Raw genomic sequence first — 56219 nt, 5'->3', positions numbered from 1 at the left:
CGAGGATGGAGATGCTCCCCACTCGGCCGCTCACGACGATGCACGACGACTCCGCGCCGGCCGGCTCCTCCGACGCCGGCCGAATGACGATCGCCTCCGGCCGGACCGCGAACAACTCGCCCGGCGGCCAGCCGGCAAGGCCCGCGTCCGACAGCCGCGTCCGCTCCCAGACGTTGTAGCTGCCGATGAACCGGCTGACGAACTCCGTCGCGGGCGCCGCGTAGATGTCCTCCGGCGCGCCTTCCTGCTCGATGCCTCCCCGGTTCATGACGATGATGCGATCCGAGATCGTCAGCGCTTCCTCCTGATCGTGCGTCACGAATACGGTCGTCATGCGAAGCTTGCGCTGGATAGCGCGAATTTCCCCGCGCAGACTGCGCCGGATTTGCGCGTCCAAGGCGCTGAGCGGCTCGTCGAGCAGCAGCACCTTCGGGCGCTTCACGAGCGCCCGGCCGAGCGCGACGCGCTGCTGTTGACCGCCCGAGAGCTGAGCCGGGTACCGGTCCTCCATCCCCTCGAGCGCGATAATGCCGATCATCTCCTCCACGAGCGGCGTATAGTCGGCGCGCTTCATGCCGTCCATTTTCAGCCCGAAGGCGATGTTCTCGAACACGGTCATATTAGGGAAGAGCGCGTAGGATTGGAACACCATGCCCACCTGACGCGCCTTCGGCGGCAGCGCCGTTACGTCGCGTCCCCCGATCTCGATCGATCCCTCGTCGATGGAGGTTAACCCCGCGATCGCCCGCAGCAGCGTGCTTTTGCCGCAGCCGGACGGTCCGAGCAGCGTCACCAGCTCGCCCTCCCCGATCTCAATATGGACCCGGTTCAGCACCGGCTGCTGCTGATAAGCCTTCCGCACGTTCCCGATCCGAACGAAGCTCATGACGATTCCTCCTTTGCGTCTGACGGCGTCCTCTGCCCGGCTTCCAGCGCCCGAGCTTCAGCGTAAGGCCGGATAGGACCAGAATAAGCGCGAAATACGCGATGACGACCGCGCTCGCCGTCTGGCCGGTCGATTTCATCTCGTTATACAAATACATCTGCACCGTCTCGTACTCGCCGCCAACGAGCATCTTGGCCATGACGAACTCGCCGAAAATAATCGAGAACGACAGCAGCGCGGCCACCATCGTGCCCGGCAAAATATTCGGCAGGATGACCCGGCGAAACGCGGTCCACCTTCCGGCCCCGAGCATCTCCGCCGCTTCCACCAGCTCGCCCGCCCGGATCGTGCGCAGACTGCCCCTCACGCTTTGATAAATGTACGGCTGCACGATCGTGAGATAGACCCCGATCAAGATCCACGGCGTGCCGGTAATCGGCAGCGGACCGCTGGAATACAGCTTCATCAGGCCGATGGCCGAGACGACCGGCGGGAAGGCGAACGGCAGCAGCGCGGCCGCTTGCATCGCCCGCTCCCACTTCGGAAAGTAGACGGCGAGCACGAAAATCGCGGGCACGAGCACAAGCAGCGACAGCGCCACGCTGACGACGCCGATGAAGACGCTTCGCCCGATGGCCTCCAGAAACCGGACGTCGGTGAAAATCTGCTTGTACCACGCCAGCGTGTACGCGTCCGGTAGCAGCTCGGACTGCCACTGTTTGGCGAACGAGAACAGCAGCGTCGCGGCGATCGGCAGGAACAGATAGACGAGCAGCAGCGCGACGACGGAACCAGGCCACAGCTTGCCGCGCTCCATCACAACCCCCTCCTTCTCGACAGCCGGCTCATCCATTCGTTCAGCAGAATCGCCGACAGCATGATCGCCGCAAGGATTACGGCCAAGGCGCTGCCTAGTTCGAAGTTCGGAAAGATGTCGCCGGAGACGAGCGCCGAGATGCGGACCGAGAGCAAATTGTAAATCGAGCCCGTAAGCGCGTACGCCGTCGCGTAGGCCCCGAGCGCGTTGGCGAACAGCATGCCGAAGGTGCCGACGATCGAAGGGAGCAGCATCGGGATGCCGATGTGCCGCCAGAACCGGTACGCCGAGGCGCCCAGCACCGCGGCCGCTTCCCGCCACTCCTCCCGAATGCCGTAATAAGCCGGATAGAGCAGCATAACCGCCAGCGGCACTTGAAAATAAACGTAGATGAGCGTCAAGCCCAGCTCCGAATACAGATCGAAGGCGCCGAACGAGTCGAAGCCGAATTCCCGCGCGATGATCGTGAAGACGCCGTTGTTGCCCATTAGAATCATGAACGCGAACGCAAGCGGCACCCCGGCGAAGTTGCCGATCATGTTCGTGAGCATGAGCAGCGTATCCCGCATGCGCGTCGTATACCGGGTGATGGCGTACGCGCAAAACAACGCGACGAATATCGCGATAACGCTCGAGAGAAGCGCAATGCGCAGGCTGTTGGTCAACGCCTGCACATAGATCGGGCCGCTCAGCCCTTTGACGTAATGGCCAAGGGTAAACCCTTGGCCGTCGCTATCCTGGAAGCTCATCATCAGCATGCGGCCGATGGGAACCAGTTCGAAGGCGCTGACCCATATCACGAACGGCAGCAGCGCCAGCAGCATTATTTTACGTTGGCTTGCACCTGCTCTAACCATGCGTTCGGCAGCTCCTTAAGGGCGTTCTCCCACGCCTTGAAGTCCTGGATCGGCTTCGCGTTCGCATATTCCTCGCCGCCGATCAGCTTGCTGCTCACGTCGTCCGGCAGCTTCACGCTATCGCGGATCGGTCTCGCGTATCCTTTGGCCAGGTTGATCTGACCTTCGTCGCTCAGAATATAAGCGCGCGCCAGCTTCGCCGCATTCGGATTTTTGGAATTTGCGTTAATGACCGTCGCGTAGCCGCTGATCACGCTGCCTTCCGATGGGATATGCACGTCGAACTTGGCCGCATCGATCTGGTCGCGGTAACCGAGCGCGTTGAAGTCCCACAGCAGCGCGACTTCCACTTCGCCCTTCTGAATGTTCGGCACGCTCGGCTCCACCTTGGAGATGCGCTCCCGCTTGGCCAGCTCCGCGAAGAAATCCAGCCCCGGCTGCAGGTTCTTCTCGTCCCCGCCGAACGCGAGCGCGGCCGCGAGCACCGCGTGCTGCGCCTGCGCCGCCTTCGTCACGTCGCCTACCGCGACCTTGTACGCGCCGGCCTTCACGTCCGCCCAGCTCGTCGGGCATTGGTCCACGAGCGTGTTGTTGCATAGGAAGGAGATCGAACCGGTATAACCGACGATCCAATCGCCATCGTCGTCCTTCGCCCAATCCGGAATCTCGTCCCAGAACGGCGTCTTATATTTCATCGTCAAGCCCTTCTCCTCGGCCAGCGGGCCGAACGCGATGCCGACATCGCCGATATCCGGCGGGCTATTCTTCTCCGCCTCGAATTTGGCCAACTCTTCCGCGCTCGACATGTCCGTATCGGTATGCTCGATCTTATATTTGCTCTTCAAATCCGCCCACGTATCTTTCCAGTTCGCCCAGGAATCCGGCATGCCGACGCTGCTCAGCTTGCCTTCTTGCTCCGCCAGCGGCGCCAATTGTTCGATCGACGGATTATCCTCGTTCGCCGCCTCGTTGCCGGACGCGGCTTGATTGCCGGACGCCTCGGAACCGGCATTCGCATTCGCATTCGCATTCGCATTCGCCGCTTCATCCCCGCTCGACGAACACCCCGCTAGCAGTAGTCCGCCCGCCAATACAATCGCGGACAGCTTGACCGCCTTCATATGATTCCCCTTCATTCCCCTCATCCTCCCCAAATATGGCTCTGTATCTGCGCGCTACCGTGAACGCCGGCTTTGCAATGACCGATGTCTCTCAATCCGATCATTCCAGTTGACTACTTATTTAAGTTTAATGACCGTTTGTGTGGTTGCGAGAAAAATATAACGCACAAGACCAACATGGGCAACGAAAGTTATTGTAAAAACTTGTCTGGTTTTTACGGAACATTTACATCCCGACGACGGGCGGCGCAAAGTGTCGAATACCGTCGTGCCGCGCCCTCTTCGCATCATGCCGCGCGAAGCGCAAAAAAGCGACCGCGCGATTTCATTCGCGCAGCCGCTTCGTGAGCGGTTCGTATCCTTGCTTTTACTGAAGCACGACCTTGTCGCCCGGCTCCAAGCCCTTCAGCACTTCGGTCTTCTCCGGCGTTTCCATGCCGACCTCGATGTCGCGACGCTCTGCCGCGCCAACGCCTTGGTCCAGCATGACGTAAGACTTGTCGTTCTCGCGCATGACCGCGATCGTCGGCACGACGGTGACGTTCTCCTTGCGCTCGGTCTCGATCTGGCCGTTCAAGCTGAGACCGGCGATCAAATATTCGTTCGGAGCCAAGCTGATGACGACTTCGAACTGGGCGGCCTGGTCGATGTTGTTCTGATCCGTGCCCGTCTTGGCGAACTTCGAGACGCGCAGCACCTTGCCTTCGAGCTTCAGCTCCTTCTTCGCGTTCATCTTCACGGCTACCGCCATGCCGGGCTTGATCCGGAAGACGTCCTGTTCGCCGACGAGCGCGATGAACTGCAGCTTGTCCAGGTCGACGATTTTGCCGATGTACTGGTTATCCGTCACCGCCTGCGGCCGCTTGCCCGCCGATTCGTACAGGAAAATTCCGCCGGCCGGGGACCGGTAATCGGCCTTCCTCACCAGCTCCTTCTTCTCCGCCAAGGTGCCCCGCTGGATGGACGCGGTCACGTCGTTCAGCTCGCGCGTCAGCCGGGCCATCTCTTCGTTCGCATGGGCGCGCTTGCGCTGCGTCTCGGTAATGCCGACCCCCGTCTCCTCCTCGTCCAGCTGCGCGACATACGCCTGCAGCTCGGATTCCAGGCTAGCCTTGCGCAGACTGGCTTCCTCCTGGGTGATCTCGTTCTGCAGCGCGCTCCGGTCCAGCCGGAACAACACGTCGCCCTGCTTCACCTGCTGACCGTCGGCCACGTTCCAGCTCGTCACTTCGGAGCCGAACGGCGCATACACCGACGTCTCCTGCTCATAGAGCGACTTGCCCTTCACTTCGACGGTGTTCGATATCGTCTCTCGCGTCACCTCGAAGGTAATCGCCTGCGAATCCGCCATGCCGTCCATCGGCTGCGCGGGCGGCCGCGAGACCATGTAGAGTCCGCCGCTGATGCCGACCAGCACGATGCCGATGATCAGCCATTTTATCGTCCGTTTCATTGCCCTTGCTCCCCTCTAAAGCGTCTATGCGCCGTCTACTCTCGCCGAATGGCCGTCAGCGCGTCCGTGCGCGAAGCGCTAATGGCCGGATAAATGCCGGATATGATGCCTGTCACGATCGCGAACGCCATGCCGACCGGGATCGCCGCCAGCGGGATGAAGATGACGACCGCGTCTTGGGCATCCGCCAGCTTATTAATGAGTGCGTTGATCCCCCATACGATCCAGTACGAGAACAGCACGCCGAGCAAGCCGCCCAGGAACCCGAGCAAGCCGGCTTCGACGATGAACATATTGCGAATTTGCGCCAGGTTGGCTCCAAGCACCTTCATGATCCCGATTTGTCGCCGCCGCTGGTAGGTCGACATCGTCATGGCGACGACGATCGAGATCGAGGCGATGATCAGGATGAAGACGCCGCCGCCGAGCGCGACCGCCTTCAATATTTTGAACTGGTCGGCCAGCCGTTCCTTCTGATGCAAATTGGTCATGGTCGCAAGCGTCAGCTTCTGAATCTGCTGCTCGACGGCCTTGATGTTATCCTGGCTGTCGACCTTCACCAGCACGGAATTGTACGATTGGCCGGCGCTCGTCCCCGTCTGCATGCCGAACTCGCGCCTGAGCTGCTCGGCCGTCTCCAGCGACACGTACGCCTTCTTGTCGTTCACCAGCATGTTCTCGCTTACGCCCGCGGGCTTCTTCAGCACGCCGGCCACCTGCAGCGGCGAGCTCGGCTTCGCTTGCCCGCCTTGCGGATTGTAGCTCTTCAGCTGAATCTGCCGCTGATACAGCGCGGCCGGCACCCGCTCGAGCTTCTCGAACTGCTCCTGCAAGTTCTCGTCGTACGGATTTTGCGACAGCTGGTCGAGCAGCTTCTGCCGCGTCTCCTCGTCCGCCAGGCCCAGCGTGCCGCCGTAGCTGAGCACGACCGCGCCGGGCAGATCGCTCGGCCCGCCCTGCATGAACGTCTTGTCGAACGGTTCCAGCGTGGCCAAATCCGTACCGATGACCTCCACGTACGACTTGCGTCCGTCGGTCGTCTGCATATCCATGTACCCCAGCTGCTCGAAGGGGGCGACGGCCACCACATGCGGCAGGCTGCGGATGACCTCGACCTTCTGGCTGGTCAGCTTGCCGCGGTCCAGCTCGTCGCTGTCCGCCTGCGCGCCTCCGCCGCCGGCCGGGTTGCCGCTCCGAACGCCCTCGTTGGCAGAGACGGTAATCTCGTCCATTTTGAAGAAACTGTTCATCTCGTTCTCGATATACTGCTGCGCCGACTCCCCGATGCTCATGGCGAGGATGATCGCGGCGCAGCCGATCGAAAGCCCCGCCGCGCATAGGCCGGTGACGACCTTCCGCCGCCGGACCTGATCCCAGGACAGCCGGGTCAAATCGCGGACTCTCATCGCCCCTCACCTCCGGCCGCGGCAGCCGCTTCCGTCTCCGCCAGCTGTTCCGTGATAAGCCTACCGTCCCGCAGCGTAATGATGTGCTGGGTCTGCTGGGCAACCTCCCGCTCGTGCGTCACGATGACGAACGTCGTGCGGAGCGTCTCGTTCAGCTGCTTGAGAATGGCGAGAATTTCTTCTTCGGTCCGCGTGTCCAAATTACCCGTCGGCTCGTCCGCGAAGATGACCGACGGCTCGGTAATGAGCGAGCGCGCGATACTGACCCGCTGCTGCTGGCCGCCGGAGAGCTGCGAGGGGAACAGCTCCGCTTTGTCCGGAATGCCGACCTGTTCCAACAGTTTCATCGCCTTCTGCTTGCGAATGCCGGGCGCCACCGACTGGAAGACGAGCGGCAGCTCGACGTTCTCGCGCACCGTCAAATTATCGATCAGCTCGTACGCCTGAAAAATAAAGCCGATATGACGCCGTCTAAACTCGGCCAGCTTATTCTCGCTCATCTGCACGATGTTATGATCGGCGATATAAATCGCGCCTTCGGTCGGCTTCATGAGCCCGGCCATCAAGTTGAGCAGCGTCGATTTGCCCGAGCCCGAGCTGCCGAGCAGCGCGACGATCTCGCCCTGATTTACCGTGAACTGCACCGACCGGAGCACGGGCGTAATCTCCGTCCCGTTCTTGAACGAATGGGACACGTTCTCTACACGCAGCAACCGCGCTTCCCCCTTTTTGCTAACGTTGATCGTCAACCAATCCATTAATAAGAAGAACTACCGCCATGCATAGTTTTAGTTCGGCTTGAATGGCCGCTTGGATCGGCCCTTCCATCGAAAGCCTTTTCGGTAGAGTCCCATCCAGTCTACTGCATGGTTATGGTATCGTTTCATAGTTTTAGTGTAAATCGGTCTGCAGAATGACTTACCCCCCGCTTTCCGCCGGGCTTTCCGCCGCCAACGTTCCCGATTTGTTCGCATCTCCTTCTTTTTCCCGAAGCCGGGAGGAAGAAACCTATGCTACACTACCAATAGTATTTTCATAGAAAACCGGCAAGGAGTGGTTGCGAGCATGAAATTGGTATCTTGGAACGTCAACGGGCTGCGCGCCTGCGTCAATAAAGGGTTCAACGATTATTTTAACGAGATGGACGCGGATATCTTCTGCGTGCAAGAGACGAAGCTGCAGGAGGGGCAAATTTGCCTCGATCACGGGGACGCCTACGGGCAGTATTGGAATTACGCGGTGAAGAAGGGCTATTCGGGCACCGCCGTGTTCACCAAACGCAAGCCGCTGTCCGTCTACTACGGGCTGGAGGAAAACGAGGAGCCGGAGGGTCGCACGATTACGATGGAATTCGAGGATTTCTATCTGGTCAACGTCTATACGCCGAACGCCAAGCGCGATTTGTCCCGCCTGCCGTACCGGCTGGAGTGGGAGGATCGGTTCCGCGCCTACCTGCTTGCGCTCGACAGCCGCAAGCCGGTCATCGTCTGCGGGGATTTGAACGTGGCCCATGCCGAGATCGACCTGAAGAACGCGAAGTCCAACTACGGCAACTCCGGCTTCACGGACGAGGAGCGCGGCAAAATGACCGAGCTGCTCGCGGCCGGCTTCACCGACTCGTTCCGCCATTTCTACCCGGACCGGGAAGGAGCGTACACGTGGTGGTCGTACATGGCCAAAGTGCGCGAGCGGAATATCGGCTGGCGGATCGACTACTTCCTCGTCTCGAACCGGCTCGTGCCGCAATTGACGGACGCTCGCATCGACGCGGACATTATGGGCAGCGACCATTGTCCGGTCGTGCTTGAGCTGGCGGACATATAAGCAGGCGCAATGCGGTAGCGATGCGGCAGGCGATGCAAGCGCAAAAAAGAAGCATTCCTCTTGAAGACGGAATGCTTCTTTGCGCTGTCCGCGAACGCGTCAACGCGATTCGCCGCCGGCCTTGGCGAGCTCCTCCAGCATCCGCTGGCTGCTCTTCTCCAGCTGCATCGGATAGAGCCGCACCTTCTCCGGGATCGCCTTGAGCAGCTGCTCGTAGACGGCGGCGGAGGCATAGACGAGGTCGGCGTCCGCGATCAAGTCGGCGGACATGGCCTTCTCCCGATTCTCCAGGACGCTTGGCACGATCTGCGTGATGCCCGCTTCCTCCACGCGCGTCGCCATCCACTGCCCGCCGGATCGGCCGAGGCACACGAAGCCGACGCGCGTGCCGGCCTCCAGCCGGGCAAGCTGCAGCAGTCCCGCCGGATCGAGCGTCGCGCCGATCACTTCGACCGGGATATCGAACGGCGCGAGCAGCGACTTCACCTCATCGGCGTGATTGAGCGTCGCGATGACGAGATTGGCGCGTCCGATGGACTCGGCCACCGCTTCGCGTCCCGAGCGCAGATCCTCCACGAAGACCGTGTGGACCGCTTCGCCCGTAATGCGCACGATCTCGTCTCTATAGAACAGATGATCATGCTCCCGGCACTCGACGAGCGCGATATGGCGCCTTTCCTGCGGTTTGTCCGTGCTTAGCAGCGTGTAGGCGAGCGACGCCAAGAAGAACTCCTCCAACGCGATGCCCTGCGAGCGGGCCTCCTCGATCGTGCGCGCGAGCAGCTCGTGCATCGGCTGGCGTTTCTCCCTAAGCTTGGCGACGACCGGTCCGCTCACGACCTGGGTGCCGCGCCCCTTTTGGATGCTAAGCACGCCTTCGTCGCGGAGCTGCGTGTAGACGAGATTGACGGTATTGCGGTTAATGCCGAGCGCATCCGCCAGCTGATTGGCCGCGGGGAGCATGTCGCCCGGCTGAATGAGACCGATGCCGATGAGCCATTTGAGCTGTTCTTTGACTTGGACGTTTACGGAAAAGGATAGCTGGGAATCCACTTTTAACGACAACTCGCGGTTCACGGTTTTCCCTCTTTTCATAGTCGACTAGCTGTATGTTCATTTTACCACGCAGATAGGCCGGCAAGCATGTGAGAATAACAACCAATTTACTGGTATTCCCTTGCAAACCGCCTGATTACATATTAATATATACCTAGTTAACTATGTATTAAAAGGAGCGTGCTTGGCTATGTCCCGCGTTATCGCCATGCTTGGCAAAATGAAAGGCGGCGCGCCGAACCCGTCCGTCGTCCGCCCGCGCGCGGCGCTGGCCGGCGCCATCGGCGGGTTCGCCGCCATCGGCCTGCTGGCCCTGCTGACCGAATGGTCGGCCGCCTCCTGGATCATGGCTCCGTTCGGGGCCAGCTGCGTCCTCGCTTTCGGCTTATGGGAATCGCCGCTCGCCCAGCCGCGCAATATTATCGGCGGCCATCTCCTCTCCACCTTCGTCGGGCTGCTCGTCTATCATCTCATCGGCGGCGGCGCGCTTAGTCTCGCCATTGGCGTCGGCCTCGCGATCGGTCTCATGATGGTCACGCGCACGACCCATCCGCCCGCCGGCGCCGACCCGATCGTCGTCATTCTGGCCGGGAGCGGCTGGAGCTTCCTGCTCACCCCCGTTCTGGCCGGCTCGGTCGTCATCGTCGCCGCCGCATTGCTGCTCAACAATTTGGATCCGAATCGCCGTTACCCCGTCTTTTGGAAATAAGGCGAAACGGCTAACGCCGTCTATGCGGCGCGGCGCGTTTCGAAACAAAGGGACATTCGTTTGCATGTCGCAGACGAATGTCCCTTTTTCTTCCTGACGTTACGCGGTTCCTTTCGCGCGTTTGGGCCACAGGGTAAAGCTGAAGCTGTACGCAAAATCGATGGCCAGCACGATCGACCAGAACCGAAGAATGCCCATAAGCGCCGACGTGCGCTCTTCGTTGCCAACCAACAGCACCATCGCATACAGCACCGCGCAGCCGATCGCCCATGCGACGCAATGCTTCGCCCAGCCGATCCTTTCGCGTCTCGCGTGCGCCTGGCCGTGGGCCGGCGGACGCTCCGGAGCCGGGCCTCCGGCGAACCGGTGCGCGAACCGGACATCCGCCCACCGGATCATACTGTGCCCGTAGACAAGCGACACGCCGATATAGATCGCGGCGATGCCGTGGACGGTGCTCGCGACCGCGCCGTCTCTCAAATCCAGCACGGTGACCATAAGCAGCGCGACGTCGATCAGCGGCGTCGCGAGCAGCAGCGCGGCGCCAAGCTTCTTCGCTTTTAAGACGTAGCGACAGAGCAGACCGGCCAACACGAACACCCAGAACGCGATTTCGCAGCCGATAATAATGGCGGCCATGGGATCACCCCTCCTATTTTTTAGCACATGTGTATCATTTAAATTCATTATAGCGCATTTGTATTAAAATACAACTGTGTTATAATAATCGCATGCCTAAAATCGTCGATCACCAACAACGAAAAGAAGAACTGGCCGAGGCGGCCTGGCGCGTCATTCGCAAGGATGGGCTGGACGGTCTCTCGGTACGCCGCGTGGCCGAAGAAGCCGGGATGTCGCTCGGTTCGCTGCGGCACTATTTCCCTACGCAGGACGAGCTGATCGCCTTCTCCATGCGGCTGATCTCGGAACGCGCCAACGCCCGCATCGACCGCCTCCCGTTCAACGGACAGCCTTACCACGACATGATGCTCGTGCTGGCGGAGCTGGTGCCGCTCGACGAGGAGCGGCTGTCGGAGGCGGAAGTATGGCTCGCCTTCTCCGGCAAAGCGGTATCCGACCCCGTCATTCGCGAACTGAGCCGAGAAGTCTTCGACAGCTTATATAGCGGATTCCGGCGTTCGCTGGAACGGTTAATCGCCCATAAGCTCACGCGGGAGGGGGTCGACGCCGGTTTGGAAACGCGCCGATTGCACGCGCTTGTCGATGGGCTCGTGGTACACCTGGCGACGTTCCCCGAGCATCTCGGGCGGGAAGATGTCATGCAAGTGATTTCCTATCACTTGCAGAGCATTCTGAAAGATGCCGCCGCGGGGGCGCCGCAGCCCTCCGCGACTAATTAGCTCGACCGTCCACGCGGGCGGTCTTTTTTGTTGGCAGTGGCAGGCTCGAACCTATACGATGGCAATAGGAAACTTGCGGCATGCTGACCGAAATATATGAAATGCTGTAATTGAAAGAAGGATTGTCGGCACGATATGAATAGCGAGGGAGCGATACGGATGGAGACAAGGCTGGGCCGAAAAATCGGGGAAGGCGCCTGCGCCGACGTGCACGAGTGGGAAGGCGCGGAGAAGATCATCAAGCTCGCCAAGCCCAACACCAATTTGCATGCGCTGAACAGGGAGCTTCGAAACTGTAGGCTTGCATGGGAAGCCGGCTTGCCGGTTCCGCGCCCGTACGGGCTGGCGGAGGCGGACGGGAGGAGCGGAATCGTCTTCGAGCGGATCGACGGAGAATCGTTCATGACGCGAATACTCGACCGAATCACCGGACCGGGGCCGCCGTCGCCGCGAAGGCCGACGCGAGATTCGATTCCCTTGCGACCGATACCGTCCTGACGGCAAAGCTTCTGCATCTCGTGCACAACAGTCCGGTTCCGGAGATGCCCGCCCAACTGGAGTCGCTGGCGTGGGCCATTCGCAGAGCGGAAGGTCTCCGTCCCGACGAAGCGGAACGCATCATCGCTTACATGGAGCAGCTGCCGCGGAAGCGGCAGCTGCTCCATGGGGATCCAAACCCAGGCAATATTATGCTGCGCGGCGACGCTCCGGTCCTCCTCGATTGGAATGACGCCGCGTTCGGCAACCCGGAAGCCGATCTGGCAGCGTATATCGTCATGTTCCGATTCGCAGACCTGCCGGATCATCTGCCGCAAGAAGCGGCCGAGGGGTTGGAGGCGCTGCGGCGAGCCGATTATCCGCACGTTCGTTCAGGCTTACGAGCAGCTATCCGGTATCGCTTATTCGGATATCGACCCTTGGATGCTCCCCGTCGCGGCGCGCCGGCTTTCCATTAGCGCACTTGGCGACCGGGAGAAAGCGCGGGTTCTGCAAGAAGTGCGCGACCGGCTGCAACGGATTGCCCCGGCCTCTTCCTAGCCCTCGGAGCGCGCGCATCTCCCCCTGCTATTGCGCCGTCCAGCCGCCGTCTACCAGCAGCAGCGTGCCCGTCACGAGGTCCGATGCCGGCGAAGCGAGATAGATAACCGCCCCGGCGACGTCGTCGATCGTGCCGATGCGGCCGGCCGGTATGCGGGCGAGCACGTCCCTCCGGAATTCCGGCGTGTCCAGCCGTTCGGCCGTGCCCGGCGTGTAGATGAAAGTCGGGCCGACCGCGTTGATGCAGACGCCCCGGCTCGACCATTCCAGCGCCAGCACTTTCGTCAGCTGGTTCACGCCGCCCTTGGACGCGCAATAAGCCACCCCTTCCGGTATGCCGACAATGCTCACTTGGGAGCTGACGTTGACGATCTTGCCGTATCCTTGGGCAAGCATGAGGCGACCGGCCGCTTGGCAGCAGAAGAAGACGCCTTTCAAATTGACGTCGATCATCTCGTCCCAGTATTCCTCCGTGACCTCCTCCGCCGGCATGCCATCGCCTACCCCGGCGTTGTTGACGACGATATCCAGCCGGCCGAAGTCGGCCGCGACCTGCTCGAACACCGTCCGTATTTGGACCACGCTGCGTACATCCAGCTCGTACGCCGCCGCTTGTCCGCCCGCCTGCGCGATCTCCTCCAGCAATGGCGCGAGCGAAGCTTTGTCGCGCGCGGTCACCGCGACGATAGCCCCCGCCGCCGCAATTGATTTCGCCAGCCCGTAGCCAATGCCCTTGCTCGCGCCCGTCACGATGGCGATTTTGCCGCGAATGCTAAAATCCGGCTGCATGATGCAAACTCCTCCGTTCTGTTAATGGTAGCTGCGCAAGTAGATGGCGCGGTTTAAACGTTCGCCTCCGCCGCGTTATCGCCAAGTTGCTTGCGAATCCACTCCCGGGCGCCGTATGCGATCACGTGCTTCTTGAGCTTCGGCTGCTCGATCGCGCAGCAGGCGAGCAGTTCCGGCAGGGCATGCTCCTTGAGCGCGGTCCCGGCGGCCTCCATGTAGCCGGGATAGGTCGTCGTGGCGCCGCCGACGACCATCACGTCGGGATTGTAGAGATGAATCACGTTCGCGAGCGCATAGCCCAAATAAGCGCCGGCCTGCCGGACGATCGCAAGCGCTCCCTCGTCGCCCGCTCCAAGCCGCTCCCGAAGCTCGTCGTCCGCGATCGCCGCTTCCTTCAGGATCGCGTACCCGCTGGCGACCGTATCGAGCAGCACGGGCTTGCCGTCCAGCGTCATGATCATATAGCCGAGCTCCCCGCTCCAGCCCTTGGCGCCCGTCAGCAATTCCCCTTTCACGACGACGCCCGACGCGATGAACGCATCCAGCTGCACGACCGCCACCGTATCCCGGTCCGCGTAGTACGAGGCTTCCGCCATCGTCGCCGCCTTCACGTCGTTAATGAACGCCACCGGCGCCTGCGCTTCGGCCGCGAACGCCTCGGCGGTCGCGCCGTTCAATGCGGGCAGCACATGGCTCAGCTCCACTTTCCCGGTTCCCGCCACCAAGCCTGGCATGCCGATGCCGATGCCGCTCGGCCGGTACGGCAGCTTCGCCGCGAAATCCGCCACCTCCCGGATCAGCTGATCCAACGCGCATTCTCTGCCGGTCGCAGCGGCGTGCTCGACGAGACCGGACGGCGTGTCCGCCATCAGATACATATGATCCCCGTCGATTTCCACGCCCATATAACGGTTCATCATTCCCCACCTCCCATAGTCTCTCAGCTGACTGACAGGCTAGTCTTATTCATGCTAGCACACGAGTGTCGATAATGGAATTTAAACCTTTTTATGTCTATTCTGACAATGAGAGTAGCGATAACGTCTGCCTCAACTGCCATTTCTCTCTATTTTCCAAAAAAGAAATTGACATGACATGTTGTTTATTTGTACAGTAAAACACATAATTCCGATTAAGTAGATAAATATAGGAGGGTATACTAAATGGACGATGTTCAGAACAATCTGCTCTCGGCGGTCCAGACCAACTGGTACGGCTTCGTCACCTCGATCTTCGTCTTTTTCATTCTGTTCGCGCTCGCGAAGAAGCGCGTCGGCTTCGGCACCCGGGTCATCATCGGCCTCGGACTGGGGCTGCTGGCGGGCATTCTGTTCCAGAACCTGGACTATGACACGAAAGGCATTACGACCTTCGGCAGCATCTACGTCAGCTTGATCAAAATGCTCGTCATTCCGCTCGTGTTCGTCCTGGTGCTCAACAGTATCTCCTCTCTCACGAGCCTGGAATATTTGCGCAAAATCGGGTTCAAGACGTTCGCCTGGTTCCTCGGCACGACGGGGATCGCCTCGATCATCGGCTTGCTGGTCGCCTTGGCGTTCAACCCCGGAAGCGGCATTCAGCAGGCCGTGCCGGAGGGCTTCGAAGCGCGCGAAATTCCGACGTTCTCGCAGGTCATTCTCGACCTCGTGCCGGCAAACCCGATTAACGAAGCGGCCAACGGCAAAGTCGTGCCCGTGCTCATCTTCGCGATTTTCCTGGCGGTGGCCATTATCAAGATCGGCTCGAAGAACGCGGAGGCCGTCAAGCCGGTCCGCGATCTGATCCAGTCGCTGACGCAGGTGCTGCACCAAGTCGTCAAATTCGTTATCCGCTTGACGCCGTACGGCGTGTTCGCGCTCATCGCGGGCATCACCGCCCGCTACGGCTGGGAGACGCTGCAGGAGCTGGGAAGCGTCATTCTGGCGTCGTATACCGCCCTTATTATTCATTTCGTGCTCGTCTTCGGCGGTCTCGTGCTGCTCGTGGCGAAGGTGAATCCGCTGCGGTTCTTCCGCAAAATCTACCCGACGATCGCCGTCGCGTTCACGACCCGCAGCAGCTACGCGACGTTGCCCGTCAATTTGGAAGTGATCACGAAGCGACTGCACGTATCGCCGCGCATCGCCAGCTTCGTCGCTCCGCTCGGCGCATCGGTCAATTTCAACGGCTGCGGCGGCGTCTGGCCGGCGATCGTGGCGGTGTTCACCGCGCAAGTGTTCGGCATTGACCTGACGGCGACCGACTACATCGTGCTCGTGCTCGTCAGCATCATCTCGTCGATCGGCGTCGCCGGCGTGCCGGGACCTGCCGTCATCTCGACGACCGTCGTGCTCACGGCGCTCGGACTGCCGCTGGAGGGCATCGCCATCGTCGCCGGCGTCGAAGCGCTGATCGACATGGGCCGCACGGCCGTCAACGCGACGGGCACGACCGTCACGTCCCTGCTCGTCGCTTCGTCCGAAGGCGAGTTCGACCGAGAAGCGTTCAATAACGGCGACGACGACGAAGAGATCGCGCTGAGCGCGGTATAAACGTATAAGCTAGCTTATTTGTCGCAACACCGCGGCAGAACGGCCGCTTCGATCCTCACGATCGGGGCGGCCGTTCTCCATGTCGCCGGAAGCGCGCGCTCCCTCGCTCGTCAACTGCAAATTCTTCCTCCCGTGGTGGATACCCTATGACGGCCGGGAGAGGTGAACATAGAATGGCTCCCGACAAAGTGGCGAATGAAATCATCCGCGCGATTAAAGGCAATAGAGATGAGGTGTTCGTTGGGAAAACGAACCTGTTGTATTGGGTTTCAAGAGTATCGCTTCGCATGGCGCTTCGCATGGCGCGTCGTATCATGAAAAGGTTGGGCTAATGTCGCGCGCCGGCACAGACCAGGCGCCAAAAGAACGCCGCGGGCACAAGTCCCTCGGCGTTCTTCGTAGGTCGCGCTTACTTCGCGAGCAGATTGTACAGCACTTGCGCCGCTTGCGCTCTCGTCGTCACGCCTTGCGGATTGAGCTTGCCGTCGCTGCCGGTCAGAATGCCGCCCGACACAAGCGCTTCGACCGCTTCTTTCGCATAACCGGCTACGAGATTGGCGTCGCCGAAGCTCGCTAGCGTTGCTTGCGTCGATGGCGCAGGCAGCTGATCCAACGTCTTCAGCGTGCGGTAGAGCAGCGTGAACAGCTGTTCGCGCGTAATCGACTGGTTCGGGTTGAACCGGTTGTCGCTATCGCCCGTCGCGATGCCGAGCTGCTTGGCCGCCGCCAGGTAACCCGTGTAGTACGCGCTTCCCGCGTCGACGAAGTTATCCGCGCCCGCCGCAGCCTCTTCAACGCCATACGCTTTGAGCAGCAGCACGATGAACGCCCCGCGCGTCAGTTCGGCATTCGGGCTGAAGTGAGTCGCGTCCGTCCCGCCCGTAATGCCGCGCGCCGACAGATAGTTCACCGCTTGGCTGTACCAAGCCGAAGCCGCTACGTCCTCGAATGCGGCCGCGCTAGTTTGCGGCACCGTAATCGTCACCGCTTGACCCGCCTCATAGGCTGCGGTCGCCGGCGCTTTCGGCAGCTTCTCCGGCGTCGTGACCGGCCCTTGGTAGCCGTTCTTCGCCGCGTAGCGGACCGAGTAGCTTCCCGCCGCCAAGTTCTTGATCGGTTCGCCGTTCGACGCTTGATACGCCGATTCCGGCGCGTCTTCCGCTTTGTATTCCAGCAGCTTGCCGGTCGCGCCCAGGATCTCGCCGTCGCTTGCCCCTGCCGCCGTCGGCGCGATGCCCGTTAGAGCCGCAGGCACGGCTTCCACTCGGCCATAGAGCGCATCCAGCGCTTGCGTCAACGACTTATGGTTGAAGCCGTCGGCGATGCCGCTGCCGAACACGTAAGCCGGGTCCACGTTCGAGCTCGTGCCCGTCCAGGAATACATGAGTTCCACATGGCCGAGAATCGGCGCTTTCGTGCCGTCCGCGTTCAGGTTGCTTTTGTTATACGCGAACAGGTAAGGCACTTGCAGACGGTCCGCTTTCACCGTTTGACCGGCGTCGTTCACGTACGTGATTTGGGCCGGAGGCGTCGCTAATTTGTTCTGCGTCTTGATGTTCGTCAGGTACGTCGACGCCAGATCGCCGTACAGCTTCGCGAACTCGTGATTGTTCGCGCGAACTTGCAGCTCTTCGTTATTATGCGGATGCGTGCTGCTGGCGACGTCGACGCCCGCCGTCAGCTTCGTGTCCCACAGATAGATTTTGTCTACGCCGTGCTTCTTGGCGTATTCGCCGATGAACCGGATATCCGCCTGCGTGTTCGGGCACCAAGAGCCGCCGAAGAGGAAGACGTAGTTGCCTTCGCTTTGCAAAATGCGGGTCAGCTGGTCGTACGTGACGTGCTCGAACACGTCGTAGTTGTCCACGCCTTTCGTGAAGATCGTCACTTTCTTGTCCGTGCCGCCCGTGGCCGGATCGTACTTCGGATTCTCGCTCCAGAACGTTTGGTTGAACGCGTTGCCGATGAACTCCCAGCTGGTCAGCGCGTCGTAATCGGCCGCCGGCACTTTGCCCAATACGGCCTGCACCTGCGCTTTATAGGCGGCCGCTTTGTCCGCGCTCGCGAAATACGATGCGTCGTACGTCGTTCCTTCCGCGCTGCCGTGCTTCTCCAAGGAAGCGATGATCGGCGCGCTTGCGCTGCCGTTCTTATTATCCTTGTTGTAGACGAACAGGAATGGCGCCTGGATTTTGCTCGCCGTCACCGCGGCGCCGTCCTTCGCGTAGCTGACGTTGTTGTCGCTTTTGTTGGCGATCGTCGTGAGATTGGTCAAATACTTGTTCACCAGATCCACGTAGTAATGCGCGTATTTGCTCTTGCTGTCGGCGATGTCGAGCGACTTGCCGTCCAGCTTCGGATCGAAGTTATAGATGGTCTGGATACCGTACGCCTTGGCGGTCTCGTTAATATACCCGATATCCGCTTGCGTCTCCGCGCTCCACGCGCCGCCGAACAGGATGGCGAAGGTGCCCTCGCTCTTGAACAGCGTCACCAAATCCTCGTAAGTCGCGGTCTTGAACACATGGCCGTCCGCGTTCTTCAAGCTCGGATAGGCATCCTTGAAATAATCGAATGAGTCGGTCTTGCCGCCGGCCGTGCCGGCCGCAGCCGTCGCGGCGCCGACGCTCGCGGCGGGTACGATGAGGAATAAGGCCAGCAGCAATGCGGCGAATCGGGTTAATCGGGAAGTGGATTTCATGGATAGGTCCCCCGCTTTCTCTAATTGTTCTTCTTCATGAGCCTAGTGGGCATGAGGCCGGTCGCGGACGTGGACGATTAGCAGTCCTCTTCGCTCGTCGACCCGTCTCCGCCCGAAGGCGCGGACGTGCCGGCAGCAGGCGCGCTATCGGTCGCCGCAGGCGCCGCCGCGGCCGGAGCGCTCTCTTGCGCTTGCGGCTCCGCTTTCGGTTCGATCTTCGGCGCCGCTGCAGGAGCCGCCGTCGCTGCCGGTTTGCTCTCTTCCTTGGCCGCATGCGCAGCCGCCGATGATTTCGCGGCTGGCGCGGGGGACGTCGCTTTCGGCTGCGCAGCGGCAGCCGCCTTCGGCGCGGCGGACGTATTGCCCGATGCGGCAGAGGCTGGCGCCGCTTTCGCCGGCGTCGAGACCGGCTCGGCTTTCGCTTCCGCCTTCTCGGCGGCTGCAGGCGCGGAAGCTTTGGCAACCGGCTTCGCCGCAGTCGCCGGTGCCGCTTCGGCAGCTGCAGGCGCTTCCTCCTTCACGACCGGTTCGGTTGTCGGTTGGCTTGTCGGTTCTGCTGCCGCCGGCTCGCTCGCGGCAGGAGTCGATTCAGGCGCGAGTGCCGTCGCTGCCGACGAAGCTGGGGCGGCTACCGCCCCGGCAGCCGGCGCTGCCGCGCTAGCGGCTGCAGGAGCCGCAGCCTGGCTTCCCGCCTGTACCGTCGTTTCCTGCGCTGCAGGGACCGCGGCCGTTTCTTCATCCGGCGATTTGTTCGCCGAGACGGCAGCGTAAGTCGAGAACGCGTATAATACCGCTGCAACGAGCAGGGACAAACTTAATTTCGAGGTCGTAGTCTTTTTCATGCCTGTACACATCCTTTGTCCGAGAGTTAATAGGTTCGGATAAAAAAGAAGATCCAACGGCAGCGCAAACGCGCATGCCGTTGGATCTCTGGCGGTCCAGTCGATCTCTTCCGGTATTTATCCGACTTAAGTTAGACCTTATTCTAGGGGGATTTTAACCGGGTGTCAATCATTTTTTAAATATTTCACATCGATTTAGTCGGAATTAAACCGACGTTCCCCGAACTGCCATTTCATTACGAGGTCGCACGCAAGCGAGCCCCCTGTAACCCTCTTTTCCGAAAACGGAATAAAGGTATGTATTCCTATTGAAAAACCAAATAGCGCGTCTTAACTCCCTTTCCAAATTCGTCCTATAATGATGTTAATCTAGTAAACTACTCTACTACTACTATTGGGGGATGTTCAATGAACGCACGCGGCAAGATCGGCGCGGTCTTAGCGCTTCTGTTCGTTCTGACGGCATTGTTTCCTGCAACCATGGGAGCCGCAAGCCCGAACAGATCGAAAGGCTCGCAATTTATCGGCAAAATTCAAGCTTCGTCCATCACGGCAACCGGCGCGGAAATTTCCGTCGTCGCGTCCAAGGGCTATACGCCTAGACTCTATATTGGCCAAGAGCCTAGCGTCTTAGACCGGATTGAAGAACCGTCCTCCCGCTCCGACAACAAATATGTGTTCCGCGTGGACGGCTTGAAACCGCAAACGACCTATTTCTATCAAATCGCCGCCGTATCCGGCAAGAAAGTCCGGAGCAGCGACGTGCAATCCTTCTCCACGCTGCCGGATGCCCTGACGCTCAGCGGCGTGAAGTTCTACTCCGCGAACGAGACCTCGGTCAAATTCGAGTGGACCACAAGCGGCAACGCGACCTCCGCCTTATATTTCGGCCTTGATCCGCTGAAGCTGGATCAATCGGCGAAGATCGTCCAGGACGGCGGCACGCTGCATTTGGGCTATGCCGATCAGCTTAAGCCGGCGACGACGTACTATTACCGAGTCGTGGCTTCCGATGCGAACGGCACCGTCAAGAGCGATGTGCTCAAGTTCAACACGACCGCAGGACTGCTGACGGTTGCGAACGTGCAGACCTATACCACGGAAGCGACTTTCACCAAGTTCCAGTGAGCGACGAATCATAGCGCGACGTCGGTACTCTACTACGGCATCGATCCGCTCAACCTGGACCGCAAGGCGACCGTCTACGACGACGGCTTGTATCATAACGCATATGCGGACGGCCTGAAGCCGAACACCACCTACTATTATCAAGTCGTCGTCGCGGACAGCTACGGCAGCAGCGCGAAGAGCGACGTGCTCAAGTTCGCGACCTTGTCCGACATTCTGGTTCTATCCGGCGTTCAAGCCTACTCGACGAACGCCACGTTCACGAAGTTCGAGTGGACGACCAACCGCAGCGTAACCTCGACGCTCTACTATGGCGTGGACCCGGCTAAGTTGGACCAGAAAGCCATCTTGGTCCAAGATGGCGGCACGCTTCATCTGGCGAACGCGGAAGGACTGAAGCCAAGCACGACCTACTACTATCAAGTCGTCGTGACCGACGCGAGCGGATTTAGCGCGAAGAGCGACGTGCTCAAATTTTATACGATCTCGGATGCCCTGACGCTCTCGGGCGTAACCGCGTACTCGACGAGCGCGACGTTCACCAAATTCGAGTGGACGACCAGCCATTATGCCAACTCGACCGTCTATTTCGGCATCGACCCGCTGAACTTCGACCAGAAGGCGTTGCTCGCCCAAGACGGCGGCACTTTCCACAATGCCTACGTCGAAGGGCTGAAGCCCGGCACGACCTACTATTATCAAGTCGTCGTCATCGACGCGAACGGCAATAGCGCGAAGAGCGACGTGCTCAAGTTCACGACCTTGTCCGACGTATTGACGATCTCCGGCGTGCAAGCCTACTCGACGAGCGCCACGTTCACGAAGTTCGAGTGGATCACCAGTCTGAACGCCAACTCGACCGTCTATTACGGCACCGACAAGCTGAACCTGGATCAAAAGGCGCTACCCGCCCTAGACGGCGGCACCTTCCATAACGCCTACGCGGACGGCCTGCAACCCGGCACGACCTATTACTATCAAGTTGTCGCGACCGGCGAGAACGGAATAAGCGCGAAGAGCAACATATTGAGCTTTACGACGTTAAGCGAAACCAAATAACTCCGCGCTACCATGCGCACCAGCACCGGGATAGGAATTCGTTTCCAGACCGGTGCTCTTATTTGACTCGCCAAGCCCATTCTCACCCTCGCCGGCCATCGCGCAAACGCGGCTCCTCCCATTATGGTGTACAATTCACCCCCATACGCAATGCCATCCTCCCATTTGCGCCCATTTCCGAAAAATGTCCAGACGATTTCCGGAGAAAATCCATGTTCAGGATGTCCGGATTTCTCTATGATAAGTGATAATGATTATCATTATTGATATGGAGAGTGAACGGGTCATGAGAAAGAGCATGAAGAGCGTCGTATTGGCATGCGTGCTGGCGCTGGGCGTGGGGTCTGCGGCAGGCGCGGTTGCGACGGCGGCGAGCGTAAGCACGGCGGCCACGCAGAAAATCACTTATAAAGGACAGACGTACACGGTTCCGGCGAAAACGAACAATATCGTCATTACCGGTTCGGTCGAATCGCTGGAAGACGCGCTCGTGCTGAACTTCAAGCCGAAAGGCGCCCTGACGGTAGGCGGCGAATTCCCGAAACTGTTCTCGAAAATCACGGCCGGCGTAACGGCGATCGGCGAGAAAACGGAACCGGATCTGGAAGCGATTCTGAAGCTGAAGCCGGACGTCATCCTCAGCAGCACGAAGTTCCCGGAAGAGACGAACAAGAAGCTGGCGAAAATCGCGACGGTCATTCCGGTCTCCCACATCTCGACGGATTGGATCCACAACCTCAAGCTGTTGGCCGCGCTGACAGGCAAAAAGGCGGAAGCGACGCAAGCGATCATGGAATATCAGAGGCAACTTGCGCTCGTTAAAGCGAAGGTCGCGCCGAAATTTAATGGCAAAACCGTCGTCGCCGTGCGAATTCGTTCCGGCAACCTGTTCATCTATCCGAAGGACGTCTTCTTCAACCCTTCGCTGTACGCGAACCTCGGCGCAGCCGTGCCGAAGGAAGTCGGCCAAGCGAAGTCGCAGCAGAACCTCTCGCTGGAAGGCCTGGCGTCGATTAATCCGGACTATCTGTTCGTCCAATTCGCGGCCGAAGAGAACAAGGATAAAGAGAAGGCGCTGCAGGACCTGCAGAAGAATCCGATCTGGAAAAACCTCAAAGCCGCGAAGAACGGCAACGTCTTCGTCAATCTCGTCGATCCGCTGGCGCAAGGCGGTACGGCTTACAGCAAAATCGCGTTCGTCGAAGCCTTGACCAAAACGAAGCTGTATACGGGTAATTAAGCGGCATCGCGCGAGCGAGCCACATTGATCACGCACCCTAACACAAATAGAGCATGCTTGCAGATTGCAGGCATGCTCTATTTGCCGTCTATGATGCTATCGCGGCGGCGATCGGCATAGGTATTTTGTATTCGTTTGCAAGGTCCACAGGATTCGCGCCGATCTTGCCGAATACGTCTTTCAACACGGTCGATGGAGGGGAATTCTTTTGCGCCAATACGGTTTGCCGCTACTCATCCTCGCGATGGGCGCGCTGTACATCTTCTTCATTCCGTCCGATCCGCTGGCCGTGAAGCTGCTGTTCAAGCTGATTCCGATGTGGCTGATCCTGCTCTACGGCTACCTGCACACGAGCGGACGGCCGAGCCGTGACCAATGGCTGCTGCTCATCGGCTTGTTCTTCTGCATGCTCGGGGACGGGTTGCTGCATTGGTTCGTCGTCGGGCTGTCCGCTTTTCTGATCGGACACCTGTTCTACGCAGCCAGCTTCCTGACCAGATGGCGCTTCTCCGCAGCCCGCCTGGCCGCGGTCGCGCCGATCGCGGCGTATGCCGCTTGGATCGGGTCGCATCTAATCGATGCTCTGTCGCGCGACGGACGCGAGGCGTTGATCGTGCCGGTGCTCCTCTATATCGCGGTTATTGCGGCAATGGCGTTCACCGCCGTCATGACCGGGCAGCGGAAGGCGATCTTCGGCAGCCTCCTGTTCCTGGCGTCGGATTCGATTTTATCTTGGAACATGTTCGTGTCGGATATCGCTTACGCCGGGCCGCTCATTATGATTACGTATTATGCCGCTCAGTTCCTGCTTGCCGGCAGCTTGCGCGGCGGTCAGTCCAACTTACGGCCAACAGGGACTTCTCCCCGTTGAACCGGCATCTCCCCTTCATCGGCTAAAGGCACGGCGGCGTCTTCGCTCTTCATCAAATACGGATAAAGTAAAATAAGGCCCGCCACATACAGCGCGAAGACGAAATACGCCGGCAGCAGATGAACGAAGTCGGTATAGCCGATGCTCAGGTGAATCCCCAAACCCGCGAGGAAACCGGGTGCTCCTCCCGCAAGCAACGTCCACCACAACCACCTTGCCCCCTGCTGCAAACCCCAGAGCGCGAGAATGAGGATCATGACGGCATCCGCCAGCAAAGCGCCTCCGAAGCCTGCCCGATCGTGGGCTATCAGCGGAACGAGGCGGGGATTGGCGAGATCGAGCGTTTCGCGCGTCAGTCCCAGATAACGGAGATCCTGCGGCACGAAGACGTTCGTGACGCCGACGGTCGCAATGACGATCCCGCCTACGCACAACGAAATGCCGACTACGATGAAACATAGCTGCCCCCAGAGGGACCGCTTCCACGTCTTATCGTTGCGCAGATTGACCGGGTCCCGATAAGGGCGGTCGGGGTTGCGGCGCATGGACAGCAGGAACATCGGTAATAGTATAGCCGCCGCTGCCGCGTGCAGCGGATCGAAGAAACCATACCCCAGGTAGAGAAAAAAGCTCGGAAACCCGACGGCTCCGGACACCAACACCGCCGTCTTCGCCCAATGCAAGCCGTGCCGAAGACCATGCTTCGCCAGCCGATAATACAGAATGCCGATGGAGATCATCGTCCCGGCAAGCGTAATGCGGTCATGCGACATGAAATGAAGCAGATGCGGCGCAATCGCGCTCACTTCGCTGCCCGTCATGCCGAGAAAATCCTCGTCGTACGAAAGCAGCACGGTGCTCGTCGCGATATGCCATGCGATAAGGCCGCCAATGATCATGCCGATGCCGAGCAGGCACATCCAGCCCCAGTTGCGCCAGAACGGCGGATCGGCCTCGCCACCGGGCAGCTCCGCGAGTTTGCGGTGCTGGACGACTTCGTTAACCCGCTTCGGCAGCCCCGGGCCCGCGAAGACGAAGCCGCCGTGAAGCAGCACGTAATCGGCGCCCGCGTCCATCAACTCCAGCGCATCCACGGGCGCGTGCACGCCCGCCGAAGCCAGCAGCGCGGGCGATCCCGCCGCTTGCGACCGGACGAGCGCCACTTTGGCCAGACAGGCGGATTTGCCGTCCCGGCCGACCGTCGCGCCTTCCTTGCCGCCAATGGCGTCTCCAATGACAAACCCGCTCCAGACCGACGAGTCAGCGGTTTGCAGAAGCTCTGTTAACCACTCATCCGGGAAATCAAGCGGCACGTAAAGCAAGCAGGGCTTGGATCGATTTGGCCCGGTTAGATACGCCGTCAGCCGGCTCGCCATATGAACGTTGTCATCCCTGCTTCTTGCTGCCGATACCCCTTCGATCACGAGCGCGGCGACGCTGTGCTCGCCCCCGAACATGTCGAGCAGCGCTCCCAGCTCCTCAATCGCTTGTACTCGGTCCGCATCCGGAGAAGGGGCTAGACGCGCAAACTGGGGCAGCGCATGATCTGGTGCCCGCATACGCCGGAGCGCCGCTTCTGCTCCCTCATTCTCGTACGCGCTCGGGTACACGATCGCTTCTTCTTCCACGTCCAGTCGAATCGGCGCCGCATGCCGAATCGGACGCGGCGTGATCGGTCCCGCTTCCACGAAACCGAATCCTAATTGGGCTAAGGCGCGCGTCGCCAAGTGCTCGGGATCGACCGCGCCGGACAAGCCGACCGGCGTCGCCAGCCGGATGCCGGCGAACGTCGTCGCCAGCAGCGGGGCGGGCTCCATATGGCCGAGCGCCTTGATCAGCAGCGTACCGCCCGGCATCCGGCTTACGGTTCCCATCGCGCGAAGGGTAAGTCCGCGGGCAACCCTTGCGGGCAGACGGAACAAGAGCGGGCGGAATAGGGTTTGATAGGACCAGTCGGGCATGACCGCGCGTCACCCCTTTCTCGAAATCGCCAGCCGCCTTGCGCATTCGGCCGTCGTTACACCCGAATCTGCCCTATTGCCCTTCTCTCGCCGTGCCGAACCGCTTGACCGAACGAATCTTGGCCCGCTCGGCTTCGACCTCCCGGTTCCGCGGCTCGGCGTTGGTCACGAGCGAACCGAGCAGCTTCTGCGCCGCCGCGGTAACCTCTTCGACCGCCAGCTGGAAAGCCTCCTCGTTCGCCTTCGACGGCTTGTTGAAGCCGGACAGTTTGCGCACGAATTGGACGGCCGCCGCCCTCACTTCGTAATCGCTCGCCGCCGGCTCGAAGTTGAACAACGTTTTAATATTCCGGCACATAGGCTTCTTCCTTTCCTTCATGTATCTTCCTATACTGTCCAGTTTATCCTACTTTGCAGCGGATTCTCCAGAAGGATTTTGTGGTGGAAACTCGAATGTATAGCTTCAGAAAAACAGGTGGGTTTTACCAGTCGGAGGGTGTCGTGAAAAGAATCTTGTCTTGCATGCTTGTGCTGTTGGCAAGCACGTTATTAACCGCTGCGGGAACAGCCGCTTCCTATCGGCTTGCGCCGTCGCCGAACGGATTCGCGCTTCAGTTGGAGCCAGGGAAGCGCGTTCTCGCAACGTATGTGCCGCCGGGACGAGGAAGCTGGGTTGCTTATGAGCTGTTCGACGGCCATGAGGAGCGCGAGCTGTTGTTCTTCAACCACGTGACCAAGACGGCCAAGACGTATGCCGTCCGCTCGTTTACGTTCGATGGAGACGAGGCGCATGCCAATACCCGGTGATCTCGTACAGTAGACTGCGGTGAACGCTCGCGGTCTGATCGGTTTGTCCGCCCATCCTTAGTGTCGAGGAGGGAATTTGTGAAAAGACTCGCTTTTGTTCTGTTGGCCGGCATCGTCCTCTCGGCTTGCTCGAATTATACGCTTGAGAAAGCGAAAGAACGGGGAGATGTGGTGGAAGGTCCCGGCGGTCCGTTAAACGTAGAGCAGCTTGATGAGTTCGCGCAGAAAGGGAAGCTTGCCGGCAATCTACGCATCATTCGATTCGATGACGAAGGGAGACCGGATATTGCCGACCTGAGCTCGGGGGATGAAGGAATCCGCTATCAATATGATCCGCATGACGGCCGCAAGTCGGAAACACTCTGTAAGGGGGGCGCACGGAGGAACAATCCTCTACCAGCATGAAGCGCCAGTACATCCTGACGTCCTGCAAGAGCGTGATTGGCATGGAGGGGCCCGGCGACGGCGAAATTCTCATTTATACGCTGTTCCAGTAACAAAGAGTGCCGATAACGAATACGAATCGCCACCCTTTCCTTCTCGGTTAGCGTGGCGATCGCAATTATTTCGTATCCGCGCTCTGGATATACTTGGACGGCGCGCAGAAGACGGATACGAAGCTCGGGCACGACGACGCGCTGCATGCGGGCGCAGCCGAGCATTTATACACCTTAACGTTCAGGCGAACGAACAAAAACAAGACCGTACGGGATGCGTACGGTCTTGTTTTTGTTCGCGCGTGGGCTTTTAACGGTAATACGAGAGCACCCAGCACACGCCGTTCCGGTCGGTAACGATGGCCAGCAAGCCGTTGAATGGCGCTTCGTAGGCTTCCGTGTTAATCATCCCGCCTTCCGCGAATTGCGCGTAGACATGCCGGAACGCCGCTTCCTCGTCAAGCTTCAGGAATACGCGCACGTAGTCGCCCTTGCCGGCCGGCTTCGCCGCTTGCGAATCGGCGAACTTCAATGTGGCGTCTTCCAGATGAAGGTCCGCGTTCAGCACCGCTTCGCCTTGTTGGCGCAGAATGGAGATGTCGCCGCCCAGAATGCGCTGGTAATACTCGATTTCATCTTTGCAGTTATCCACCACGATAAACGGAAGTGCCATGATCATGTTCATTCCTCCTCAAGTCAACGCATTCGCTACTCGGTCAAATTCCGAAGCACGATCTTGAGCAGCCCCATCATTTCGTCGTACTGCTCATCGCTGATGCCTTTGCGGGTCATATTCTTGACGCGGTCCAGCGCCTGCTGAACCTTCGGCACCACGCCCCGCCCCGATCCCGTCAAATACAGCAGCTGATAGCGGTTATCCGCGGGATCGGCTTCCCGACGCACGTAACCTTCGGCCTCCAGCTTGGCGATCGCCTTGGCGGTCGTCGTCTTGTCGATCAGCAGCTTCTCGCTCAACGCCTTCTGCGTCACGGCCTCTTGGTACGCGATCGCCATCAGAAAAATATACTGCCCGCTACCGATTCGGTAGGGTGCCAGTTCGGTCGAAATCAGCACCTGCATATGGCGGTAGATGGCGGAGATGTATTGGCCATGAGACTCGGCAGCCCCCCGCCCGGCAGACGTCCATCCGTTCTCCATTTGCCCGCCCCCTAGATAGGATGTTATTGCAACTAATTGTATTGTATGCGGAATAGGATGTTATTGCAACTAATTAATTGCAGGTAAAGGAAACATTACGCTACTTTAAATTAAATCCTGCATATCCATTACTATCTACCGTCACACCCCATTACGATTTGCCAACGCAATCGAACATAGGAGGCGCACGCATGAGAGCCATCGTCTGTTCAACGTACGGATCGCCGGACGTGCTATCGCTCCAGGACGTAGAAATCCCCTCCCCCAAAGACAACGAGGTGCGCATCCGCATCCATGCGGCGGCGGTCACGCCCTCGGACTGTGCCTTTCGCAAGGCTGATCCGGTCATAATACGGCTCATGTACGGTCTAACCAAACCTCGCTACCCCGTCATGGGAGTTGAACTGGCTGGCCAAATCGAGTCCGTCGGCAAAGCCGTCACGCAGTTCAAAGCAGGCGACGAGGTATTTGGCATAAGCCCGAGAAGCTTCGGCGCCTACGCGGAGTACGTTTGTTTGCCGGAAAATGTCCCGCTAGCCGTCAAACCGCGCAACATGAGCTATGAGCAAGCGGTCGGGATTTGCGACGGGGCCCTGACTTCGCTTGTTTTCCTCCGCGATGTAGCCCGAATCGAGCGCGGTCAATCCCTCCTCATCAACGGGGCCTCGGGCGCGGTTGGCGTCTATGCGATTCAGCTGGCCGCTTTTTTCGGCGCGGACGTTACGGGGGTATGCAGCGCTTCGAACGCGGAGTTTGTCCGATCGCTCGGCGCCCATCGGGTGATCGACTACACCCAGGCCGATTTCACCCGAAGCGGCCGGTATGACGTCATTTTCGATGCGGTAGGCAAAAGCTCTTTCTCCCGATGCAAAGGCGCGCTGCAGCCGAACGGCATCTATCTCACGACCGTCCCAACGCCGGCAATCCTCCTCCGCACGGCCCGGGGCGCGATCGGCGGCGGCAAGAAAGCCAAGTTCACCGCAACCGGTCTGAGACAGAATAAGGAGAACCTGCTTTTCCTGAAAGAACTGGCGGAGTCCGGAGCAATCCGGCCGGTCATCGACCGACGCTATCCGCTGGAACAAATCGCCGAAGCCCACCGCTACGTTGAAACGGGACGCAAAAAAGGGAATGTCGTCATCACGATGTGAAATCGGCGATGACTCGTTCGTCTAAACCCGCTCCGAGGGCCCGCTGCACCGAAAATAAAAGGACGCCAAAATGGCGTCCACATCCGGAAAACTTAGATGGCCCCGATAGATTCGGCGAGTATTGCCCATTCATGATTGAATCGACGATGCGCACATCTCGTCCGCAATTGTGCTACCTCTTATCCGTGCGCTTCGCTCTCCTGCAGATTCTCTTTGGGCGCCGGCATGCCGGCCTCGAGCAATCGCGGGTTGCCGACGAAGAACAAGGCTAGAATCATGATGAGCAGGCCGGTGCCCATCAGCAGCCATTCAATCTCGATCACGTCCGACAGCGGCCCGAAGATGAGCATGCCGATCGGCATCATCGACGTGGAGATCATGCTGAATACGCCGAAAATGCGGCCAAGATAATTCGGATCCACTTTCTCCTGCAGCATGACGGTCGTCGGCGTATTCGCCATCGGCATCGCAACGCCGAACATCGCCATCGCCAGGAGATAAATCCAGAAAATCGGCACGACGCCCAGCACGAACGTGCATAAGCCCATCGCGAGGTTGGCGAGCGTCATCGTATGGATCTTGTTCCGAAAGCCGCCCCAGGATGCGATAACGGCCCCGCCGGCCATCATACCGACGGAGAAGGCAATCTCAATCGCCGTTAACCGCCAATAATCATCCCCGAAGCTGCGCGTCACCTGCAGCGGCGTCAAGAAGGCAGCCGGCGCCATCAAGGCGAAGAAGAAAGCAAAGAACACAAACAAGGGCTTCAGAAAGCCGTGATGCTGGATGTAAGTGACCCCTTGCTTAAAGTCCTCCCAGTAACTGACCGCCTGCGTATCCGACTCCTTGCGGTGCGAAGGAATGCGGAGAAAGAAAAACAACGCGCAAATCGCGATTGCCGCGGTGACGACGTCGATGAAGAAAATGACCTCGATGGTCGACACGGACAGCAGCGCCGCGCTGACGATCGGCGCCACGAACATCATAAGCGCCTGAAGCGTTCCATTGATGCCGTTGATCTTCGTCAGCTGGTCTTCCGGCACGATCTGCGGCAGGATGGCGCCCACCGCCGGGGTCTGAATGCCCGCTCCGAGCGCGCGAACGGCGGCAATGACGAACAGCAGCCACGGCGCGTCGTAGCCCAGCAGGAACGTGATGGCCAGAATCAGCGTCACGGCGGCAATCATGGCATCGGCCAGCATAATGAGGGTTTTGCGGTTGAAGCGGTCGGCCCATACGCCGGCGAACGGCGATAGCAGGAACGTCGGGATAAAGCCGCAGATAATGAATAACGTCATCATCAGGCCGGATTGGGTCGTGAGCGTGACGTGCCACATAATCGCGTACTGTACTAAAGCGGAACCAAACAACGAGATCGTCTGGCCGCTCAAAAAGAGCGTGATATTCCGTTTCCAATTACGTTGTTCGTCTCGAGTCATCTCTTCATCCTTTCCGAATCGCATATCGACGGTGGCATGATAGCCGGCAATGCCCCCTGAGCTTCATTATGACAGAAACGGACGCGCAAGGTTTCTTATGATTTGCGGTTTCTCTATTTTTGTGCCCAACCGCGAACCGATGCAAACCAAACAGGCTCATACGCAACTCCATACTATGGCCGGTCAATCTAAACGGAACGCCAACAAAAGGCTAAGTGAAGCAACATAGCGCCCAAAGGATGAATAGGCTGCAACATTGTTGTTTGCAGGTTGTTGCATGTTGTTGGCAATGGAATTGCACGCTTACTGTCCTTCTTTATTTGACACAATGTCTAAAAGATTTTGCAAATAGGAGATACCTCGCACTTGCTCAACCAATGCATAATCAATGTACTGAAGAGACTTAAGCGCAATTTCCTTAGCCTGCGCAACATTATGTTTATCGAGCTCCGATAGTACTGTACGAACGGTATCCAAGGAATACACGACTCTTTGAACAGTCCGGATGATAAGCACTTTGCGAATATCTGAAGGACTATAGATACGGTATCCGCTCTCTTGTTGACGCTCAGGTTTGATTAACCCTTCCTTCTCCCAATGCCGAATCGCGGAAGCAGATACGTTCGCTTCTTCCGCTACCTCACCAATCGTAAACGAGTTGTTATTGCGGAACTTCGGCAGATCGTTCAGCTCTTTCAAATCAAGCATGTCGACTGTTCTTTGTACGGTTTCTTTTTCTGCATGCAAGTTTACTTGCGCCTTGTTAACGAGCCATAAAGCATCCAGTGTTTCCCCCCGAATGACGCGCGGCATCACCTCTCGAATCAAATCCATGCCAAAACCAGCATACATCGCACGTATACATTGGAAATAAGCCTCATGTTCTTTTGTATATATGCGATAGCCATTTGCAGCTCTCTCGACGTAAGGGACAAGTCCCCACGCTTCATAATGCCTTAATGCGCTCGTGCTAATATTCAATTTTTTTGCTATCTCAATCCCTTTCATCTTGACCCCCTTGTTTAATCCTATTATTTATCATTAAAGCACATGACGGGTTTATGTCTTTCAGTCACTTTAACACATTAGAAAAATACAACAAACCTTATCATTTGCATAAATGTGGTACGCTGTATGAGTAAGCCAAATACACGAAGAAGAGGTGGCTAGTTTTGATTAGAATCAAACCGATTTTACCGTGTCCATCCATAAAGGAACAGGTGTCCTTTTATGAGAGCTTAGGTTTCAAAACGATTCAAATTTATACTCGACCACATCCATATGCAGTGGTAAGTTACGGTTCGCTTGAGCTGCACTTTTATGTAACCAAACGAATATTGCCTAATGAAAACCCCCAGATGTGCTATATCGAAGTTGACGATGTAAACCGGGTATATGAAGATTTCACGACTGAATTGAAACGACGCACCGGGAAAATCCCTCGTTCCGGCATACCGCGAATATCAAAATTGAAACAATTAGTAGAAGATCGAAGATTTACAATGACAGATGCAGGCGGGAATACGTTGTACATCGGAACACCGCATGCTGCCGATCTATCCGATCCTGCTTTTTATAGAACCCTCCAAAGCGTGGAGTATGCAAAGAATTTCGAGATACTCTACGATTTAATCTATTCAAAAGAGGATAGCCATTCTGCGTTCAATATGTGGCAAAGATTCTTTTCTGCAGGAGATTTTAATTCGATAACTGTAGGCGATTTGGATCTCGCAAAAATATTGCTGGCTGCTTTGGATATTCATTTGCAACGCGATAATGTAGTGAATCAAGGCATTAACGATAGACTGAAACAGTTAATGAATTGTTACAACTCCGAAGATCCCGATTGGAATAAAATCATGCGGCAGTATAACAATATTATTAGCAGTGAATAAAACATCCCGCATCTTTATAGGCCAAAAAATGCTGTGCCTGGAGCAAGTGCTGCAACTGCTTGTTGCTGTTTGCGGAGAAGCCCAAAGAGGGCCGCGGCAGGCTACCCACCGGTAACCTGTCACAGCCCTCAATCCCGCGTCCGACGCGGCCTCTCGGCACTTACTCTTCTCCCGTCGCAATCGGATTCTCCCTGTAAGAAATCCAATCGCTCCAGCTGCCCGCATACAGCTTCACGTTCGTGTAGCCCGCTTCTTGCAGCGCCATGACGTTCGGCGTCGCCGTCACGCCCGAGCCGCAGTAGACGATGATCTCGTCTTCCTTCGCGAGCCCCAGCCCTTCGAAGCGCGCTGCCTGCTCCTCCGTGCTCTTCCACAAGCCGTCCGCGCCGCGACCTTCCGCCCACAGGACATTCTTCGCGCCCGGGATGTGGCCGGCCACGGGATCGATCGGTTCGACTTCGCCGCGATAGCGAGCCGGCTCGCGCGAGTCGATCAGCGTCGCCTGCTTCACGCCGGCGACAACGTCTTGCACGTCGTACGCTTCCGCCAGCAAATTATGCTGCACGGTCGCGAGGAACTGCGCCGGGATCGTGATCTTCTGCTCGGCCGTCACCGGGAAGCCCGCTTCCTTCCAACCCTTGAAGCCGCCGTCCATGACGAACGCGTTCTCGTGGCCGAGGTACTTCAGCAGCCACCACAGACGGGACGCCATCGCGCCGCCCTGATCGTCATAGGCGATAACGCGCGATTCGCTGCCGATGCCCGCCCTCCCGATTCTAGCCGCAAGCGTGGCCGGATCCGGCAGCGGATGCCGTCCGCCGCTCCCGTCCGCCTCGACCGGGGCGGACAAGTCCTGCTCCAAATCCAGATAGATCGCCCCCGGCAGATGCGACTCCTCGTATGCCTCGCGGCCCGACTCCGGCTTGCCCAGCGCGAACCGGCAGTCCACGATGACGACGTCCGGCTCGTACATGCGCGCCAATACCCATTTCGCCGACACGATTGCGTTCATATCATCTCTCCTCTATGTTCGTGACCCGACCAGTTTCGTTATCTCGTCCGGTACACCGTTGATTCCTTATGTGCTCACCTGCGCGAGTACTCCTACTTACAGTAGCGTAGGCCCGCCGCCCATGTCCAGTGGGGGATTTGGCAACCCGGCCTGTTTCTCCCGAATGAAGCAAGACGCCGAACTTTGCTATACTACTCCCAAAGGAGTGTCCGCCGCATGTTATCTTCAACCATCCCTGCACCGCCTCGGCCGCCCTACCGGGTAATGCCCCTGACGGAGGAGCAAGCCGCCGCGCTGTGCGAGTGGCGCTACGAGGCGCCTTTTACGTTCTATCAATGGCTCAGCTGGGCCGACATGCAGGCTCAAGAACGCGAGTTTGGCGACCCGGCGATTCGCCGCGAGCAGTACGCCGCCGTCCTCGACGCGGACGATGCGTTCATCGGCTTCGCGCAGTTCTTCCCCCTTGCCGGCGTCACCCGGCTCGGGCTCGGCCTGCGGCCCGATCTGTGCGGGCGCGGAGCCGGTCTTGGCTTCGTCCAGGCGATCGTCCGGGAAGCGATTCGCCGCGCCCCGGGCAACGAGATCGACCTCGAAGTCCATGCGTGGAACGAGCGCGCCATCGCCGTCTATGAACGAGCCGGATTCGTCGTCAGCGACCATTACGAGCTGGCGACGGCCAGAGGGAGCGAGCAGATTCTCTGCATGGTCTACCCTGACGGCCGGGTTCAGTTTCCCAGCCAATGACTTCTAGTCAGAACAACATCGCGCATCTTCTCGCAAGCTTCCCGTATATTCGTTCAAACCAGGAACCATATGCAGGAAAAACGCGAAATCCGTCGAAAAATGTATGTTTCTAGCAATTTCGAGGGAGTTGGCTGACGTTGTCTTTTGTACCGGTAAAAAAAGGCCGTATCCGTTTTAACGCGCTCATCATCGGACTGCTCATGTTCTCGATGTTGGGCACGACCTTTCTTCTCATGAGCATTTCGCTGCAATCGCAAACCCGCACGCTGACCCGTTCGACGCTGCAGGCGAATTTCGAAGGCGCCCGCAATCTCAATGTGACGATGAACGGCTGGATGGACTTGATGCTGCGGCATCTCGGCTCGACATCGCGGTTCATGATCGAGCAAGGCGGCGGCGATCCGATGCGGCTGGCGGACGGCGTGAAGCCGCTGCTCGGCGGCAGCCGTTTCTTCAATCGATTCTTTATCGCGGACGAGCACGGGCTTCTGCTCGGCACTCCGCCCGAAGGACGCGAATTCGAGCCGCCTCCGGTCACGCCGGAAATATTGGAAGCGGCGCTGCTGGAGCGCAAGCCGTACGTTTCTAAACCGTTCATCGCGCCGGGCGGACATGCAGCTATGCTGATCGCGCATCCGGTTATGGATCAATCCGGGCATTACTTCGGCTTGATTGGCGGTCTGATCGACTTCCAGGCGCAAAATGTCTTCAGCGATATGTTTAACCACGCCGTCAAGAGCCAGAAAGGCTCGTTCGCTTATCTCGTGGACCAAAACGGCGAGCTGCTCATGAATCCGGACGGGAGCAGGGGACGCGTCATTATTGAACCGTCCGTGCTGCAGCGCGAACTCATCCGCGACAAAGCACGGTATGCCTCCATCGACAATCCGGATGGCGAGCAGCATTTGGTCGGCTATCTGGAAATGCCGCAGTTTAAGCTCGGGGTCGTGTTTCAATCGCCGGCTTCGGTCGTGAACGATGCGATGAGCGCGCTATTGCGCGCGCAGCTAGCGTGGATTATCCCCTTGTTCGCCCTGCTGCTGGCGCTTAGCCTCTGGATCGCGCGAAAGCTGACGTCTCCCTTCTCGGCCTTAACGTCGGCCGCACGCAAAATCTCGGCGAACGAACGACTCGATCAGCCGCCATTCGCCGAGCACTGGAATTACGAAGCGCACTATTTGGCCAAAGCGATGATGCGGGCCGTTCGCAATTTGCAGCAGCAGGCCGACCAACTAAGCGAGCAAGCCCGCACCGACGCGCTGACCGGATTGCATAACCGTGCTTCGTTGGAGGAACAGCTCGCGGAGTGGGCGATACAGGAGACGCCGTATGCGCTGCTCGTGCTGGACATCGATCATTTCAAATCGGTGAACGATACGTACGGCCACCAGATTGGCGATGAGGCGATCGTGCACTTGGCTCGCGTCCTGTCGTCCGAGACCGGCGGAGACGGGGTCTGCTGCCGATTCGGAGGCGAGGAATTCGTGGTGCTGCTGCCTCATCAGAGCCTGCAGTCGGCGCGACAGCTGGCCGAACGCGTTCGGCGGACGATGGAAGCCGCACCGAGCCCAACCGGCAGTCCGATCACGGTATCCATCGGCGTCGCCGTCTGCCCGGATCACGGAGGCGGCTTCGAGCGCGTGTTCGACCAAGCCGACCAAGCGCTGTATCAAGCGAAGCGGGGCGGGCGCAACCGCACCGTTACCGCCGGCGAACGTCCGCGGCAAGCGATCTAGCCAACGTTCGGCGGCAACCGGCGAACGTCCGCGGCAAGCGATCTAGCCAACGTTCGGCGGCAACCGGCGAACGTCTGCGGCAAGCGATCTAGCCAACGTTCGGCGGCAACCGGCGAACGGCCAAGACAAGCGATTTAGCCAACGTTCGGCGGCAACCGGCGAACGTCCAAGACAGGCGATTTAGCCAACGTTCGGCGGCAACCGGCGAACGTCTGCGGCAAGCGGGATAGCGGACCGGCTCGTCGATAAAGCGCTTTCACAATTTCGTTCTATCCCCTACCCTCCCTGCATATTTTGATGAGGAGCGAGGAAAAGGGCGGTATGTATCAGGATGGCGCAATCCATGCGTGGTGCCGTCGCCGTCTGCCGGCCGGGCCGCCGCTTCTTCGCTCGCCAAGACGTTCGCGGGAGGCGATCCGATGAAAGTTTGGAACATCGTCAGTTTGGCTGTTCTTATTCTCGGAGGCTTAAACTGGTTGCTTGTCGGCTTATTCGAGTGGAACCTCGTGGAAGAGCTGTTCGGCGGCACCGATGCGGTCGTAACCCGGATTGTGTACGTCATTGTCGGCTTGTCGGCGCTCTATGGGCTCTCGTTCTTCGCCAAAGTCTCGGAAGACTGAACCCCGGACAGCGTCCGCGCCGTTCGATCATCTGCCAGCCCCGTGCACGATGCACGGGGCTCTTTTGAATTTACAAGTTTAGCCGTCTCGCCTTGCGCGGCAAAGGAAAAAAGCCGCCCCCCGCTTCAACCCCTCGCCGCCTGTCTGCAGCTTAAGATTGTAACGGATGACGGCCGGGGCGATGTGCCCCTACAGCATTGGTCCAAAGCTATCCTTCAGAGCTTTCGCAAACATGAAAGGAACCATCCCGATTGCGACTACACCAAAGCCGATACCTTTGAAAACTGCCATAACATTCACCATGAAAATTCTCCTCTACTCATGTTGTTGGGTGAATCGCAACCGGCTATCATGGTCCTTGAATATGTAGGACTTTAGACCCTCTGGTTTTGCGCCGCTGACTTTCGCCAGGTTTGCCCTAAAGCAGTGCTTTTAAGCGATTTCTGTGTTGCTTATGTGTCTATAATATGAACAAAGCGACATCTTGTCCACTGGTAATATATGCTCAACACGGTGTTTATAAATAGGTCTTAATTCCCACTAAAATAATAGAGCGGCAGGACCGATATTTCACGATCTGCCGCTCTTCGCTTTAGTGGTTTTCATTGGTAATGTTGCTGCCTGCCAGCCGACACCCGCCTTCCGCCGTGTTTTGATCCGCTAGCTTGGAGAACGAATCTAGGCACCGCAAGCTGCAGCGAAGGCTCTTGCTTCGCTGCAGCTTGCGGATATTTGTACGAAATCGGCTGTCTATGAACTACCTTGGTATTCAACGATATGCGCTATAGCGTAATTTCCCCTCATTAATGCGGATTACTTCCCGCCTTCGCGATGCCAAGCCGGCGCACGCTAGACAAGTCGGATAATCCGGCTTTCCTTCCCGTCGATGGACACCTCGATGCAGTGGTGCTTCGCCCGGTACGCAACCAGTCCGCCGCCCACTTTGATCACCGGGTCCTCGCCAAGGCCGTAGAACACGTCGTCGGCCAACGCTTCCAGCACGTCGTGACGTTCCCCGGCCTCCATTTGCGACCATTCTTCCTCTTCCATTTCGAAAAACACATAGCCGTCTCCGATGGATCCGATCGCCTCGGTCAGCTCCTGCAAAATCTCTTTATACTCCCTTGCGTGTTTGACGCCCATTCTTATCGCCGCCTTTGCCTTGAAATCCGCAATCCTTCGTACATTCTACACGATTTCCATGGAAAATTAACGTTATACCCGTTTTTCGGGGCAAATGCTCTAATTTTCGTACCGATTCTGACGATAAACAATATAGAGCACATAGTGTCGAAAAGCCGTATCTTTTGTCAGCAAATTGCTAGCGACCGTCCACCGCTGGACGGCCCGGCTTACGCGGCATGCAGCGTATAGCGCGAACGATTTAAATACTATATTAGATGGGGTGTAGGAATGGAAAAATCAACGCTTATCGGTGTCGTACTCGCGATTATCTCTATCTTTGTCGGTATGGTGCTGAAAGGCGCGCCGCTCGGAGCCCTCATGGTCCCAGCCGCCTACCTGATCATTTTCGGCGGTACCGCCGCGACGATCTTCATCGGATTCCCGATGGCGGAAGTCATGAAACTGCCTACGCTCTTCAAATTGATCTTCAAGGAGCAAAAGCTGATCAAACGCGAAGAGCTCATTACGATGTTCGTGGATTGGGCATCCGTAACGCGCCGCGAAGGTCTGCTTGCGCTGGAGTCGAAAGTCGAGGAAATTCAAGACGGTTTCTTGCGTAACGGCATGCGGATGATCATCGACGGCAACGACCAGGACCTTGTTCATGACGTGTTGATGGAAGATATCTCGGCTACGGAAGAGCGCCACCGCGTCGGTGCTCAAATTTTCACACAGGGCGGCACGTACGCGCCGACGCTGGGCGTACTCGGCGCCGTGGTCGGTCTGATCGCGGCCCTGCAGGACATGAGCGACATGGACAAACTCGCGCATGCCATCGCCGGTGCCTTCATCGCAACGCTCCTTGGTATCTTCGTCGGTTACGTCGTCTGTCACCCGATTTCCAACAAGCTGAAGCGTTTGTCCAAACGCGAGGTCGAGATTAAGACGATGATGGTCGAGGGGCTGCTGTCCATTCAATCCGGCGTATCCACGACGGCGATCAATCAGAAGCTGTCCGTCTACCTGACGCCGACCGAGCGTGCGAAGATGGACCAGAAGGGAGCAGCGGCGAGTGAGTAAAAAGCATAAGCACGCCCACCACGAGGAGCACGTCGACGAATCCTGGCTCATTCCGTACGCCGACTTATTGACGCTCTTGCTCGCGCTTTTTATCGTATTATTCGCAATGAGCTCGGTCGATGCCAAGAAATTCGAAGAGATGGCGCAAGCGTTCAACAGCGCGCTTAACGGCGGCAACGGCATTCTGGATAACACCTCGGTCATGGAGACCGGTCCCGTAGACGGCAAGAAGCAGAACAAAGACGAGAACAATTCGACTTCCGCCGCATCGCAATCGCAATCAGCCAAGGAACGGGAAGCACAGAAGCAGAAGGAACAGCAAGAACTGGAGAACCTGAAGAAGAAGGTCGACAATTATATCAAGGCGAACGGCTTGTCGACCCAGCTCAACACGAAGCTCAACCAGTCCCAGCTGATGATTACGATCAGCGACAACGCCCTGTTCGCTTCCGGCAGCGCGGTGGTCAAGCAAGATTCGCGCAAGCTCGCCTTCGCGATCGGCAACATGCTCGTCGCCTACAACGATTACGACATCGTCGTCTCCGGCCATACGGACAATCAGCCGATCTCGACGTCGGAATTCAAGTCGAACTGGGATTTGAGCTCCACCCGTGCGATCCGGTTCATGGATATTCTGCTCAGCAACAAAAGCTTGGATCCACGCCACTTCAGCGCGATCGGTTACGGCGAGTATCGTCCGCTCGAGGACAACACCTCCGCCGCCAACCGCGCGAAGAACCGTCGCGTAGAAGTCTCGATTATCCGGAAGTATATCGATGCCGCGAACGCCAGCGACGTACCGGTAACGCCTTAATCTTCGCCTAGTATGCACCGCAAGAAGCCCGATCTCCCCGCGTCTTACGCAGGGAGATCGGGCTTCTTCTTTCTTTCATGCATCGACGACGCCGTGCAAGTCTAATTCAGCTGCGCGAACAGGTCGGTCAGTTCCTCGTTCGTCAAGTCGCGCCACTTGCCGGTCGGCAGAGCGCCAAGCTTGATATTCATAATCCGCACGCGGCGCAGCTTGCGCACCTGATAGCCGAACGCGGCGCACATCCGCCGGATCTGGCGATTGCGGCCCTCGTTGAGAATGATGCGGAACACGCGGTCGCCCTCTTTCGTGACGGTACACGGCAGCGTCATGCTGCCGAGGATATGTACCCCTTCGCTCATGGCCTGCACGAATTTCGGCGTAATCGGCCGATCGACGGTCACGACGTATTCTTTGTCGTGCTTGCCTTCCGCCCGCAAAATGCGGTTGACGATATCCCCGTCGTTCGTCATCAGAATCAAACCTTCGGAGTCCTTGTCCAATCGGCCGATCGGGAAAATCCGTTCGCGATGGCCGACGAAATCGACGATGTTCCCTCCGACATGCTCTTCCGTCGTGCTCGTGATGCCGACGGGCTTATTCAATGCAATATACACATGGCTCTTCTGCTCGCCGATCGGCTTGCCGTCAATGCGCACATCGTCGCCGAGCTCTGCCTGGCTGCCCAGCTCGGCGACGGCGCCGTTAATGGTGACGCGGCCCGACTCGACCAGTTTGTCCGCTTCCCGTCTGGAGCAGACGCCCGTCTCGCTAATAAATTTGTTGATCCTCACCCTGATGTCCTCCTGGCTTAGCCAATCCGGGATGCCGCTGCAGCGATCCCATCGTTCTCGTATACCCAAGTGCCGTCAGCCGATGCGACCGCCGCGGTCTTCCCCGTGCCTGCCGCCGCGGCGCGCATGGCGCAGGCCACTTCCCGATCCGTAATCGGCCGGTATTTGCGCATCGGTCCGACGAGCGCCCAACGGACAAGCGGCGTGAGCAGCACCGCAATCCGCTCCCCAAGCCGAAATTCGCCCCGCTTACCGAGCAGCAGCGACGGCCGCAGCAGATGCAGCTCCTGCAGTCCCTCGGCGGCCAACGTCTGCTCCATTTCGCCCTTTACCCGGCTATAGAAGATGCGGGAGGCCGCGCTTGCGCCCATCGCCGATACGACGACCATCCGCGCCCCGCGCTCCGCCGCCCACGCGCCGAGCCGGACGGGATAGTCGAAGTCGACCTTGCGGAACGCCTCTTGCGATCCCGCCGTCTTGATCGTCGTCCCCAGCGCGCAGTAGACCACATCCGCCGTTACACCGGCCAGCGCTTCCTCCAGCCGGTCCAAATCGGCCACGATGACGCGCAGACGGCCGTCCGCCGCAGCTTGCTGCAGCGCGGCATCCTTCAGCGGCCTTCTCACGAGCACCGTGACGCTCGCGCAGCTGGTATCTCGCGCAAGCTGACGTACCAGCTCGCTGCCTACCAGCCCCGTCGCGCCTACGACGAGGGCGCTGTAAGGGGCTGTAGTCGCGCCGCCGCCTGTTTGTTGCGATTCGTCCTTCCTCATGCGCAACGCACCTTTCATCTATTGTACACGATTGTGCGAACCCTCGCCCTCGCCTGGCACGTTCGGTTGCTCGCCGAGCGGCAGCGTGATCGTCACCGTAGTTCCGATGCCCACCGCGCTCGCGATGTCGAGCGCGCCATGATGGCTCTGAATAATGCGCTGACTCACCATGAGGCCTAATCCCGTTCCGGTCTCTTTGCCGGTGAAGAACGGATCGCCCAGCTTCGGGATCATCTCTTCCGGAATGCCAATGCCTTGGTCGATGATCGTCACGGTGACGTTACGAGCGTCGGCGCGGGCGATACGTATCGTGATTTCCCCGCCTTCGGGCATCGCTTCGATCGCATTCTTCAGCACGTTGATGAACACCTGCTTCAGCTGATTCTCTTCGCAGGCGATAATGCACGTGTCGGTCGTAAAATCGATCTTAAACATAATGTCGCACAGATGCGCCTGGCTGTCGAGCAGCGAAATCACGTCGCCGAACACGTACCGCACGTCCTTCGTCTCGAATCGGGTCGCCTGCGGCTTGGCCAGAATGAGAAATTCGCCGACGATCAGGTTAATCCGATCCAACTCGGACAACATAATATCAATATGGCGGCTGTTATGTTTACCGGTCTCCTGCTGGAGCTGGAGGAACCCGCGCAGCGTGGTAAGCGGATTACGGATTTCGTGCGCGACGCCGGCGGCCAATTGACCGACCGTCGTCAGTTTCTCCGACCGGCGCAGCAGCTCTTCCATCTTGTTGCGGCTGGTGACATCCCGCGTGATGCTGGCCAGCGCGCTCAAGTCGCCATGTTGATCGCGTATCGGGGATGTCGTGATGCTCACTTCGATCCACTCGCCGCTCTTCGTGACCCTGACCGTCTCCCGCGTATTTAGCAGCCGTCCCGATTTCAGCCAGTTCAGCGCTTCCTGCTCTTCGCCGAGCAGGTGTTCCGGCACGAGCGGCAGCGTTCGTCCGACCGCCTCGTCGGCCGGATAGCCGAACATGCGCTCGAACGCGCGGTTCACTTGCAGAATGCGTCCTTCCAAATCCACTACGTGGATGGCATCGGTCGTATGGTTAATGAACGACTCCAAGTACTCTTTCATCGAGCGATTATCTTCGAACGACACCTTTAGCTTCGCCGTGTAGACGCTTAAGTTCTTGCTCATGGCGTTTACGCGATTCGCGAGCTGACCGAATTCGTCCTTGCGGTTGACTTGAATCGCATCATCAAACCGGCCGAATGATACCTCATTGATTTTCCACAGCACGTCGTTGATCGGCCGCATGAGAACCCCGGCGATCCAATAGCTGCCGATCACCAGAATAAGCAGCAGGAAGACGGCGATCCAAATTTGCGTGACGCGCTGCTCCATCACCTGCTCCATCATGGGCGCCTTATCATATACGACTCCAAGCACGAAGCCGTCCGCCGCATTCGTATCGAAATATCCCTTGATGACCCGGCTTCCTCGCAGTTCGGCATCCCGGTAGATCGGCGTCTCTTTCGCGGCAGCCGCGATTCGGTCGGAATCTTCCTCATCCGCGTACGTATATTCGCCGAATACCGGCGCGATAGCACCCGCTCCTTCGCGGTCGTTCCGCGGAGCCTCGAAGCCGGATATCTCCAGTATCTCCGGATTATCCGCCATCATAACCGAGATGACAGCTTCCGGACCCATGGCTCTCGCATAACGATCTCCTAATGGATCGACGACTTTGCAGCTGATGATAAAATCATGCTCGGAGCTGTAGGTATAACTCCAACTCTCTCCCGTATGTACGTCTTTGTAACTCGGCGGCGCGCTTGAACCGATCAGCGGCTCGCTTCCCGATTGCGCTAGCACCTCGATTCGAGACGGATTCGCCGTCCACACCGGGCTTGCAAACGCGCTTGGATTCGCCGCGGAAGACGGCCCGATCGCATATTGCCCTTGCCCGTTCGGCAGCAGAATCGTAATCTCGGCCAGTTCCAGCCGGTCGGTCAGTGCACGAAGCTCCTCCGGGCGGATACGGTCCGCGGACTGGTCGAGCAAAGCGGATACGGCTGTCGAAGTCGCTTTTAACTTCTCCTGCATCGTAATATCGATTAGCCGGATGCCGTTATTATACCGATCGACGGAGGACGTAATTTGCTCGGCGATGCGCGCGATTTCCGCCTCCGCTTTGGCTCGCAGGTTGACCCGTGTCGAATATTCGTTCAAAATCACATTGAGGATAAGCAGCACGAACACGATGAACGAGATAATGCAGGTGAGCTTTGTCTTGACTGACAATGTGCGACAACCCCTTTTCAATAAGACCGTACGTGGATGAGCAAGCGAGATAACGCCCATCCCCAGACCTCCCGGATGAACCGGGTATAACTTTTGTTTGATCGCCGATTTATCCGCACTTGCATGTCCTTTTCGGTGGATTAGACGAGAAATCGAGCATATTATCCACAAGTTATCCACTCTATACACATGCTGACTGAATAAAATGGGGATAATAATGTGTACAATATCCGACTTATCCACAAAATTATGCACAACCTGTTAACAACGAATATTTGTTCGTAGCATAATTCGAGCGAAAACGACAACCTCAAGTTGTCGAAAATAGCCATTGCACCATATAGCCTACAATGACGGAGGATACCTATGATGTTTGTACGCGAAGAAGATCAACGCTGGATGCAAGAGGCCATTGAAGAAGCCCGGAAAGCCGAAGCCATCGGCGAAGTACCGATTGGCGCCGTTATCGTCAAAGACGGCGTCGTCATCGGCCGGGGGCACAATCTGCGCGAGACGACCGCCGATCCGACGGCTCATGCCGAAATGGTCGCCATCCGCGAAGCCAGCACGCACCTAGGGGCTTGGCGGCTTATGGGCTGCACGCTGTACGTGACATTGGAGCCCTGCCCGATGTGCGCCGGCGCGCTTGTCCAAAGCCGTATCCACAAGGTCGTGTACGGCACGACCGACCCGAAAGCCGGTTGTGCGGGCACGCTGATGAATTTGCTGCAGGAGCCTAGGTTCAACCACGAGACCGAGATGGTCAGCGGCGTCCTGCAAGAAGAATGCGCCGCTCTGCTCACAAATTTCTTCCGTAAGCTGAGAAGGCGCATCTAGTGTTTCCTATTCCGAAGGGAACGGCCGATAACTTGCCCGCCCTCTAGTCAGCTCTTCTTTCTGTATGCGCTGCAGATCCACGATCAGCTCATCCGCTGCTTCGCTTGCCGCAAGAACGTCCGGATCCGTCAGGCTCCCTCGCGCCTCCGCAAGATGCTGGAGTTTGACGCGAAGCGCATGGAGCTCATCCAGTAGTTGTATTTTGTCTTTCATGTCGCGTGCAGTTCGCTCCATTCGCATCAAAGGTTACAATCAGTAACGCTTATAATTATACGCGCCGAGAGCTTAGTTTTTTGTAGTTTCTTGTCGATAGACTAGCTGTTTATTAGAGTTATTTTCGACAGTTATCTACATTTTTTCAGGCATTATGATCTATATCAGGTCCACTAATGGTTCGGATGGACCGTTCGCAACGTGATTTTCGCGCTATAATAGTCTATAAAGCAGGTACTTTACGCGTGCGGGTCGCCTCTTCGGTTAGCGGTACAACCTGTGTATATCGCTGTATGCCATTGTCGCTGTAGATCCGCACTAAGCTCCGCGTATGTTGCAGCGTACGAGCCGTCTATGCTAAAATAATGGAACCGCGCGCCCGTAGCTCAGCAGGATAGAGCGACAGTTTCCTAAACTGCAGGTCGGAGGTTCAAATCCTCTCGGGCGCGCCACGATATGAACCCATGAACCCTTGTCGATCAAGGGTTTTTCTTATGTTCGGGAACGAATCAGGATTTATTCCCCATAACCATTCAATCCACGCCTTCAATTACCGATATTAGGAGTATCCTGCCAGTATAGAAGGAGGAAGCGACGATGGATATCGCCATGCTGTCCATGAGCTTGTCCCAGATGAAGCTCGGCCAAGCCGTCGGCATCAGCGTCCTGAAGATGGCCAAGGAGACGGCCGTCTCGCAAAACGAAGGTCTCCTCCAAGCGATGCAGCAGAGCGTGCAGCCGCATTTGGGGCAGCGCATCGACCTTCGGGCATAACAGCTTCAGCCGATACCCTTCTTCCTTACGGGAGCAGGGTATTTGCGTTATCGCTGCACATCCCCACATCCTTGGCTCGCATCTCTATCCACAAACCCACAGGTTTTTCCCCACTATCCCCGGTCCCGGCATCGGCCTTCGATCCGCGCGTAATGTTACGCACATGTGGATAAACGCTCAAGCTTTGCTTCCCTCACGCTGCCTGGACAGCAAAAAGCACCTCCGCCTAGGGAGGTGCTTCTTCCGGTCAACCTATAGCGCGGGCTCGCCGCCAAACAACAGCGATTCCAGTTCTTCCATCGGTACCGCATCGGTCGGAAGCTCGTATTCGAACTTCACGTCCTTGTTGATTTGGTCGTAGCTCGAGTCGAAGTGCATGCCGAATTTCATCGTCTCGCCTTCGCTTGTCACATCCACGTTCGCAATCAGGTTTTGGTATACGAGATAGTCGTCTTTCACCGCGCCCGTTACGCTGAGCTCGTTGATTTTGAGGCCCTTCTTGATTTCCTCGATGCCTTGCTTAATCTCGCCTTCTTCCGTGCCTTCCAATTCCTTCTTCGCTGTCTCCAAGTCTTCCTTCGTGAGGCCAAGCGCCGTCAAATACGATTCGTTCTTCAGCAGCGCATCGATCCACTGCGGCGCGACCTTCTCCACGATCGTCGTGATCGCTTGCTCGAAGTTATCCGGCGTAATGGCGAAACGGATCAGCTTCTCGTCCTTCAGATCCTCCGGCAGCCCCTTCACGTCGGCGGCCTTCACTTCGCTGAAGTAGGTTTTCTCGTCGAAGTTGTCCATGAGCGTCTTCGTCATCTCTTGAACCATCTGCTGCGTAGCGGCCGTGTCCAACGACTTCAGATCTTGGCCTTGCTCTTCCGCCAGCTTCTTCATATCGATCTCGACGAATTTGCCCGTCAGTTCCTCCGGCATCGGGAATATCGGAATCTGCGGGATTTTGATCCACATTTTCTCTTGCGTCACGATCATCGGGAAGCTAATGTTGAAGCTCATGCCTTCTCCGCCGAGCTTCATGTCCATCGTCAGTTCCGTGCGCATCGGCTCGGTCTGGGTATTGCCGCGGAACGTGACCGACGCGCCCTTCAGCAGGCTGGAGACCATGGCGGCCGCCTGCGCATCTTCCGTGCTCATGCTCTCCGGCAGAGTTAGTTCGTCGAAGCCCAGTTCGCCTTTGAAGCTGTATGACTTCAGATCCTGCATTTTGGCCAGCGCCGTAACAATGTCTTCTTTCGGAGACTTGCTGGCGCTACAGCCGGATACGATCAACATAAGTGCAGCGAGCAGCATCGGTAAAACAAATTTCAATCGATTCATGTAGGTTGGTATCCTCCCTTTTGTTCTGCCGCGCGGGTAACGCAAGCCCTCCTATTTTAAACGAATCGGGGCGCGACGGGAAGGGGATTTCTGTAAAAATTATTTAAAAAATCCCTGCGATGTTCCTTTTGCGAGGAACAAGCAGGGACTTTGCCGGGTCGGAGAAGCTTAGCCTTCACCGTTATTATGGCGGGAGTGGTTCTCGTTCTTCGTTTTCTTCGATCCGGACAGCGGCTCCTGACCGCCGGAGCGGCCAGCCTCCGCCTTGCTTACTTGATGCTCGTTCTCCGAACCGTTCACCGGAACCGAACGCGGTTTGCTCATCGTCAGCTCTCCTTTCTGGATCCCGTTCTCAATGGATGCTTGCTAGCTACGTTGGTTGGTCAAATCTGTCGGCTGATCATGGTTCAGCGCATCCTGATGGCGACGGTCGTTCTTGTCTTGGTTCAGCTGCTGCGCGTGATGGCTGTTAACCGCACCTTGATCAAGACTCTCCACCACGTTCGTCAAATTTTTATCCGCCGTGCCTTTCGCTTTGGACATCGGTTGCACCTTCCTTCTTGATCCTCATAAGATCGTTGCCGGGTTCCTGCGTCTCCAAATGCTACGCGTGCGTCAACTCATGCAGCGCCTGGGCGCATTCGTGAATATGGCGCGTGTAATCCTGCACCAGTTGCTGGATGATATCCGTCCGCTCGTCGATCGAACGGCCGTCCCGTTCCACGTCGATCAGCTGCACCTTAACCTCGCGGCTGTCCACATAGGTCACGCTGTAATCGAAGCTATACATCTGATGGCCGGCTGTATGAATCGTAATGCGCAGCGTATTCTCGCTGGCTTCGTCGGCTTTGACGATCGCCCGATCCGCCTCGTTAATCGTCGTCGGCAGCGTACGCTCCCAAGCCGCTACGAGCTGCTGCTGATCAATGCGAAGTTTATCTTGTTTGGACATACTGCTTCCCACCTCCATGACGATAATATGCGGTGGGGACGCGCCTTTTATACTCGCGAAAAGGCAGTCTGCGCGCACAAGGTGAAACGGCTGTCTCCGTCTTTAGCGGAGAGGCGCGTTTCATTCCGGAGAATTACAAGCTCATGTATACACGCGAAGCTTCTTAGAATTCAAATCAAAAAAACGCCCCGGCAATGGCCGGGGCGTGCTGCGTTATAAACTGGCGGAGAGGGTGGGACTCGAACCCACGTGAGCTTGCGCTCTAACGGTTTTCAAGACCGCCCCGTTATGACCGCTTCGGTACCTCTCCGTATCACAAGATGTCGCCATCAAAGGGGACAAAATGAATTGTACCACAGGCCAAAAACGATAAGCAACTCCATTTTTGACCTGGGCAACAATTTTGCGGGTAACGGTTTATGGTTTCAGTACTTCTAGACCGCCCATATATGGACGGAGCGCTTCCGGCACGATCACCGAACCGTCAGCCTGCTGATAGTTCTCCAGGATTGCAGCCAGCGTACGGCCGACGGCCAGACCTGACCCGTTCAGCGTGTGCACGTATTCCGGCTTGCTCTTCGGCTCGCGGCGGAAACGAATGCCCGCGCGGCGCGCTTGGAAGTCCTCGACGTTCGAACACGACGAAATTTCGCGGTACGTGCCGCCGCTAGGCAGCCATACTTCCAGATCGTACGTCTTCGCCGCGGAGAAGCCCATATCGCCCGTGCAGAGGGCCAGCACGCGGTATGGAAGACCGAGCAGCTGCAGCACGCGTTCGGCGTTCGCCGTCATCTTCTCGAGCTCGTCATACGACGTCTCAGGCAGGGAGAGCTTGACCAACTCCACCTTGTTGAATTGGTGCTGGCGGATCAGACCGCGCGTATCGCGGCCGGCAGAGCCTGCTTCTGAACGGAAACATGCGCTATAGGCCACGTAGTGCTTCGGCAGGTCCGACACGTCGAGGATCTCGTCGCGGTGCATGTTCGTTACCGGTACCTCTGCCGTCGGAATGAGGTAGTAGTCGGAGTCCGTCAGTTTGAACAGATCCTCTTCGAACTTCGGCAGCTGCCCCGTGCCGACCAGACTATCGCGGTTGACGATGTACGGCGGCAGAATTTCCTCGTAGCCATGCTCGTCGCTATGCAGGTTCATCATGAAGTTGATTAGCGCGCGTTCCAAACGTGCGCCCATCCCCCGGTAGAACACGAACCGCGAGCCTGTAACCTTCGCCGCCGTTTCGAAATCCAGCATCCCCAGCTGTTGCGCGATGTCCCAATGCGCCTTCGGCTCGAAATCGAAGGACGGCACGTCGCCGATACGGCGAATCTCTACGTTGTCAGCCTCCGATGCGCCGATCGGCACGCTTTCGTTCGGGATGTTCGGGATGGACAGCGTGAGCGCGTCGACTTCCTCATCCATCACGCGAAGCGACTCGTCCAGCTCCTTGATGCGATCGCCGACTTGACGCATCTCTTCGATCAGCGCGTCCGCGTTCTCGCCGCTCTTCTTCAGCTTGGCCACCTCTTGCGACACCGTGTTACGGCGCGCCTTCAGCGTCTCGGTCTCTTGAATGACCTCTCTGCGCTTCGTATCAAGCGCCGGGAAGCCCGCGATCAAGTCCAGCGATTTGCCGCGTTTGCGCAGCGCCTGCTCGACTTGGCCAAAATCATTTCTAAGCAATTTTACATCCAACACGATAGATGAGCCCCTCTCTATTCGCTATGTCGTTCATTCCTTGTTCCTGCGCATCCGAATATCCTTCAGCATTGACGCATTTAACATCCGTATACAGAAGCTGATTGGTTTGCGTTCCCAATCCGAAGATTGGGAATGCAGCATTCAGCGATCCTGAAGCTGATTGGTTTGCGTTCCCAATCCGAAGACTGGGAATGCAGCATTCAGCGATCGTGACATAGAGGCTGAAGTATAATTGTGAAACTATACTTTCCTATATGTCGAAAAAGAAGACTGCGTCATCCGCAGTCTTCTGCTTTTACCGCTTCACCGAAGCCGCTTCTTTCGCCATGCGAAGAAAATAAGCATGAAGCGCATAGTCGTCGGTGAGCTCCGGGTGGTAGGAAGAGGCCAATAAGTGACCTTGACGCGCCGTCACGATCTCGCCATTGTACGTCGACAGCACATCGACTTCCGGCGCGACTTCCTTGATCAGCGGCGCCCGAATGAAGACGGCGCGCACCGGCTCGTCGATTCCCTTGACCGGCAAATCCGTCTCGAAGCTCTCCCGCTGACGGCCGAACGCGTTGCGGGCAACGGTCATGTCCATCAGCTCCAGATGCGCTTCCTCTTGTCCTTCAATGCGTTTGGCAAGGACGATCAGACCGGCGCATGTGCCGAAAATCGGTTTGCCGTCCGCGGAGAACTGCCGAATGGCATCGAGAAAATCGTATTTCCGCATCAGTTTGCCGATCGTCGTGCTTTCGCCGCCCGGGATGATTAAGCCGTCCAGCTCGTCCAATTGTTCGACCCGTTTGACGGCGACGGCTTCGCCGCCTGCCGCTTCAATGCTCCGAATATGCTCCGCAACGGCTCCTTGGAGCGCCAATACGCCAATTTTCATCTCGTCCACGCCTTCTTTCCGGTTGCCTGTGTGCTATGGGTATAAGCAGCTATCTCGCTAGATACGGATTACCAGCCGCGATCCTGCATGCGCTGCGTCGCGTCGAGCTTCGAGATCTCGATGCCTTTCATCGGCGTACCCAGGTTCTTGGACACTTCCGCGATCAGCTTGTAATCTTGGTAATGCGTCGTTGCCTCTACGATGGCACGGGCGAATTTCTCCGGATTGTCGGATTTGAAAATGCCAGAGCCGACGAATACGCCGTCTGCGCCCAGGTGCATCATCAGCGCCGCGTCGGATGGCGTTGCTACGCCGCCTGCCGCGAAGTTAACGACCGGCAATTTGCCCGACTCATGCACGCCGAGCAGCAGGTCATAGGATACGCCCAGGTTCTTCGCTTCCGCGTACAGTTCGTCCTTCGAAAGGTTCTGTACTTTACGAATTTGACCGTTAATCAAGCGAAGATGGCGAACGGCTTCCACGATGTTGCCCGTTCCCGGCTCGCCTTTCGTACGCAGCATTGCCGCGCCTTCTTGAATACGGCGGAGCGCTTCGCCCAGATCTTTCGCGCCGCACACGAACGGAACCGTGAAGTCGCGCTTGTCGATATGGAATACTTCATCCGCCGGCGTCAGCACTTCGCTCTCGTCGATGTAGTCCGCGCCCAGCGCTTCCAGCACCTTTGCTTCCACGAAGTGACCGATACGGGCTTTGGCCATAACCGGAATCGTCGTTACTTTCATGACTTCTTCCAGGATCGTCGGGTCCGCCATACGGGCTACGCCGCCTGTCGCGCGGATGTCCGACGGTACGCGTTCCAGCGCCATAACCGCCGTCGCGCCTGCCGCTTCCGCGATTTTCGCTTGCTCGGCGTTCATAACGTCCATGATGACGCCGCCTTTTTGCATTTCAGCCATGCCGCGTTTAACGCGGAAAGTACCTGTTTCCATTGTTAAAAGCCTCCCGTTATTCAGCAAAATGCCGTACTAATTCTAACCAATAATTTTACAGCATCGCGCCTTAATCGACAACCACTATTCATACTAATTGGGTTGCAATTAGAACAGATCCACGATGCCTTGGAACAAGCCGGAGAAGAAGTCGCCGATCGCCCGCATCATGAGGCGGAACCAGCCTGCCTTCTCGACGTCCGCCGTCGCGATCAGATCGACCGTCGACTCTAATGCCTTGCCCGTAGCCGGATCCTTATACGCATACGTGACCGTTCCGACCTTCTGATCCTTCTTGATCGGCGCCACCAGCTGGTCTTCCGGCAGAAGCATGAGCTTCGTTTGTTCGACCGCAGGCGTCGCGCCTTTCTTCACCAAGAACGACACGCCGGATTTCGTCGCCACCGGCACCGACTTGGACTTGCCTTTCTTTATTGTGACCGTCTCCGCTTTTTCTACAACCGCATTCGGCTGCACGACGGTTTTGCGCTCGAAATTCGCGAAGCCATAGTCGTACAATTTGGCCGTCTCGCGGAAACGCGCTTTCTGCGATTCCGTACCCATAACAACGGAGATGAGGCGCAGATCGCCTTGTTTGACCGTTCCCGTGAAGCAGTATCCGGCGGCACTGATATAGCCGGTCTTCATACCGTCCACACCTGTATACGCGAACTGCGCGATGCTTGGCGTTTCCGGATTTGTTTTGTGCGCCTCCAGCATCCAGTTCCAGTTGACCATCGGTTTCTCGTCGCGTTCGCGGAACTTATATGTAGAGATTTTCGAGTAGTCCAAAAATTCCGGGTGCGTATCCAGCAAGATCTTCGCGAACTTAGCCAAATCCCTCGCGGAAATGACCGTCGTGTCGGCAAGACCGGTCGCGCTCGTGAAGTTCGCCGTCGTAAGGCCCAAGCTCTTCGCCGTCTCGTTCATCTTCGCCACGAACGCTTGCTCCGAACCGGCAATATGCCCCGCCAGCGCGATCGTCGCATCGTTCGCTGAACCGACCGCCATTGCGATGTACATATCCTTCAGCGGATGCTGATCGCCTTCGGCCAGATAGATCTGCGACCCGTCGGCAGGAACCGCCGCCGCTTCGGCGTTGGCCGTGACCATCGTATCCCACGATTGCCGTCCGGATTTGATTTCTTCAAGGATGATATACTCCGACATCATCTTCGTCATGCTCGCGGGCGGACGGACTTCATCCGCGTTCTTCTCGTACAGCACCTGACCTGTTGCGGCATCAATCAGGATCGCGGCCTCCGCGTTCAGTCCAAGCGAATCCGATGTATTCGATGAGTTCGTGCTTTCTCCTGCTGCCATAACCGAGGTGGAACCCAGTGTCATTAAGAGTACCCAAACAGCCAACATTGCGGACATCACCGGCACCAACCGTGCCGGCTTTCGGTTGCGTTTCAACGTATCTCTCCTCTTCTCCCATTTATTTGTTCACGCATTATTGTAACACATCCCTCGTACCCGAAAAAGCCAGGCAGGGCTATGCTCCCAGTTCATATGGAAGGAAAACCAGATGAGCTTTGAATGGTCCACTATTCGCACTCGAAGCCGGGGACGACTTCGTGATTAGAGACTCTCCGTTGCTTAGCCAAATTGTTGTCCCTTCTATAATAAAAAAACAACGCGCACCACAATGGTACGCGCTGTGCAATATATCATGGAAGAGACAACAAGCTCATATCAGGTATTAAAGCGAGTAGTTCGGCGCTTCTTTCGTGATTTGGACGTCATGCGGATGGCTCTCGCGCAGACCCGCGTTCGTGATGCGGATGAAGGACGTGTCGTTCTTCAGTTCCTCGATGTTCTTCGTGCCGCAGTAACCCATACCGGAGCGGAGACCGCCGATCAGCTGGTGTACGGTATCGGCAAGCGGTCCTTTGTATGCCACGCGGCCCTCGATGCCTTCCGGAACGAGCTTGTTCTCGTTCTCTTGGAAGTAACGGTCCTTGCTGCCTTCCTTCATCGCGCCGATGGAACCCATGCCGCGGTAAACTTTGAAGCGACGACCCTGGTAAATCTCGAATTCGCCCGGGCTTTCTTCCGTACCCGCGAACAAGCTGCCGATCATTATCGCGCTTGCGCCAGCCGCGATCGCTTTCGTTACGTCGCCGGAATATTTAATTCCGCCATCTGCGATAACCGGAATATTGTACTCGCGCGCTGCGGATGCGCAATCATAGATGGCCGTGATTTGCGGTACGCCAATACCGGCGATAATCCGTGTTGTACAGATCGAGCCAGGTCCCATGCCGACTTTGATGACGGATGCCCCTGCTTCGATCAGATCGCGCGTCGCTTCGCCTGTCGCGACGTTACCGGCCACGATCGTCAGATTCGGATGAGCAGCACGTACTTTCTTCACCATTCCCGTCACATTCTGGTGGTGACCGTGCGCCGTATCAATGACGAGTACGTCCACGCCGGCTTGCACGAGCGCTTCTGTCCGCTCAAGCGTATCCTTCGCGATGCCAACCGCCGCGCCGCAAAGCAGACGACCGTGACGGTCTTTGGCCGCATTCGGGAACTGGATTGCCTTCTCGATATCTTTAATGGTAATGAGACCTTTCAGCGTGTTCGTCTCATCCACGAGAGGGAGCTTCTCGATTTTATGCTTCTGGAGCAGAACTTCCGCTTGTTCCAGCGTCGTTCCTACTGGTGCGGTAACCAAATCGGTGCGAGTCATGACTTCGCTGATTTTCATCGAGTAGTCATGAATGAAGCGCAAATCGCGATTCGTGATAATGCCGACGAGCTTCTGGTTCTCGTCTACAACCGGCACGCCCGAGATCCGATATTTGCCCATTAATTCTTCCGCATCGTAAACGTGATGATCCGGTGTCAGCGAGAACGGATTCGTAATAACGCCGCTTTCCGAACGCTTAACGCGATCGACTTCTTCCGCTTGCTGCGCGACCGACATGTTCTTATGGATGATTCCGATGCCGCCTTCCCGCGCCATTGCAATCGCCAAAGCAGCCTCCGTTACCGTATCCATCCCTGCGCTGAACAGCGGGATATTGAGCTTCACGTCAGCGCTCAATTGAACCGATACGTCGACTTCACGCGGCAGTACCTCCGATCGGCGAGGTACGAGCAGTACGTCATCGAAGGTCAGTCCTTCTTTGGCGAATTTGGTTTCCCACACGAGTATGTTCCTCCCTTTGCTTCATCCGAAATAAAAAATCCCTAAAAAATATAGCCACTCACGTATATTGTTGCAATTTTAGCAGAGGGGTATTAGGCTGTCAAGATAAGTCCGAACAGGCATTTTTGTCGAAATCAAGAACGATAATCATATTTGCAATTCGAACTCCACAGCAAAAATTCATGGATGCCCTGCTTCTGTGCAGCCAGCACTTGCGCACGTACTTGGTTCACTCCGTATTGTTGATGAGGCTCTATCCATGTGGCCGTAAAACTCTGCAGCCAAGGGCGTATCTGAGCCGGTTTCCGGCCAATTTGCCGAATCTGTTCGTTTTGTCGTTTCGCGTCTTTCATCGCCTGCTTAATGACGGCGGAGGGGTGAAGATCAGGCGCCTTAATGCCATACATACCGGACGAGTAATGCGAAGGATATGTCATCGGCGAAATCACATCGACCGTACCCGCAATCTCTCTCCACGTCTGACCGATGCCCATGTCGTCGGTCGAAGAAGTGACCAATCCGAACACGTCAACGGATAACTTGGCTCCCGTCGGCTTGATGCCATGTCTCGCTTCTCGTAAGAACGTACCAATAATAGCTGCTTTGCTTCGTCCTCCCGTAGGTGCGAACCGAACCTGTCGATTGACTTTCGCGCCATTGTCCGGAAAACGTACATAGTCGAACTGAATCTCATCAAACCCAAGATTAGCCGCTTCTTTCGCAATTGCGATGTTATACTCACGTGTCCGCGCTTGGTATGGATCAAGCCAAGCTACGCCCTTCGCATCCCGCCAGACCCCGCCGGTCTTACGCTGAAGCGCCTGCGAAGGCCGCATCCGGGCATAATAAGGATCTTTAAAGGCCACGACGCGGCCTATTGTATAGATATGTTTTGCCCGCAGCTGCTTCAGCAAAGACCGGATGTTGGCAATCGGAGGACCGGCGTCGGCTTTGATCGTTTTTACTTCGGGTACATTGGATTTATAAGTCAAATTACCATAATCATTTTTGACATCGATGACCATCGCGTTCAAGTCCGTCTTGTCGATAAGCCGAATTAACTTTGCCATGCGTCCAGGGTCTCCGGCTACCCAACCCGAAACGTATATGCCCCGCACAGGCTGCGTATTAGTGGTGCGCGCAATTGTCGGCATCGCTTGCGGCAATGTCTTCATCTTTATGGAAGGTCGATTCATGTGCGATTGTCTTTTTAATAATGGCTCCTGTTTCAAGTCCAACGTTTTCTCGGCCCCTCGTTCAGCCGCTTTAGGCAAAACCGTTTCATTGCGCTTGGCTGGCAAGCTGCATCCAGTGGATAACATAAGAATAAATGCGACGCACAGCAAGGTTAGCGTGCGTAAGGATCGTAGCATGGTTCAACCACCTCCCGTCGACGTTGCTCAGTAGTATGGACGAAAAGCCATGCTCCTGTGTCAAGGAGATTCATCCAAGGTAGGCATCGGTTACGCGGGGAGACAGACAATAGAAAAGCTGGGGCAACTTAACGCATTCACCCTGAATCAAACGTTTTGGGATGTTGCTTCGGACGCAGGGTGATTTCAAGAAAGTACCACCCAAGCGCTGGAACAACAAAAAACCGACCACATCACTGTGGTCGGTCATTCGTGCTTGGCGACGTCCTACTCTCCCAGGACCCTGCGGTCCAAGTACCATCGGCGCTGGAAGGCTTAACGGTCGTGTTCGGGATGGGTACGCGTGGTTCCCTTCCGCCATCGCCACCAAACATTCAAGGCGGTACACCCTGAAAACTGGATACGAAACTCAACACTTTAGCTGTGTTTTGTTTAAGCTCTTGCGAACTTAAACGTTAGGATAAGCCCTCGACCGATTAGTATTCGTCAGCTGCACGCATTGCTGCGCTTCCACCTCGAACCTATCAACCTGGTCGTCTTCCAGGGGTCT

56 protein-coding genes, 2 tRNA genes, 2 rRNA genes, 1 pseudogene and 1 riboswitch (1 of these 62 running past the window's edge) are annotated in these 56219 nt (G+C 57.4%); of the genes and pseudogenes, 23 read left to right on the top strand and 38 right to left on the bottom strand.

The annotated features are described in order from the left end of the window. From BCM02_RS31375 to BCM02_RS31345, 7 genes are all read right to left on the bottom strand, one after another. Positions 1–886 carry the 5' portion of an ABC transporter ATP-binding protein gene (locus tag BCM02_RS31375; protein WP_148933076.1) on the bottom strand. 155 nt of this gene lie to the left of the window's left edge, so the window shows 886 of its 1041 coding nt (coding positions 1–886); the start codon lies at positions 884–886; its stop codon lies beyond the left edge, outside the window. Then, entirely contained in the window at positions 813–1703 is an 891-nt protein-coding gene (locus BCM02_RS31370; RefSeq protein ID WP_148933075.1) for an ABC transporter permease, read from the bottom strand. The genes BCM02_RS31375 and BCM02_RS31370 overlap by 74 nt, the downstream gene beginning before the upstream one ends. Then, positions 1703–2560: an ABC transporter permease gene (locus BCM02_RS31365; protein WP_246183638.1), complete on the bottom strand. Its 858-nt coding sequence runs from the start codon at positions 2558–2560 to the stop codon at positions 1703–1705. Before BCM02_RS31365 ends, BCM02_RS31370 begins: the two co-directional genes overlap by 1 nt. Beyond that, positions 2527–3696 (bottom strand): ABC transporter substrate-binding protein, encoded by a 1170-nt coding sequence (locus BCM02_RS31360; RefSeq protein ID WP_246183637.1) that lies wholly within the window; start codon positions 3694–3696, stop codon positions 2527–2529. Before BCM02_RS31360 ends, BCM02_RS31365 begins: the two co-directional genes overlap by 34 nt. A gap of 352 nt (positions 3697–4048) precedes the next feature. After that, entirely contained in the window at positions 4049–5134 is a 1086-nt protein-coding gene (locus BCM02_RS31355) for an efflux RND transporter periplasmic adaptor subunit (RefSeq protein ID WP_148933074.1), read from the bottom strand. A 35-nt stretch (positions 5135–5169) separates the two neighbouring features. Further along, positions 5170–6540 carry an ABC transporter permease gene (locus tag BCM02_RS31350; RefSeq protein ID WP_148933073.1) on the bottom strand — a complete coding sequence of 457 codons (1371 nt, stop codon included), beginning with the start codon at positions 6538–6540 and terminating at the stop codon, positions 5170–5172. After that, positions 6537–7253, bottom strand: a complete 717-nt coding sequence (locus BCM02_RS31345) for an ABC transporter ATP-binding protein (protein ID WP_148933072.1) — start codon at positions 7251–7253, stop codon at positions 6537–6539. Before BCM02_RS31345 ends, BCM02_RS31350 begins: the two co-directional genes overlap by 4 nt. A 352-nt stretch (positions 7254–7605) precedes the next feature. On the opposite strand from BCM02_RS31345, the gene BCM02_RS31340 reads away from it, so the two are divergent. Next, positions 7606–8364, top strand: coding sequence for an exodeoxyribonuclease III (locus tag BCM02_RS31340; RefSeq protein WP_148933071.1), 759 nt, complete (start codon positions 7606–7608; stop codon positions 8362–8364). Between the two features lie 99 nt (positions 8365–8463). Here BCM02_RS31340 and BCM02_RS31335 read toward each other — a convergent pair whose 3' ends face one another. Continuing rightward, positions 8464–9441, bottom strand: coding sequence for a GntR family transcriptional regulator (locus BCM02_RS31335; RefSeq protein ID WP_187434507.1), 978 nt, complete (start codon positions 9439–9441; stop codon positions 8464–8466). A gap of 169 nt (positions 9442–9610) precedes the next feature. Here BCM02_RS31335 and BCM02_RS31330 point away from each other — a divergent pair, with 169 nt between their 5' ends. Next, positions 9611–10129 (top strand): HPP family protein, encoded by a 519-nt coding sequence (locus BCM02_RS31330; RefSeq protein ID WP_148933069.1) that lies wholly within the window; start codon positions 9611–9613, stop codon positions 10127–10129. Positions 10130–10228: 99 nt separating this feature from the next. Here the strand turns inward: BCM02_RS31330 and BCM02_RS31325 are convergent, their stop codons facing one another. Then, positions 10229–10768: a hypothetical protein gene (locus tag BCM02_RS31325; protein WP_148933068.1), complete on the bottom strand. Its 540-nt coding sequence runs from the start codon at positions 10766–10768 to the stop codon at positions 10229–10231. Positions 10769–10860: 92 nt separating this feature from the next. On the opposite strand from BCM02_RS31325, the gene BCM02_RS31320 reads away from it, so the two are divergent. From BCM02_RS31320 to BCM02_RS35535, 3 genes are all read left to right on the top strand, one after another. Continuing rightward, complete coding sequence (locus BCM02_RS31320; RefSeq protein WP_148933067.1) at positions 10861–11490, top strand: TetR/AcrR family transcriptional regulator; 630 nt, start codon at positions 10861–10863, stop codon at positions 11488–11490. Positions 11491–11649: 159 nt separating this feature from the next. Further along, entirely contained in the window at positions 11650–11988 is a 339-nt protein-coding gene (locus BCM02_RS35540) for a phosphotransferase (RefSeq protein ID WP_187434506.1), read from the top strand. A 20-nt stretch (positions 11989–12008) separates the two neighbouring features. Continuing rightward, entirely contained in the window at positions 12009–12446 is a 438-nt protein-coding gene (locus BCM02_RS35535) for a phosphotransferase family protein (protein ID WP_222871041.1), read from the top strand. 109 nt (positions 12447–12555) lie between these two features. On the opposite strand, the gene BCM02_RS31310 is transcribed toward BCM02_RS35535, so the two are convergent. Next, entirely contained in the window at positions 12556–13317 is a 762-nt protein-coding gene (locus tag BCM02_RS31310) for an SDR family NAD(P)-dependent oxidoreductase (RefSeq protein ID WP_148933065.1), read from the bottom strand. A 53-nt stretch (positions 13318–13370) separates the two neighbouring features. Then, positions 13371–14237, bottom strand: coding sequence for an ROK family protein (locus tag BCM02_RS31305; RefSeq protein ID WP_148933064.1), 867 nt, complete (start codon positions 14235–14237; stop codon positions 13371–13373). Positions 14238–14480: 243 nt separating this feature from the next. Between BCM02_RS31305 and BCM02_RS31300 the strand changes: the two genes are divergently transcribed. Continuing rightward, on the top strand, positions 14481–15848 hold the full coding sequence (locus tag BCM02_RS31300) for a dicarboxylate/amino acid:cation symporter (protein WP_148933063.1): 1368 nt from the start codon (positions 14481–14483) through the stop codon (positions 15846–15848). A gap of 409 nt (positions 15849–16257) precedes the next feature. Here BCM02_RS31300 and BCM02_RS31295 read toward each other — a convergent pair whose 3' ends face one another. Further along, complete coding sequence (locus BCM02_RS31295) at positions 16258–18549, bottom strand: S-layer homology domain-containing protein (protein ID WP_148933062.1); 2292 nt, start codon at positions 18547–18549, stop codon at positions 16258–16260. Between the two features lie 77 nt (positions 18550–18626). Then, a complete protein-coding gene (locus BCM02_RS31290) occupies positions 18627–19391 on the bottom strand; it encodes a hypothetical protein (protein WP_148933061.1) in 765 nt (254 codons plus the stop codon). A gap of 408 nt (positions 19392–19799) precedes the next feature. On the opposite strand from BCM02_RS31290, the gene BCM02_RS31285 reads away from it, so the two are divergent. The 5 genes and pseudogenes from BCM02_RS31285 to BCM02_RS31270 all read left to right on the top strand — a co-directional run bounded on the left by BCM02_RS31285 (position 19800) and on the right by BCM02_RS31270 (position 23689). Next, complete coding sequence (locus BCM02_RS31285; protein ID WP_148933060.1) at positions 19800–20519, top strand: fibronectin type III domain-containing protein; 720 nt, start codon at positions 19800–19802, stop codon at positions 20517–20519. Positions 20520–20543: 24 nt separating this feature from the next. Next, a pseudogene (locus BCM02_RS36525) lies at positions 20544–20711 on the top strand (fibronectin type III domain-containing protein); the annotation flags it as partial. Further along, positions 20706–21578: a fibronectin type III domain-containing protein gene (locus tag BCM02_RS31280; protein WP_342791375.1), complete on the top strand. Its 873-nt coding sequence runs from the start codon at positions 20706–20708 to the stop codon at positions 21576–21578. The pseudogene BCM02_RS36525 and the gene BCM02_RS31280, both read left to right, overlap by 6 nt. 286 nt (positions 21579–21864) lie before the next feature. Beyond that, a complete protein-coding gene (locus BCM02_RS31275) occupies positions 21865–22818 on the top strand; it encodes an ABC transporter substrate-binding protein (protein WP_246183636.1) in 954 nt (317 codons plus the stop codon). Positions 22819–23026: 208 nt separating this feature from the next. Beyond that, on the top strand, positions 23027–23689 hold the full coding sequence (locus tag BCM02_RS31270; RefSeq protein WP_246183635.1) for a lysoplasmalogenase: 663 nt from the start codon (positions 23027–23029) through the stop codon (positions 23687–23689). Here the strand turns inward: BCM02_RS31270 and BCM02_RS31265 are convergent. Continuing rightward, entirely contained in the window at positions 23650–25650 is a 2001-nt protein-coding gene (locus tag BCM02_RS31265) for a dihydroorotate dehydrogenase (RefSeq protein ID WP_148933058.1), read from the bottom strand. The genes BCM02_RS31270 and BCM02_RS31265 overlap by 40 nt on opposite strands. Before the next feature lie 73 nt (positions 25651–25723). Then, positions 25724–26008, bottom strand: a complete 285-nt coding sequence (locus BCM02_RS31260; protein ID WP_148933057.1) for a DUF2277 domain-containing protein — start codon at positions 26006–26008, stop codon at positions 25724–25726. A 143-nt stretch (positions 26009–26151) separates the two neighbouring features. Here BCM02_RS31260 and BCM02_RS31255 point away from each other — a divergent pair, with 143 nt between their 5' ends. Together BCM02_RS31255 and BCM02_RS31250 are read left to right on the top strand one after the other, a co-directional pair. Next, a complete protein-coding gene (locus BCM02_RS31255) occupies positions 26152–26457 on the top strand; it encodes a hypothetical protein (RefSeq protein WP_148933056.1) in 306 nt (101 codons plus the stop codon). Positions 26458–26535: 78 nt separating this feature from the next. Further along, positions 26536–26862 carry a hypothetical protein gene (locus BCM02_RS31250; protein ID WP_148933055.1) on the top strand — a complete coding sequence of 109 codons (327 nt, stop codon included), beginning with the start codon at positions 26536–26538 and terminating at the stop codon, positions 26860–26862. Between the two features lie 342 nt (positions 26863–27204). On the opposite strand, the gene BCM02_RS31245 is transcribed toward BCM02_RS31250, so the two are convergent. Next, positions 27205–27573 carry a VOC family protein gene (locus tag BCM02_RS31245; RefSeq protein ID WP_246183634.1) on the bottom strand — a complete coding sequence of 123 codons (369 nt, stop codon included), beginning with the start codon at positions 27571–27573 and terminating at the stop codon, positions 27205–27207. Between the two features lie 29 nt (positions 27574–27602). Continuing rightward, positions 27603–28052 carry a MarR family winged helix-turn-helix transcriptional regulator gene (locus BCM02_RS31240; protein WP_148933054.1) on the bottom strand — a complete coding sequence of 150 codons (450 nt, stop codon included), beginning with the start codon at positions 28050–28052 and terminating at the stop codon, positions 27603–27605. A gap of 191 nt (positions 28053–28243) precedes the next feature. On the opposite strand from BCM02_RS31240, the gene BCM02_RS31235 reads away from it, so the two are divergent. Continuing rightward, positions 28244–29203 carry an NAD(P)-dependent alcohol dehydrogenase gene (locus BCM02_RS31235; RefSeq protein WP_148933053.1) on the top strand — a complete coding sequence of 320 codons (960 nt, stop codon included), beginning with the start codon at positions 28244–28246 and terminating at the stop codon, positions 29201–29203. Positions 29204–29382: 179 nt separating this feature from the next. Here BCM02_RS31235 and BCM02_RS31230 read toward each other — a convergent pair whose 3' ends face one another. Further along, positions 29383–30642, bottom strand: coding sequence for an MFS transporter (locus tag BCM02_RS31230; RefSeq protein WP_148933052.1), 1260 nt, complete (start codon positions 30640–30642; stop codon positions 29383–29385). A 303-nt stretch (positions 30643–30945) separates the two neighbouring features. Further along, positions 30946–31650 (bottom strand): MerR family transcriptional regulator, encoded by a 705-nt coding sequence (locus BCM02_RS31225; protein ID WP_148933051.1) that lies wholly within the window; start codon positions 31648–31650, stop codon positions 30946–30948. A 164-nt stretch (positions 31651–31814) separates the two neighbouring features. Between BCM02_RS31225 and BCM02_RS31220 the strand changes: the two genes are divergently transcribed. Next, on the top strand, positions 31815–32537 hold the full coding sequence (locus tag BCM02_RS31220) for a VOC family protein (RefSeq protein WP_148933050.1): 723 nt from the start codon (positions 31815–31817) through the stop codon (positions 32535–32537). Between the two features lie 160 nt (positions 32538–32697). On the opposite strand, the gene BCM02_RS31215 is transcribed toward BCM02_RS31220, so the two are convergent. Further along, positions 32698–33549, bottom strand: coding sequence for a sulfurtransferase (locus tag BCM02_RS31215; RefSeq protein ID WP_148933049.1), 852 nt, complete (start codon positions 33547–33549; stop codon positions 32698–32700). Between the two features lie 216 nt (positions 33550–33765). Here BCM02_RS31215 and BCM02_RS31210 point away from each other — a divergent pair, with 216 nt between their 5' ends. The 3 genes from BCM02_RS31210 (at position 33766) to BCM02_RS31200 (ending at position 36649) form a co-directional block, all read left to right on the top strand. After that, entirely contained in the window at positions 33766–34293 is a 528-nt protein-coding gene (locus BCM02_RS31210) for a GNAT family N-acetyltransferase (RefSeq protein WP_148933048.1), read from the top strand. A gap of 137 nt (positions 34294–34430) precedes the next feature. Continuing rightward, positions 34431–36029, top strand: a complete 1599-nt coding sequence (locus BCM02_RS31205; protein ID WP_246183633.1) for a sensor domain-containing diguanylate cyclase — start codon at positions 34431–34433, stop codon at positions 36027–36029. Between the two features lie 419 nt (positions 36030–36448). Beyond that, positions 36449–36649, top strand: a complete 201-nt coding sequence (locus BCM02_RS31200; RefSeq protein WP_148933047.1) for a DUF378 domain-containing protein — start codon at positions 36449–36451, stop codon at positions 36647–36649. A gap of 334 nt (positions 36650–36983) precedes the next feature. Continuing rightward, positions 36984–37077: riboswitch (cyclic di-GMP riboswitch) on the bottom strand. A gap of 421 nt (positions 37078–37498) precedes the next feature. On the opposite strand, the gene BCM02_RS31195 is transcribed toward BCM02_RS31200, so the two are convergent. Then, on the bottom strand, positions 37499–37792 hold the full coding sequence (locus BCM02_RS31195) for a hypothetical protein (protein WP_148933046.1): 294 nt from the start codon (positions 37790–37792) through the stop codon (positions 37499–37501). Positions 37793–38062: 270 nt separating this feature from the next. On the opposite strand from BCM02_RS31195, the gene motA reads away from it, so the two are divergent. Then, the gene (gene motA / locus BCM02_RS31190; RefSeq protein WP_148933045.1) at positions 38063–38854 is read left to right on the top strand and encodes a flagellar motor stator protein MotA; all 792 of its coding nucleotides are present in this window, start codon (positions 38063–38065) and stop codon (positions 38852–38854) included. Further along, positions 38847–39668, top strand: coding sequence for a flagellar motor protein MotB (motB, locus tag BCM02_RS31185; protein ID WP_148933044.1), 822 nt, complete (start codon positions 38847–38849; stop codon positions 39666–39668). Before motA ends, motB begins: the two co-directional genes overlap by 8 nt. Before the next feature lie 101 nt (positions 39669–39769). Here motB and rluF read toward each other — a convergent pair whose 3' ends face one another. Genes rluF through BCM02_RS31170 form a run of 3 tightly spaced genes read right to left on the bottom strand, consistent with a single transcriptional unit; the run spans position 39770 to position 43500 of the window. After that, on the bottom strand, positions 39770–40459 hold the full coding sequence (gene rluF / locus BCM02_RS31180) for a 23S rRNA pseudouridine(2604) synthase RluF (protein WP_148933043.1): 690 nt from the start codon (positions 40457–40459) through the stop codon (positions 39770–39772). Positions 40460–40476: 17 nt separating this feature from the next. Next, complete coding sequence (locus BCM02_RS31175) at positions 40477–41232, bottom strand: NAD(P)H-binding protein (RefSeq protein WP_187434504.1); 756 nt, start codon at positions 41230–41232, stop codon at positions 40477–40479. Between the two features lie 18 nt (positions 41233–41250). Then, positions 41251–43500 (bottom strand): sensor histidine kinase, encoded by a 2250-nt coding sequence (locus tag BCM02_RS31170; RefSeq protein ID WP_246183632.1) that lies wholly within the window; start codon positions 43498–43500, stop codon positions 41251–41253. Positions 43501–43869: 369 nt separating this feature from the next. Here BCM02_RS31170 and tadA point away from each other — a divergent pair, with 369 nt between their 5' ends. After that, on the top strand, positions 43870–44337 hold the full coding sequence (gene tadA, locus BCM02_RS31165; protein WP_148933122.1) for a tRNA adenosine(34) deaminase TadA: 468 nt from the start codon (positions 43870–43872) through the stop codon (positions 44335–44337). A 6-nt stretch (positions 44338–44343) separates the two neighbouring features. Here tadA and BCM02_RS31160 read toward each other — a convergent pair whose 3' ends face one another. After that, positions 44344–44550, bottom strand: a complete 207-nt coding sequence (locus tag BCM02_RS31160) for an aspartyl-phosphate phosphatase Spo0E family protein (protein WP_148933041.1) — start codon at positions 44548–44550, stop codon at positions 44344–44346. A gap of 375 nt (positions 44551–44925) precedes the next feature. Between BCM02_RS31160 and BCM02_RS31155 the strand changes: the two genes are divergently transcribed. Next, positions 44926–45002: transfer RNA gene (locus BCM02_RS31155), tRNA-Arg, on the top strand. A gap of 145 nt (positions 45003–45147) precedes the next feature. Next, the gene (locus tag BCM02_RS31150; RefSeq protein ID WP_148933040.1) at positions 45148–45324 is read left to right on the top strand and encodes a YjfB family protein; all 177 of its coding nucleotides are present in this window, start codon (positions 45148–45150) and stop codon (positions 45322–45324) included. 252 nt (positions 45325–45576) lie between these two features. Here BCM02_RS31150 and BCM02_RS31145 read toward each other — a convergent pair whose 3' ends face one another. From BCM02_RS31145 to BCM02_RS31090, 13 genes are all read right to left on the bottom strand, one after another. After that, entirely contained in the window at positions 45577–46653 is a 1077-nt protein-coding gene (locus BCM02_RS31145) for a hypothetical protein (protein WP_148933039.1), read from the bottom strand. A 168-nt stretch (positions 46654–46821) separates the two neighbouring features. Further along, on the bottom strand, positions 46822–46977 hold the full coding sequence (locus tag BCM02_RS31140; RefSeq protein WP_148933038.1) for a small acid-soluble spore protein P: 156 nt from the start codon (positions 46975–46977) through the stop codon (positions 46822–46824). Between the two features lie 42 nt (positions 46978–47019). Next, positions 47020–47196, bottom strand: a complete 177-nt coding sequence (locus tag BCM02_RS35530) for a hypothetical protein (protein ID WP_187434503.1) — start codon at positions 47194–47196, stop codon at positions 47020–47022. Between the two features lie 61 nt (positions 47197–47257). After that, positions 47258–47605, bottom strand: a complete 348-nt coding sequence (locus BCM02_RS31135) for a hypothetical protein (protein WP_148933037.1) — start codon at positions 47603–47605, stop codon at positions 47258–47260. A gap of 221 nt (positions 47606–47826) precedes the next feature. After that, a tRNA-Ser gene (locus BCM02_RS31130) sits at positions 47827–47915 on the bottom strand. Positions 47916–48022: 107 nt separating this feature from the next. Further along, positions 48023–49300 carry a serine--tRNA ligase gene (serS, locus tag BCM02_RS31125; RefSeq protein WP_148933036.1) on the bottom strand — a complete coding sequence of 426 codons (1278 nt, stop codon included), beginning with the start codon at positions 49298–49300 and terminating at the stop codon, positions 48023–48025. A gap of 298 nt (positions 49301–49598) precedes the next feature. After that, positions 49599–50183: a pyridoxal 5'-phosphate synthase glutaminase subunit PdxT gene (gene pdxT / locus BCM02_RS31120; RefSeq protein WP_148933035.1), complete on the bottom strand. Its 585-nt coding sequence runs from the start codon at positions 50181–50183 to the stop codon at positions 49599–49601. Between the two features lie 68 nt (positions 50184–50251). Then, entirely contained in the window at positions 50252–51133 is an 882-nt protein-coding gene (gene pdxS / locus BCM02_RS31115) for a pyridoxal 5'-phosphate synthase lyase subunit PdxS (protein WP_148933034.1), read from the bottom strand. A 108-nt stretch (positions 51134–51241) separates the two neighbouring features. After that, a complete protein-coding gene (locus tag BCM02_RS31110) occupies positions 51242–52552 on the bottom strand; it encodes a D-alanyl-D-alanine carboxypeptidase family protein (RefSeq protein WP_246183631.1) in 1311 nt (436 codons plus the stop codon). Between the two features lie 286 nt (positions 52553–52838). Continuing rightward, on the bottom strand, positions 52839–54296 hold the full coding sequence (gene guaB, locus BCM02_RS31105; RefSeq protein ID WP_148933033.1) for an IMP dehydrogenase: 1458 nt from the start codon (positions 54294–54296) through the stop codon (positions 52839–52841). Positions 54297–54430: 134 nt separating this feature from the next. Then, positions 54431–55669 (bottom strand): putative glycoside hydrolase, encoded by a 1239-nt coding sequence (locus BCM02_RS31100; protein WP_148933032.1) that lies wholly within the window; start codon positions 55667–55669, stop codon positions 54431–54433. Between the two features lie 254 nt (positions 55670–55923). Further along, positions 55924–56040, bottom strand: a 5S ribosomal RNA gene (rrf, locus tag BCM02_RS31095). Between the two features lie 85 nt (positions 56041–56125). After that, positions 56126–56219: ribosomal RNA gene (locus BCM02_RS31090) — 23S ribosomal RNA — on the bottom strand; the annotation flags it as partial.

It is taken from the genome of Paenibacillus methanolicus (genome assembly GCF_008124765.1).
In the GTDB taxonomy this organism is placed as follows: Bacteria; Bacillota; Bacilli; order Paenibacillales; family Paenibacillaceae; genus Paenibacillus_Z; species Paenibacillus_Z methanolicus.
This window is presented reverse-complemented; position numbering and strand designations above follow the sequence as displayed.

Coding starts and splice junctions, on each gene's coding strand:
- BCM02_RS31365 (WP_246183638.1), bottom strand. CDS start 2,560: ATGGTTAGAGCAGGTGCAAGCCAACGTAAAATAATGCTGCTGGCGCTG.
- BCM02_RS31260 (WP_148933057.1), bottom strand. CDS start 26,008: ATGTGCCGGAATATTAAAACGTTGTTCAACTTCGAGCCGGCGGCGAGC.
- BCM02_RS31200 (WP_148933047.1), top strand. CDS start 36,449: ATGAAAGTTTGGAACATCGTCAGTTTGGCTGTTCTTATTCTCGGAGGC.
- BCM02_RS31225 (WP_148933051.1), bottom strand. CDS start 31,650: ATGAAAGGGATTGAGATAGCAAAAAAATTGAATATTAGCACGAGCGCA.
- BCM02_RS31145 (WP_148933039.1), bottom strand. CDS start 46,653: ATGAATCGATTGAAATTTGTTTTACCGATGCTGCTCGCTGCACTTATG.
- motA (WP_148933045.1), top strand. CDS start 38,063: ATGGAAAAATCAACGCTTATCGGTGTCGTACTCGCGATTATCTCTATC.
- BCM02_RS31265 (WP_148933058.1), bottom strand. CDS start 25,650: ATGCCCGACTGGTCCTATCAAACCCTATTCCGCCCGCTCTTGTTCCGT.
- BCM02_RS31100 (WP_148933032.1), bottom strand. CDS start 55,669: ATGCTACGATCCTTACGCACGCTAACCTTGCTGTGCGTCGCATTTATT.
- pdxT (WP_148933035.1), bottom strand. CDS start 50,183: ATGAAAATTGGCGTATTGGCGCTCCAAGGAGCCGTTGCGGAGCATATT.
- BCM02_RS31235 (WP_148933053.1), top strand. CDS start 28,244: ATGAGAGCCATCGTCTGTTCAACGTACGGATCGCCGGACGTGCTATCG.
- BCM02_RS31160 (WP_148933041.1), bottom strand. CDS start 44,550: ATGAAAGACAAAATACAACTACTGGATGAGCTCCATGCGCTTCGCGTC.
- tadA (WP_148933122.1), top strand. CDS start 43,870: ATGTTTGTACGCGAAGAAGATCAACGCTGGATGCAAGAGGCCATTGAA.
- BCM02_RS31295 (WP_148933062.1), bottom strand. CDS start 18,549: ATGAAATCCACTTCCCGATTAACCCGATTCGCCGCATTGCTGCTGGCC.
- BCM02_RS31275 (WP_246183636.1), top strand. CDS start 21,865: ATGAGAAAGAGCATGAAGAGCGTCGTATTGGCATGCGTGCTGGCGCTG.
- BCM02_RS31340 (WP_148933071.1), top strand. CDS start 7,606: ATGAAATTGGTATCTTGGAACGTCAACGGGCTGCGCGCCTGCGTCAAT.
- BCM02_RS31215 (WP_148933049.1), bottom strand. CDS start 33,549: ATGAACGCAATCGTGTCGGCGAAATGGGTATTGGCGCGCATGTACGAG.
- BCM02_RS31285 (WP_148933060.1), top strand. CDS start 19,800: ATGAACGCACGCGGCAAGATCGGCGCGGTCTTAGCGCTTCTGTTCGTT.
- BCM02_RS31210 (WP_148933048.1), top strand. CDS start 33,766: ATGTTATCTTCAACCATCCCTGCACCGCCTCGGCCGCCCTACCGGGTA.
- BCM02_RS31240 (WP_148933054.1), bottom strand. CDS start 28,052: ATGGAGAACGGATGGACGTCTGCCGGGCGGGGGGCTGCCGAGTCTCAT.
- BCM02_RS31360 (WP_246183637.1), bottom strand. CDS start 3,696: ATGAAGGGGAATCATATGAAGGCGGTCAAGCTGTCCGCGATTGTATTG.
- BCM02_RS31325 (WP_148933068.1), bottom strand. CDS start 10,768: ATGGCCGCCATTATTATCGGCTGCGAAATCGCGTTCTGGGTGTTCGTG.
- BCM02_RS31350 (WP_148933073.1), bottom strand. CDS start 6,540: ATGAGAGTCCGCGATTTGACCCGGCTGTCCTGGGATCAGGTCCGGCGG.
- BCM02_RS31135 (WP_148933037.1), bottom strand. CDS start 47,605: ATGTCCAAACAAGATAAACTTCGCATTGATCAGCAGCAGCTCGTAGCG.
- pdxS (WP_148933034.1), bottom strand. CDS start 51,133: ATGGAAACAGGTACTTTCCGCGTTAAACGCGGCATGGCTGAAATGCAA.
- BCM02_RS31150 (WP_148933040.1), top strand. CDS start 45,148: ATGGATATCGCCATGCTGTCCATGAGCTTGTCCCAGATGAAGCTCGGC.
- BCM02_RS31320 (WP_148933067.1), top strand. CDS start 10,861: ATGCCTAAAATCGTCGATCACCAACAACGAAAAGAAGAACTGGCCGAG.
- BCM02_RS31305 (WP_148933064.1), bottom strand. CDS start 14,237: ATGATGAACCGTTATATGGGCGTGGAAATCGACGGGGATCATATGTAT.
- BCM02_RS35530 (WP_187434503.1), bottom strand. CDS start 47,196: ATGTCCAAAGCGAAAGGCACGGCGGATAAAAATTTGACGAACGTGGTG.
- BCM02_RS35540 (WP_187434506.1), top strand. CDS start 11,650: ATGGAGACAAGGCTGGGCCGAAAAATCGGGGAAGGCGCCTGCGCCGAC.
- BCM02_RS31175 (WP_187434504.1), bottom strand. CDS start 41,232: ATGAGGAAGGACGAATCGCAACAAACAGGCGGCGGCGCGACTACAGCC.
- BCM02_RS31300 (WP_148933063.1), top strand. CDS start 14,481: ATGGACGATGTTCAGAACAATCTGCTCTCGGCGGTCCAGACCAACTGG.
- BCM02_RS31310 (WP_148933065.1), bottom strand. CDS start 13,317: ATGCAGCCGGATTTTAGCATTCGCGGCAAAATCGCCATCGTGACGGGC.
- BCM02_RS31355 (WP_148933074.1), bottom strand. CDS start 5,134: ATGAAACGGACGATAAAATGGCTGATCATCGGCATCGTGCTGGTCGGC.
- BCM02_RS31140 (WP_148933038.1), bottom strand. CDS start 46,977: ATGAGCAAACCGCGTTCGGTTCCGGTGAACGGTTCGGAGAACGAGCAT.
- BCM02_RS31370 (WP_148933075.1), bottom strand. CDS start 1,703: ATGGAGCGCGGCAAGCTGTGGCCTGGTTCCGTCGTCGCGCTGCTGCTC.
- BCM02_RS31330 (WP_148933069.1), top strand. CDS start 9,611: ATGTCCCGCGTTATCGCCATGCTTGGCAAAATGAAAGGCGGCGCGCCG.
- BCM02_RS31290 (WP_148933061.1), bottom strand. CDS start 19,391: ATGAAAAAGACTACGACCTCGAAATTAAGTTTGTCCCTGCTCGTTGCA.
- BCM02_RS31245 (WP_246183634.1), bottom strand. CDS start 27,573: ATGATCATGGCACTTCCGTTTATCGTGGTGGATAACTGCAAAGATGAA.
- BCM02_RS31195 (WP_148933046.1), bottom strand. CDS start 37,792: ATGGGCGTCAAACACGCAAGGGAGTATAAAGAGATTTTGCAGGAGCTG.
- BCM02_RS31230 (WP_148933052.1), bottom strand. CDS start 30,642: ATGACTCGAGACGAACAACGTAATTGGAAACGGAATATCACGCTCTTT.